Here is a 57671-nt window from a genome sequence, read left to right as displayed (position 1 = left end):
AGATTATAAAACTGCATTGCGATTAGTTGGTGAGGCATTTTACAAAGTCAATTAAGGGAGTTGTTAAACGTGAATTTTTCTCCTAAAGCATTTCGATTTATTGTTGAAGCACTAGAATACAGAATTGAAGCTTATCAAAAGCAATTAGAGAGAGAAATTTTGAATGATGATGAGGTTTCAGACATCAGCAATGATATGATGTTTTTGGAATCTTTGTTAGAAGATTTAAAGAAGCAACTCTCAACAATTGCACCATCCATTTTTTAAGTTAACCTAATAGATAAAAGAGCAATCAATCACTTGGCATTGAAATTGTCATGAAAGAAGTATTTTAATATGCTAGTCCAGTCAACACCCGCAGAACAAAGAACAGTACTACATAACATTAGCTGGGAAACCTTTGAAGCCTTGCTAAAAGACACAGGTGAGGATAGAGACTCTCGGTTTGCTTATGATGGCGGTACTTTAGAAATCATGACACCACTTTTTGAACACGAAAATCCCAAAATTCAATTTGACCGCTTGATATTTGCTTTGACTGAAGAAATAGGAAGAGAAATTAAAAGTGCTGGTTCTACAACATTGAAACGCAAATTAGCAAGAAAAGGGATAGAGCCAGATAACTGCTACTATATACAAAATGAACCAAGAGTTAGAGGGAAGAAAAGTCTTAATTTAGAAACAGATCCATCACCTGATTTAGCAATTGAGATTGATATTACTAATAGTTCAATTAATAAATTTAATATTTACGCAGCGTTAGCTATAAATGAACTTTGGCGATATGATGGGCAAAATTTGAAATTTTATCAGTTGCAAGCAGGGCAATATGTTGAGTGTAAATCTAGCATCGCTTTTCCTCTGATTTCAGTGAATGAGATGAGTAAATTTCTTCAGCAAAGTCAAAGCATGGGTGAGGTTGCTTTGTTGAAATCTTTTCGTATTTGGGTTAGAGAAAAATTAGCATAGTTAACTACGATATGTCATGGCGATCGCACCATTAGTAAAACTCAAGCAGAAGCGTTGGCGGACTATTTTAATGTAGATATCAGTTTATTTACCTAGCTTATGTTTCATAACAACGCTCTTAAAACCAGCATTTGGTATTGAGCCAGAAATTTAATATTTTGGTGTGAAGTTAAAGGTGCGTAGACGCGTAGCGGCTTGTCCTTAGATATCGCTTATCTACTCGATACAACAGCTACAAAATCTTTTGCCAGTTAGCTTCTAGAGCTTGAGTAAGCTATGAACCTGGATTAAAAATCCTATGTCCTAACCATCCCAAACCCAAGCCTAGACTAGAAGTGCTAGCTAAAATTAGAAAAGTATGAAATTTGCTAAAAGATTCTAGTAATTTATCTCCAGCCCAAGCCCCAGCCACAGCCCCAGCCACAGCCCCAGCCACAGCCACAGCCCCAGCCATAGCCCCAGCCCCAGCCCCAGCCACAGCCACAGCCACAGCCACAGCCCAAGCCCCAGCCACAGCCCCAGCCACAGCCCCAGCCACAGCCCCAGCCACAGCCACAGCCACAGCCCCAGCCATAGCCCCAGCCAAAATTATGTACGGAGCGTTAGACGCTGCTAACAGGTAGCCTATTAATAGGTAGCTTAATAATACACCAACTAACCAGCCCCAGGGAATAACTCTAGGTGATTTAGTAGGTGGTTTATCATCTAAAATTGGCTCTAAGTTTGGCTTGGCTTTGGAACGAACAACTTCTTTTCTATGAACTGACTCAACGGGTGGTGGAGGCGTTGCTTTTGGTGCTTCTAGCATTGCCAACCATGCCTGCATCAATTGAGGGCGGTCTTTTGCTTCCAGCGCCATACCTTTGAGAATTGCCTGATTTAATCTGTTGCTAATGCTTGGATTAATTTGTTTAGGTGATTTCAGGGAAACATTATCGAGCTTGCGAGCTAGAGAAGTTGTAGGGCGTTGACCTGTCACTGCATAATAAAGTGTAGCAGCCAAACAATAAACATCCACTGTTGGCTCTCGACTGCCTCTGCTCATCTGTTCATAAGGCGCAAACCCTTCATTACCCGCAATACCCTTTGAACTCAAAGTTTTAGGTAAAAGTTCTTTGGCGATTCCAAAGTCAATTAAAACGGCTTTGCCATTTCTTCGCACCATGATGTTTCCAGGATGGGCATCTCTGTGTACTAGTCCTGCCTGATGCACTACGCTCAAAGCTTCGCCAATTTGGCGGATGCAAGGTAAAATCTCCGCTTCTGGTAAAGCCCCCCTACGGCTCACCGCCTTAAACAAATTTTCTCCCTCAACAAAGTCCATCACTAAACAGGGGGTAGCACCTTCCCGAAAAAAATAAATCACTCTCACAATATGAGGATGAGGGTCTTCTGATAAGCGTGCGAGTGTCCGCCCTTCTTGGATAAATCTCTCTATGTACTTTTGATATTCTGGATCGTAACTAAAATCTTTATTAGGTGTCTTAATTACAACTGTCTGGTTTAGTTCCAAATGCAATGCCTTATAAGTAATCCCAAATCCCCCGTGTCCCAGGACTTCCTCAATTACATATTTGCCATCTTGTAATTGTTGTCCTGGTGTCCAGTGCATAAATACCTCTAATAATTCGTAATTCGTAATTCGTAATTCGTAATTAAGGCACGCTCAACAATATATAAGACATCTCTTTAAATAATTGGGCATGAATCAAAATCATTACTTTAATATCAACACCCTGATAAAAGTTTACCTAAATCTACGGTATTTTGCTAGATGACGGACTGGGCGACAGTGATGGTGGACTGGGAGACGGAGAGGGTTTGAAAATAGAAATCCAACCAACTATGCCTGAAAGTAAGGTTCCAATTGCTGCAATTAAAGTTGCAATGGCAGTTACAGCAACCCAATTAATTTTTGGTACAGATGGGGGTACAGGTGTTTCCTTCTTACCAATGTTCCCAGTTAAGCCCAAAGAATCAAGCCATTCTCGCATTGATTGAGGACGCTGTTTAGGATCTAGCTGCATACCTTTTAAAATTGCGCGGTTTGTGTCTTCGCTAATCTGAGGATTCCATTCTTTTGGAGACACTAAATGCTCGCCGTCCACTTTCCGCTTTACTGCATCGACAGGTGTTTTCCCCGTCAGAAGTTTATAGAGTGTAGCTGCCAGTGAATAAATATCGCTATACGCACGAGTTATAGTACCTTTAGCATAAAGTTCAGGGGGCGTAAATCCATCAGACGTTTCCTTGGTTCGGCTTGTGGTTAAGATATGGTCAAAGTCCAGAGCTAAACCAAAATCGATTAGCACAGCTTCTAGCTGTCCCTCTGGCTTCCGCAACAAAATATTTCCTGGATGCACATCCCGATGAATCAGTTCATTTTCATGTACAACTATCAGTGCTTCTCCAATTTGCTGAATGTAACGTAGTGCATCTGGTTCTGAAAGAGTTGGTGGGCGGAGGTCAGCCAAACTCACTTCATTTACATACTCCATTACCAAACATAAACAGTCTGCTTCCTCAAAGGAGTCTACGACCTCCACAATATACTTATGCTTACACTTTTGAAGCTTTAAAGCTTCCCGCAAAAACATTGTCTTTAGCCGTTCGCGTTCCAATTTATTAAGGGAATTTAGCAAGTCATCATTTAAGGTTTTAATGACAAAGCGATCGCCATTCTGATTTTTGACCAAATAGGTGATGCCAAAGCGTCCTCTTCCTAACTCTCTTTCAATAATATATTTTCCACCTTGCAATTGATCACCTGCTGCCCAAGCCATCTTTGCAACTCCTAAAATACTTATATTAATTTTCACATAAGAAAGCCTGAAGAACCGGAGCCTAACTTTACAGAAACAGCCTTATGTCTTAGGATAAGACTCTTTGCGTCTATACTTGCTAAACTAATTTCAAATCTCGAATAGAAGTAGCGAAAAACTACCACGAAATTATGGCTCAAATCTTAGTTGAAGATTTAGACCCCATTATTCTAGAAAAGTTAGAAACTCTTGCCAAACAACACGGTAGGTCTTTGCAAGAGGAACTAAAGCAGATCCTACAACAAGCGGCTGAAAAAGTGACACACTATCACACTGGCGCCAACATAGAAAAAGCCAGAGAAGCTGTAGCACGCGCTCAAGTTAGATATACAGGAAAAATTTTCAGTGATAGTACTGAACTTATCCGCGAGGACAGAGAACGGTGAGTCAGTATGTTTTAGATGCTAGCATTGCTATCAAGTGGTTCATCCCTGAAGTTTACTCTGATGCAGCTAGGCGTTTAGTAACAAATAATCATACTTTCTTAGTTCCAGATTTTTTCTTCCCAGAAGTGGGAAATGTCTTGTGGAAACGAGTACGTAGCGGTGAAGACACTGCTGAAAATGCAAGACAAACATTAACAGATTTAAATGCAGTTCCTGTAGAGGTGTACTTATCTCAGCCATTGATGCCACTTGCTTTAGATATTGCCATTCAGAGCGATCGCGCAGTGTATGACAGTTTATACTTAGCCTTTGCTATTACTCAACAATGTCAGATGGTAACAGCAGACGAAAAATTTTACAACGCACTGAAAACCAGTAGCTACGCAAGTAATCTTTTATGGGTAGAGAATATTTAGAGAACATTGATGTAGCCTACCGCAGGCATCTCCCCTTACACTGTTAAACTAAAAAACAACCCTTACATTCTGCAAAGGTAGCCTTATGACCTCTGCAACCGATCCATCCATCGCCCTCACCCCGTTCCCAGACCATACGCAGCTTCCTGAGTCTGACGGTACTTTCGTGAAAAACTTTCAGGAACATCCTCAAAGCATTCTCCTAACCGACTCGATTAAACCGATATTGCAAAAACGTCATCCTGATGGGCAATACTGTATTGGTCAAGATAGCGGTATCTACTGGCGGATAACTGACCCCCCAGAAAAAGGCGCAGAAGCACCAGACTGGTTCTATGTAGGGAATGTACCACCTACTCTGGATGGACAAACGCGCAGGTCTTATGTACTATGGCGAGAGTTTATTGCCCCATTGATTGCATTGGAATTTGTTTCTGGAGATGGTAGTCAGGAGCGAGACAAAACTCCTTGGAAGGGAAAATTTTGGATTTATGAGCAGGTGATTCGTCCTCCCTTCTACGGCATTTATGAAGTGAATAAAGCCAGCGTGGAAGTTTATGAATTAATTGGTGGACAATATCAGTTATTAACAGCAAATGAACGGGGACATTATCCCATACATCCTTTAGGAGTTGAGTTAGGGATTTGGCAAGGAGAATATCACAACATGGAATTACCTTGGCTACGCTGGTGGGATTTGCAAGGTAATTTGTTGTTGACTGGTGAAGAAAGAGCCGATCGCTTGACTGCTCAATTGCGATCGCTCGGCATTGAGCCAGAAGCATAATATTGATCAAAAATCAACTACTTATTTACATCCATTCCGTTATGGATGGAAGAAACAAGTCAAATCCTCTTCCCTTCTGCCTCCTGCCTTGTTTCTTAGAAGAGGGATTATTTGTGATTAATTACTTTCTTTATGAAATTAAGAATATACGAAATAGCTGATACCGAAGAAATTATGAAATTGTTCTACGACACTATTCATGAAGTGAATATTCATGATTACACACAAGAACAAGTAGATGCTTGGGCACCAGCAAATATGGATATTGAAGTTTGGATTAAAAGTTTAAGAAGTAAGTTTACTTATGTAGCAGAAGAAGACAAAATTATTGGTTTTGGAGAATTAGAGGCTAATGGTCATATCGATCGTTTCTATTGTCATAAAGATTTTCAAAGGAAAGGTGTTGGTAAGAAAATCTTAGAACAGATTGAATTAAAAGCAAACTCTTTAGGGTTGGAAAAGTTATTTACCGAAGCCAGTATCACAGCTAAACCTTTTTTTGAAAGTCAGGGATTTATTGTTATCAAAAAGCAACAAGTAGAGCGTAGAGGGCAAAAGCTGATAAATTTTGTCATGGAAAAACACTTCAAAAATTACTAAATTCAAAGGTTGTTCTAGCTTATGGTTTGTAAGCGAGAGTCAACATCACAGATGCGGGAATTTCTACACCATTTTCTGTGACATACTTTGAGGCTCCCTCGATAATTGCGTTTTCAATATTACGCCGTTGCTCATCGCTTTGCATTGCCAATATCGACCCCAAACGCACCGAACTTACAATAATCTTTGGCATCACATCTTCAGGTGTAGAGAAAGTCCACTTGATGGGCAGTTCGGTGACAGATACCTGAGTGAATCCCTCGGCGCTCAAAACCATTTCGCATTCAGTGGGGTCGCTAAAGCGAAACAGGGGTGGCCCAGAAGGTAAGTTCACATCCATGCTGCCATAAGTCTGCACCGAACCCAGTATCAGAGCCATAAATGGATTGCGTGCTGGCGGTGTCCAGCAGGTGAAAGCGTAGCGCCCTCCCGGTTTGAGTACGCGAAAGGATTCAGCGATCGCTTTTTCTGGATTTGGGAAATGGAGGATACCCAAGCTACAAACCACCGCCTCAAACTCGCCCGACTCGAAAGTTAAGTTTTCAGCGTCCCCTTGATAGAATGACCCTTGAGGACATCGCACTCTGGCAATGGCCACCATATTCTCTGCAAAGTCTAATCCTGTGACTATAGCCTGCCGCTTTTGTGCTGCGGCACTAAGCCACCCAGTGCCGCAAGCCACGTCTAGCAATCGAGTACCAGACTTAGCTGCCACAGCATCCAATATGGCTTCATCTACCTGAGAAGTCACAACAGCGATCGCGCGATCGTATTCTTGAGCTACAAGAGAAAATTTGTCCCGCTCAAATTGCTTGAATGCTTCGTAAGTAATGGTGGAATCATCTGTCATTTATTCACATCCAGCAACCGCGAAGTTTCTAACCGACTCATCCACTTTGCGAAATAAACTCGATTCGCTTTTTCCTGGGATGGATCTTTAGTATCTATTGGATGAGGCGCTAGTCCTAAAATCGCTGCTGTGGTCACGCAAAACATCGATTTTTGGAAAGTCATACAAATTTGCACTCGCAAATCATCTTCACCCCGAAGACTGCGACGATAAATTTCATGCAAGTACTCTGGAAGATAATGACGCATATCTTGCATCAACAAGGTAGGAGGAATACCTGCACCGCCTATGGGTAAAGGATCGGCGTATAATGCGCCATACTGAAATCGACTTTGATCTGGGGAGATTTGATAAGCTTGGGCGTTGTATGAAACTGTACCGTGGAAAGGTGTTCCTCTAAAGAAAACTGCTTCTACATAAGGTATTGCTGTGTCTGCTAAGAAAGTCAAACCAACGTCTTCAGGAATGATTTCATAGAGTTTTTCCCGAACTTTGACAGTGTAGGTAATTGGCTTGGATGCATTTTCCACTAACCCTGCTTTAATATGGTCTACAATTTGGGCAATTGATTTGATTTCGCCTTTGTCGTAGCGGTCTGATAAGCTGAGGAAAATATCAGCCATGACTCGCCAAAATTGACCTAAACCAGTGTAGTAAGCAGAAACGCGTAACTGTTCGGTCAAAAAGTCTGGAAACAGTTGGTTAATGCCTAAAATTAAAGGATTATTTTTAAATTTAGCTGTGATGACAGCTTTCGCTCTTTCTTGAAATTCTTTTGTATCTAAATATGTATCTAAACCGCCGCCACCGTGCCACATCATGCCTTTCATGCAATACTCAGCATATTCAAAATTAATGCGATCGTGCCACCAGTGACGAAGTAATTTCTGAAAAGATACTTCTCCATTAAAGTATTTAAAAAATGGGAAAAATACTAAAAACTGATGTTCGGCAATATAATTCAGATTTATTGAATAGGCATCTATAACTACACCATAGCTTTTGAGAATACCAACTACTTCCACCACATTTTCTGGACTATCGGAAAGTAATGCCTGTCCTGTTTGCAGGCGTTCAATAAACTCAGGCAAAGGTTCGTTTGTGAATTTCTTTCTAATAGTTACCATTGCGATTTCTCCATAAAGTATAGGGCATTGGGCATGGGGCATTAGGAGTGCTGAGTGCTGAGTGCTGAGTGCTGAGTGCTGAGTTAGGAGTTAGGAGTTAGGAGTTTTGTTTACCCCCTTGTCCCCTTGTCCCCTTGTCCCCCTATCTCCCTCATCTCCCCATTCCCTACTCCCCATTCCCCATTGCTTTATCTAAGGACACTGCTAATACTACATTTTGAGTATTTACCATTGCTGTAATTGTTGGTTCAGTCCAACGCACTAACCAACCAGGTTGAATGCCGAAAATCACAATCAACACAGCTAAAATTGCAGCTGGGATGCGATCGCTCCAGTACACACGTGGTAAGTTGGTAACTGGTGCAGATAGGCGTCCAAAAAAGGCGCGGTTGACGAGTATTAGGAAATAAACTGCTGTTAAACCAGTACCAAGCATACATAACAAAGTTTGCACTGGAAAAACTGGAAAACTTCCCCGATAAACTACGAATTCGGAAATAAACCCTAGCATTCCTGGTATACCAGCGCTGGCCATGACTCCGACAATCATCAAGCTACCGATTACTGGCATACCCCGTTCTGGGTTCAGTAATCCTTGAATAATTGCTAAATCACGGCTTCCGGCTTTTTTATATACAACCCCTACCAACAAAAACAGCATTGCAGAAATCAAGCCGTGGCTAATCATTTGCATCACAGCACCCAATACACTTAAAGGTGTGGCCGCTGCCGCCGCTAAAAGCACGTAACCCATGTGTCCAATGGAGCTGTATGCTACCATTTTTTTCATATCGCTTTGGGCGATCGCACAGGATGAACCATACAGTACACTCACTACTGCCCAAGTCGCCAACCAAGGAGCTAGATAACTCCAAGCTTCTGGTAACAAGTTCATGCCAAAGCGCAGTAAGCCGTAAGTTCCCAACTTCAACAGCACCCCAGCCAATAGCACGGAAATCGGTGTGGAAGCTTCAACGTGAGCATCTGGCAACCAAGTATGGAAGGGAACCAAGGGAATTTTAATTCCAAAACCGATCAAAATTCCCGCTAGCAATAAAAGCTGTGTTCCTAGAGGTAAAGTTGTCGCATTCAAGGTTGCTAGTGCAAAGTTAGAGGAACCACTCAGCCAAACCATGCCAAGGAAACTTGCTAAAATCAGGATTCCCGAAACCGCTGTATAAATGAGAAATTTAGTCGCAGCATAACCCCGTTTGGCGCCACCCCAAATGGCTATTAGCAAATACAGCGGAATCAGTTCCAATTCGTAAAACAGGAAAAATAACAGTAAATCCTGTGCTAGAAAGGCTCCTGTCACCCCAGCGCTTAATAATAGTATCAAAGAGTAATAAAATTTAGGGCGCTGTAGCGATTCATCGCTGCTGTAGATGGCAATGGCAGTTAACAATCCATTTAAAACCAGCAATGGCAAAGATAAACCATCTATGCCAAGGTTATAGTTCAAGCCTAAAACATCTATCCAAGGAAGAGACTCAGCAAACTGTTGAGTGATTTCTCCTGGATGAAACTGAGTTACTAATAGGATTGTCCATAAGAAAGCAATACTGGCAAAGACCAAAGCCACCCCACGGGCGAATTTCCCACTGATGCCAGAGGGCGAGAAACCAATTAAAGCTGCGCCGATTAACGGCACTAGAATTAAAACACTAAGCATAGACTTTAGGTAAGGGGAGCAGGGGAAGCAGGGGAGCAGGGAGAAAATAATAAATTTTTAACTCCTTAACTCAGCACTCAGCACTCAGCACTCTTAAAAAGGCAATTTATCTAGTAAACCCAATGACCAACTGATGAAAAAACCCAGGACGCTGACAACTGCTAGGATGGTCAACATATAGCCCTGAGATTGCCCAGAAATGCTGTACTTTAAAGTTTGTCCGCCGAAAATGGTCGCAAACCCAACCAAGTTTACTAAACCGTCAACCAAGTAGCGATCGCTCCAAGCAGAAATTTTAGATAGCAGTCCGACTACACTTACCACGGTTACATAATAAACTCGGTCAATATAAAAATCATAACCTAACAGGTCTTGCAGAAATCTCCATGCCAAGATTCTGGATCTTGACCAAGCTTTGTGCAGATAAACTGTACACCCTACACCCACGCCTACAACGGTAGACCCAAACAACGCTAAGACCACATACCAATTAATACTTTCCCAAGCTGGTAGTAAGTACCATTGCTGTAGCATTAGAGGTAGAAGCAGAGTCAGCACTGTCAGAAACACCATTGGTAAGGCCATCTGCCAACCAACTTCTGGGGTGCGACGGGTCTTTTGTTGCGGTTTTCCCCAGAAAACTAATCTGAATACTCTCGTCAAATTCAATGCTGTCAAACCATTGACTAATATTAAAACCCCAATTACCCAAGGGCTAATACTCACGAAACCGTCAGCCCACGATAACATTGCCCAGAAACTTCCTAGTGGTAGCAGCGTTACCATCCCGGCTGAACCGACTACAAAGGCTGTGGTGGTGGCTGGCATTCGTGACCACAAACCGCCCATTTCTGTTAAGTCTTGGCTTTGGGTAGTTAAGATGACTGAACCAGAACTCATAAATAATAATGCTTTAGCGATCGCATGAGCTAACAGCAATATCAAGGCTACACCCCCTTGCTGTAACCCCACCGCCAAAAACACTAACCCCATGTATGCACTGGTAGAATGAGATAGCGATCGCTTAATGTCAATTTGAGCTATGGAGACTAATGTGGCCCCAATCGCCGTCACTGTACCCATGACTACCAAGGCATTCAAGGCAACTGGTGATAGGGCTAATAATGGTTGAAATCTATACAGTAAATAAGCACCACCAGCTACTACCAGAGAGTTCCGCATTACCGAGGCAGGGTTGGGCCCTTCCATTGCCTCATCTAACCACAGGTGTAGTGGAAATTGGGCACATTTACCAGCAGGCCCAGCAATTAACGCCAACCCTAGCAGCGTCGATGTCATTGGACTTAAATTAGCTGTTTGCGCCCACTCATATAAATCCGAAAAGTTCAAACTCCCGGCTAAGGTGGAAAGTGTCACTACAGCCATCAGCAATAACAAGTCTCCTACCCGTTTAGTCCAAAACGCATCTCGCGCCGCTGTCACTACTAGTGGTTGAGCGTACCAGAAACCCACCAGCAAGTAAGTCGAAAGCGTCAAGACTTCCAAAAGGGCATAGCTGAGAAACAAAGAATCGCTGATTGCTAGACCACAAAGCGCCGCTTCAAAAAATCCCAGCAGCCCAAAAAAACGCGCCAACGACCAGTCCTTTTCCATGTAACCCAAAGCGTAAACTTGTGCCAGTAAGCTTAACCCTGTAATTAAAACTGTTGCCCCAATGCTGACTGGCGATAGTTCCAAGGCAAAAGATAAATCTAAATCTGCTGCTTTGAACCAATTTATTAGTAAGTTTACTGGTTCTCTATCCCAGATACTTTTAAATACAAACAGGCTATGGATAAAAGCTAAAACGGTCGTCAACAAGTTGAAATATGCCGCAGGTCTTGGCCCTGTTCGCTGAATTATTCCTATTCCCCACGGCAAGGTCAAAATTGCGCCCAATAAGCTATAAAAAGGCACAAACCAACTTGTTGAAAATAGAAATTGATCCATTTAAATTTACCTTGATGACTCAGCCTTGATTTTTAAAAAAATTTCAAACAATTACTTATTTAATAAAATTAATTTACCAAAATATCGATGTTTTTTTACTATTTTTTTAACTAAACTTCCAGAAGTACTTTTACTTAACGCTACCCTATGAAATATAAGTAAAATATAACTTTACATAAGCAAAAGCATTTACTTGCCTTAACATCACTGACCTTTTTACATTTGTCTTTCTACTTTGACCAGAGTACTTTATACGATATATTTGAAAAACTTATGTATTTTTTACCTAGTCCTTGTACACCTAGCAAGATTTAACTAAAGATAGATACAGCAAAGCATACAGCCGCTGCTTACCTCTCATCAGATCGGATTAGCCTTGGTTATGAATGTCGTTTTGTAAATGTGATAAAGAAATTATAAAGCATAAGTGGCTGCTCAAGGAATTAGTAAACTTTAATTGCTCAGAAGCCTAGATAAATTTTTGTTAAGTTTTTTAAAACTTTCTTATCATAAACTATTATAGTAATTTATATTGCCAGGAACGCCAAGCTTTCCTATGCTTAATTTGGAAGTGTTTTCTTAGCTATAAGATCAAGCTCTCCCCGTCAAAAAATTCAAGCGACAGTACAGATTGCATTAATTTTGTAGGAGTTCTGCGATGCCAATTGCAGTTGGAATGATTGAAACGAAGGGCTTTCCAGCAGTGGTGGAAGCTGCTGATGCGATGGTGAAAGCCGCCCGTGTCACCTTAGTAGGGTATGAAAAAATTGGTAGCGCTCGCGTCACCGTGATAGTTCGGGGAGATGTATCGGAAGTGCAAGCTTCCGTAGCAGCTGGGGTTGAAGCGGCAAAAAGAGTCTTTGGTGGTGAAGTGTTATCCACTCACATCATTGCTCGTCCTCACGAAAACCTGGAATACGTCTTACCGATACGTTACACAGAAGCGGTGGAACAATTCCGTACTTAAAAGCTGTTTAAACAAAGTAATTAACGCTCTTTGCCTAATTGAGCATCATTCTTGTCCAAGACTAAAAACTTTGAAATAGGGATTAAAACTAATGTCAATTGCAGTGGGAATGGTTGAAACGCTAGGCTTTCCAGCAGTGGTAGAAGCTGCTGATGCAATGGTGAAAGCTGCCCGCGTCACTTTAGTAGGTTATGAAAAAATCGGTAGTGGTCGGGTGACAGTAATTGTCCGGGGTGACGTTTCGGAAGTGCAAGCTTCTGTAGCCGCAGGAGTTGAATCTGTAAAGCGAGTCAATGGTGGACAAGTGTTGTCTACTCATATCATTGCTCGTCCTCACGAAAATTTGGAATACGTCCTGCCAATTCGTTATACCGAAGATGTAGAGCAATTCCGGGAAAATGTGAATGCAATTCGTCCTTTTGGTAGAAGACCGTAATTTGTAATGCAAGTTGCCAAAGTTCGCGGCACAGTAGTTAGCACCCAAAAAGATCCAAGTCTTAGAGGTGTAAAACTACTGTTGTTACAATTAGTGGATGAAGACGGAAACATCCTGCCACAATATGAAGTAGCAGCAGATAGTGTAGGAGCAGGAGTAGATGAGTGGGTACTTGTCAGTCGTGGCAGTGCTGCTCGTCAAGTCCTTGGAAATGAACAACGTCCATTAGATGCAGTAGTGGTGGCGATCATAGATACCATTCACGTTGAAGATCGCCTCATTTACAGCAAAAAAGATCAATATCGGTAGTCATTAGTCATTAGTCATTGGTCATTAGTCATAAGTCATTAGCTCTCGACAAATGACAAATGACAACTGACAAATGACAATACAGGAGGAATCTCGCGATGGCAGTCCGCAGCACGGCGGCACCCCCAACCCCGTGGTCAAGGAATTTAGCTGAACCCAAAATCCATGAAACTGCCTTTGTACATTCATTCTCCAATTTAATTGGGGATGTACGAATAGGTGCAAATGTAATCGTTGCTCCGGGGACTACGATTAGAGCGGATGAAGGCACACCTTTTTATCTGGGTGAAAACACTAATATTCAAGATGGTGTTGTCATTCATGGGTTGGAGCAAGGCCGAGTAATTGGCGATGACCAAAATAAATACTCAGTATGGATTGGTAAAAACGCTTGCATTACCCACATGGCTCTAATTCACGGGCCAGCTTATGTAGGTGATAATTCCTTCATTGGCTTTCGCTCTACGGTGTTTAATGCCAGGGTGGGTGCAGGTTGCATCGTGATGATGCACGCTTTGATTCAAGACGTAGAGATTCCCTCTGGTAAGTATGTACCTTCGGGAGCGATAATTACCAGCCAGCAGCAAGCTGACCGCTTGCCAGATGTGCAAGATCAGGATAAAGAATTTGCTCATCATGTGGTTGGAATTAATCAGGCATTACGAGCTGGTTATCTCTGTGCTGCGGATACTAAATGTATAGCACCCATTCGGGATGAGAACGCTAAATCTTATACAGGTAATGGTATTACTGTTTTAGAGTTGGAAAGGAGTAGTGAAGTGTCGAGCAATAGCTTGGGTGGAGAAACAATAGATCAGTTGCGGTATCTGTTGGGGCAAGGGTATAAAATTGGTACGGAACATGTAGACCAAAGACGTTTCCGTACGGGTTCTTGGACTAGTTGTCAACCAATCGAAACCAGATCGCTTGATGAAGCGATCGCAGCATTAGAAAGCTGTTTAACAAACCATAGCGGTGAGTATGTCCGATTGTTTGGCATTGACAAAGGTAGACGGCGTGTGCTAGAAGCCATCATCCAACGTCCTGATGATGATGCAAAACCAGCTACCAGCTTTAAAGCTCCGGCTAGTCGTGGTAATAACAGTTACAACAGCTACAGCAGCAGTAATGATAATGGTAATGGTAACGGTTCTAGCAGTGGCAAAGTCAATGGCGAAACTCTAGAGCAAATTCGCCAACTCTTGGCAGGTGGTTACAAAATTGGCATGGAACACGTAGATGAGCGGCGTTTCCGCACTGGTTCCTGGACTAGTTGCAAGCCAATAGAAGCAACTTCTACAAATCAAGTCATCTCCGCTTTGGAAGAATGTATCGCAAGTCATCAAGGCGAGTATGTACGTTTAATCGGCATTGATACCAAAGCCAAACGGCGGGTATTAGAGACCATTATCCAACGTCCAAATGGTCAAGTAGCTTCCTCTGGTAGTCACAAATCATTTACTACTAGTGCAGCACCCTCTGGTACGGGAACAGCTAGCAGTAAGCGCTTGAGTTCTGAAGTAGTAGACCAACTCCGGCAATTATTGGCTGGCGGGTCTAAAATTAGCCTTGAACACGTGGATGAGCGCCGCTTCCGTATAAATTCCTGGGCTAGTATCGGTCAAATCCAAGCCTCCTCAGAAAGAGAAGCGATCGCAGCTATAGAAGGACACCTCGGCGAATACCAAGGGGAATATGTACGCTTAATTGGTATTGACCCCAAAGCCAAACGGCGAGTATTAGAGACTATTATCCAACGTCCAAACGATCAAGTAGCCTCCTCTGGCAGTCAGAAATCATTTACTAGCAGTGCATACTCTACTACTGCTACAGCAACAGCTACCAGTACCCACTTGAGTAGTGAAGTCGTAGACCAACTCCGGCAATTATTGGCTAGCGGCTCAAAAATTAGTATTGAACACGTAGATCAACGGCGATTCCGTACAGGTTCTTGGACTAGTACCGATCAAATTCAAGCCTCCTCAGAAAGAGAAGCGATCGCAGCCGTAGAAAGACAACTTGGCGAATACCAAGGGGAATATGTGCGCTTAATTGGTGTTGACCCCAAAGCCAAGCGTCGCGTATTAGAAACGATTATTCAAAGACCATAGCAGTGCTGAGTTAAAAGTGCTGAGTGCTGAGTTAACACTTTAAAGACACCAGTCACACCAACTGTAAACTCAGATTTTGAAACATACTAATTACTCAGCACTCAGCACTCAGCACTCAGCACTCAGCACTCAGCACTCAGAACTACATCGGGCTTGCGAGGTTAAAATTTCCATGTCTGTGCCGCTACTGCGCCTCAGCAATAACTTTGATTCTTACATTAGTGGTGAGGTGACTATTCATCCAAGCGCGGTACTTGCACCTGGGGTGATCCTTCAAGCGGCAGTAAACAGCAAGATCGTCATTGGACCAGGAGTCTGTATTGGCATGGGAGCAATTCTCCAAGTCCATGAAGGCACTCTAGAGGTAGAAGCAGGTGCAAACCTGGGAGCAGGTTTTTTGATGATTGGCAAAGGCAAAATTGGCGCAAATGCTTGTATTGGTTCAGCGACTACAGTTTTTAACTATTCGGTTGAACCTGGACAAGTAGTACCGCCTGGTTCAATTTTAGGAGACACCAGTCGGCAGATTGCTCAAACAAAGGAACCCGAACCATCTACAACAAATAACCCAGCTTCTACAAGTACGCCACCGCCGAAAGAAGAAGTAAATGGCTCAGGTGGAGTTAAGGAAAAGGAAACTTCCTCAACTAACTTCTCAACTTCGGCTTTTGTAGATTTCAAACAAAACAAGTCGATTTCTTACTTTAAATCTCCCGCCACTCCCGAAAGTCAGTCTCCTCGCGTGGAGGAACCGACCAATGATGTTGACTCCAGCTTGGAGTCAGCCGCCCAACCGTCTACAGAACATAACTTAGACCCCAGTCAGCCCGCCGCAGAATCGCCTAACGGTTTTGGGACTCAAATTTATGGACAAGGGAGCATAAACAGACTGTTGACTACATTGTTTCCTCATAGACAATCCTTGAGCGACCCAAACTCTGACGATTAGTCTGAGTAAGTGTTAATTGTAAGGTGTCGGCTTTTTCCGTATTTTGGAGAATTCATCATGGAAACATATAATCAACGTTCTATTCGCACTATCCAGGGAGCGAGTAATCAAGAAACCTATCAGGATACTGCTTTGGGTTTAGTTTCTACCCGCAGCTTTCCGGCGATCGTTGGGACGGCGGATATGATGCTGAAATCAGCGGGAGTTCACCTGGTTGGCTATGAAAAAATTGGTGGCGGTCATTGTACTGCGATCATCCGGGGTGGAATTGCTGACGTACGTCTGGCGGTAGAATCAGGTGTGCAAACGGCTGAACAGTTTGGTCAGCTGGTTTCTAGTTTGGTGATTCCCCGACCTTATCCCAACCTAGATATAGTGCTTCCCATCACAACTCGTTTCACTAAATTAATGCAAGAGGGCAATTCCAGCCGTCTGAGTAACCAAGCAATTGGTTTGGTAGAAACGCGAGGATTTCCCGCGATGGTAGGAGCATGTGATGCGATGCTCAAAGCTGCTGATGTTCATTTAGCAGCTTATGAAAAAATTGGTGGGGGTTTGTGTACAGCAATTATTCGTGGTTCCGTAGCAAATGTGGCGGTAGCAGTGGAAGCAGGAATGTTTGAAGCAGAACGCATTGGGGAATTGAATGCAGTGATGGTAATTCCCCGACCGCTGGATGAAATGGAGTTAACCTTGCCATTAGCAAGCTGCTGGATAGAAGAACGCGAACCATTAAACTTGCCAGTGAATATCAAAGAACAAGTTGCGGAAATCGAAGTACTAAGATTACCAGACTTAACCAAGCTACCTACAAAAGTTCAAGAAGAATTATGGAATGATGAATGATGATAGATGAATTTTGAAAAATCATCATTCAACATTCATCGTTTAGATGGAAGGCATCTTACGCTTTAGCTATTCTGAATAATAGCTTCTTAAATCCATAAATAAAATACCTTTATTTTAATATAAATAATAGAGTTTTATCTATGAATGAAACTCGTAACTTTCTGTGAGCATCACTATATCATTTGCCAGTGTTCAGCAATACTAGTTTTATATCTATATAATCGCTATATACAGGAGAATCACCTTTGAACCAAGCGACGCTGCACCAGTTAAAGGTATTCGAGGCGGCGGCACGGCACAGTAGCTTTACTCGTGCTGCTGAAGAATTGTTTCTTACCCAACCTACCGTTTCTATGCAGATCAAGCAACTAACAAAATCGGTAGGTTTGCCATTATTTGAGCAAGTGGGGAAGCGATTGTATCTGACGGAGGCAGGACGGGAATTATTTGCTACTTGTCGGCAGATTTTTCACAATATAGCCCAGTATGAAATGAAGGTAGCAGATTTAAAAGGGCTAAAACAGGGACAATTACGTTTGGCAGTAATTACAACAGCAAAATATTTTATCCCACGTTTGTTAGGGCCATTTTGCGAACTTTATCCAGGAATTGATATCTCGCTGCAAGTAACAAATCACGAACAAATTTTGGAACGGATGAGTCAGAATCTGGATGACTTATACATTATGAGTCAAATTCCAGACAATATAGATGTGACTTGTGAACCATTTCTAGAAAATCCTTTGATAGTCTTTGCACCAGCTAATCATCCTTTATCCAAAGAAAAAAATATTCCTATACAACGCCTGTCTAACCAACCTTTTATTATGCGGGAACCAGGTTCAGGAACTCGGCGCGCCGTCCAAACGCTATTTGAAGAAGAAGAGGTGACGGTAAAAGTCAAGCTAGAATTGGGAAGTAATGAAGCAATTAAACAAGCGATCGCAGGTGGTTTAGGTATTTCTGTTTTATCCCGTCATACCTTACTATCAGACACTTCAGAGTTCAGTATTTTAGATGTACAACACTTCCCCATTCAGCGGCATTGGTACATGGTTTACCCATCTGGCAAGCAGCTGTCTATCGTCGCTCGTGCCTATTATGAGTATCTACTAGCTGCGGCAAAGAATTTCGTCGAGCAAAAAGCTGATACTGCTTATAGTACCTTTGAACCAATTCACGGATAAGATAATTCGTAATTCGTAATGAGGCTCTCTACGAGACGCTGCGCGTAGCTTGCTTCTCTGTAAGAGTACGCATACTCGCTACCGCTACGCTAACGTAATTATGAATTACAAATTCTCTAAAGGGGTTGACTGTTAGACCGATAAACATTGACAATTAACCAGCAGAATCATTAAAAATGGGGGAAAACTAGCAGTGGTTAACCCGGAAATACCGTCTTGGCACAAAACAGTACAAAGCGAGATTGTAGCTGTTACCGTGTATTCTGACAGAGCATTGGTTACACGGCGGGGTGTAGTTGATTTAACAGGAATTGAACAGGAATTAGTAATTACCCCAGTGCCAATGACTCTAGAAACTGAGTCTGTTCGGGTTAGCGGTACAGGTACGGTAGGGGTGCGCTTGGTGGGAGTTAGTAGCGATCGCATCTATACTACTGAACCTCTAGCGGAGCGAGTAGCACATTTGACAAGGCAAATTCAGCAATTAGAGGCAGAAAAACGCCACCTACAAGCCCAGGTGGATGCTTTAGCATTGCAATCTAGTTTTATCGCCGGCTTACGTGAAAAAACAGAAGAACCCTTTGCACAGAGTTTGTCTCGGAAAAATCTCAGCCTCAGCGAAACTTTGGATTTCCTCAACTTTCTCGGAAGCCAGTATAGTGAATATGCGATCGCATCTGGAGAGTGCAAAACTCAACAGCAGGAATTAGACAAACAACTGCAAGCACTCCACACCTCATTGCAAATAATCCAAACACCCCATCCTAAAGAAAGTTTTAGCTTAGTTGTAGCCGTTGAAGTAGCGGGTGAAGGAAAATTTGAATTAGAGGTATCCTACATTGTAAATCGCGCTAGTTGGAATCCGCTTTATGACTTGCGCTTTAGCACTACCAGCGATATTGTGCATCTGAGCTACCTTGCAGAAATAACCCAAAGCACCGGTGAAGATTGGATTGGTGCAAATCTCACCCTTTCTACCGCTAAACCGGGATTAGGTACACTTCCACCCAAACTTGAACCCTGGTATATTGATGCGCCACGTCCCCATAGAGTGCGAGAACGACGATCTCGACTAGCTGCCCAACCACCACTACTGCCTAGCATACCAGAACCACCTGCTTCTGCTGCCAGAGCAGATTGGCAAGAAGAAGACGAAGTTGCAGAGGATAGTCTCATCCCAGCAGAAACCGTTACAGCGGAAGTATCTAAAGAAGGGAGTGTAGTTACCTTTAAACTGAATGGTGGTGGTAACATTCCTAGTGATGGCGCACCCCATAAAACTACGATTTTCAACGATGATTATCCTTGTAGCTTCGATTATGTGGCAATGCCGCGCTTGGTAAGCTTTGCTTATCTACAAGCTAATGTGAAAAATAGTCCCAACGGTGCGACTTTGTTAGCTGGTAAAGCAAATATTTTCCGCGATAACGTTTTTGTCGGCACTACTCGGTTAGAAAATATTGCACTAGGGCAAGAGTTTAAACTGAACTTAGGAATTGACGAAGGTTTAAAAATTGAGCGCGACTTAGTTGAGCGCCTGGTAGATAAAAGATTAATTAGCAACCAGCGCCGAATTACTTATAGTTATCGGTTGATTGTTACTAACTTACTTGATAAAGAAGTAAATCTAAAACTAACTGAACAACTGCCAGTTAGCCGCAACGAGCAAATTAAAGTACGTCTCAGTCGCAGCAACCCACAAATTCAACTCTCTGAAATGGGAATTTTAGAATGGCTGTTAACTCTTCCAGCCCAAGAGCGACGAGAGATATATTATCAGTTTAATGTTGAATATCCGCCTGACTTAATGGTAGTTGGGTTAGATATTTAGGGAATCTTGAAAAATACGCTATTTTTCCTCTGTCTAGAGTGGTAAAAGAGGGTTATATACAAGCTGCTTTCATTGCATAGAACCGCTTCGCCAGAATCTGCGATCGCAGATAAGTCAGCTTTACATCTACCATCAGTCTTTTTTTGTCAAGTCATATTGACGATTTGTAACGGAATTGTTATATTTAGTTACATAAATAAACAAAGAAGAGAAAAAACTATGTACACTACCACTAACGAAGACGGCATTCTCAACAACTACGCAGCAGAACCTAAGATGTACTACGCTGAATACCCAGCAATTTGGGAACAACGTAAATACGTTTTACAGGGTCTTTTTGCAACTTTAATCGTCACCGCTTTAGTTTTGGTTGGTTTTAGCGTTAGCTAAGATTTTTTGATTTCAGTATCGCTGTATCTCATCGTTAATCTCACTTCTCGACTTTACCTCGGCTAATTTAGTCGGGGCTTTTTGTGTTTTAGAGGCTATTTATTGTGAAAATGGTCAAATCAGAAGATTACAGAGCAAAGCCAAAGACGCTCTGCCTCCGGGTTACATAGCTTCAAAAAAACGCTATTTCTACGGGGTTCGAGTTCAGTTATTAACAACTAAAAGGTTAATAGCCTATCCCTTTATTCACAAATTACTTTTTGATCTTCGCTAAAATCATACTTTGCTTTAAATAAAGGTTAATAGATAATCTTATCAGAAGCAGAAACATAAATTGGTTTGCCTTTAAGATCGGCAAGAATTTTAATTGCTGAGTTGGGATGTGCAATCAGACACAGGGGTCTTTCTTGAAAATTGCTGTAACTGTAGCTATGGCATTCACGGCATCGATGCCATAAATCAGAAAAAAATCTAGCGTACCCCCATCAACAATTGAGTACCACTGAGAAGCTAGAGACCACTCCGCCTTGATAGTTAAATCTAAACTGTAGTCTTTGTAAATACCAGTGGCGTAGGCGCAGCCCGTCGTAGACATCGCTTAGTAAAATCCACCGCATTCCGCTTGTGCTATCTAGTTTGTACTAAAGTTAGCTTTATTCAACCGAGAATTGCTAGTTGACAGTTGGTTGCTATTAGTACAAGCAGCAATAACGCTGCTATTAATTCAGATAGAAGCTTATTGAATAAAACTATGGTGACTAAGGCGATGAATTGTTGTTGATGAGGATGATAACGGATTCATAAAATAGTATGATGCTCTCTCCTATCTGCCGTTGTAGCTGAATCTAAATGTACATTCTAGAATCAACTTTTGATTCACTAGCGAATAGGGCTGAATTTCTAAAGCACGTTGAAAAGCTCGGATAGCTTGACCATACTCTCCTATTGCTGCATAACATAAGCCCATACCATGAAGCGCCCCAAAATGTATTGGATTTATCTGCACAACCATCTGACAATCTGCCAGAGATTTTTGATAATCGCCAATACTGTAATAGAGGAAAGCTCGACGATTCCAAGCTTCGGCAAAATCTGGCTGGTCTTTAATTAATGCTGTCAGCGCTGTTTCAGCTTCAGCAATTTCACCTGCATCCAGTAACTTTTGACTGCGGTCAATTATTTCCAGCCCATAGATTCCCTTTTGCTGAAACCAGATCCGCCAGATTTTTCTGGTTGCGTTGTCGCGCACTGTGGGATCGGGGTTTTTCAACTCTTCAAGTAAGGAATTGATAAATAAAGAATCCATGAATTTGAGATCAGTGAATATACCTTTGTATTAACTTTCTCACAAAATATATCGATTAAATCATTTTTAAAGTCATCTTTAAATTAGCCGTGATTAATCGCTAATTATGAAATTTTTGTGTAATTTATTGTGTTCAACAATACGACTAATACCACACTAGATATTTAAAGTCATAAAAATAAAAACTGATTAGAGGTAGCTAACAGATCCCTTTGGCGACATCAATGATGCCACAACTGCAAGATGCAACAGACAAAGGTTGTTTGCAGGTAGATGGCAAGATTATGAAACCAGGCGGTAATTTGGTTATTACCAAAGCCGCAGTTGCGCCAGTTCGGTATTTACCAGGAATTACTAAGCGCTTTGACATTGCAGAATCACAGTTGCTTTGCTCGCAAAGAATGTGTCACCAGAGTGGAATATATGGACTTCTAAGAATTAATGCCGAATATGTTGTATTGGTTTTTCACAAATTGTCTTAGCGGCTAACATAGTCTTTATTAGAACCTAAATTTATCTGCTTACTAGCTGCACCGATAGGTATAGAAAGTTTTGTAATTTACATTACATTTTGATCTGGTACTATATGCATCTGTCATTGATGACTATTTGGATAAACATGACTATATTAAGTATTGGGTTGTGAGATATAGGTACGGTGGGCTAGCCTAAGCTTATCTAGCACAAAATAAGCTGATTAGCCATGAGCAAATGACGATCAAATCCAGTTATTAACCTAACACTGCACAAATTGTGAGTTAACAAATTTTAGTTCATCAAATTTGGAAATATTCTTAAATAAATACATACTAAATACATCACATTGACATAGTTACTTTATATAAAATAGTAATTAATTTTATCAGCTATTTCATAATCATCTACTATAATGTTGGGATATTACAATTTCCCGATTATAACGATAAATATTACATAGTAGCACTAATAATACAACAGACTATAGGACAATTAGAAACAGAAATATCACAGCGGATTACAAATTTATATAATGATAAACTAGGAAAGTCTCCTAGCCAAATCATTTGTCATTTTTTTGATACTGAAATCGTAATTTCTATAGAAAACTCTGTTACCCCAGCTGAACAAACTTTACTGAAAGGAGGTTATGATACTTTAGCTGAACAAGTACGATTATATTTAGAGAAAATAATTAAACCAGATTTAAAAAATTTGATTGAGGAAATTATTGGTCAACCTGTCCTCTACCTGATGACAAACACAAATCTAATAACAGGTCGTTCTGGGATTGTTGTAATTCTCAAGGAATTATCTGAAGTTCGTAATCCCGAATCTATTCCCAAGATAAATGTTAGGAATTTAGCTGACTGATGTAACGACTGATTACTACTTCTAATTGATTAAAATCATAGGGTTTAGTAATGCAATCATCTGCTGTGAGCATCGTGGAGCGATCATCTTGTACCGTTGTTAGAGATGTGACTGCAATGATTGGAATGGTAGCAGTTTTTGAGTCATGTTTGAGATCGTCAATGACTTGGTTCGCACTCAAATTAGATAGCTTCATATCTAGCAGGATTAAATCTGGTTGATGAGTTTGTGCCAACATCACAGCCCTCACCCCTTGTTTGGTACAAATACATGAAAAATTTAATATTCCTAGATGAGAATTAAGTAGCTCTAAATCATGTAAACTCTGTTCTACAACCAAAATTAAAGGCTGTCCATTCATAAGCAGTTAGTCCTGTCCAAGAAAAGCTGGGCATAAAAACTCTATCCATCAGGAAAACCTGAAAGTCTTTGTTTATAGTATGTGTTTAATTCAATGTACGAACGACCAACTCAGGCATAAAAATGAATAGGTTAGTGTATAGTTCATTCGGTTATCCATCGGCGCTAAATTTTAGGAAATAACATAGCAAAGCAGTCATAACATCAAGCAAATATTAGCATAAGTGATGTATGTAATTGCCAGGATTGACTATAAAGATCGGTATTTTATGGTAAGTAGAGGATACTTACAGTACTTGAAGTTGCAGATTTACCAGCCTTAGCCAGGAGTGCCCAAATTGCGTAGGCATCGCCCTTGTTACATTACCATAAATTAATTAAGTATATTTAACTATCAAGTAATTGACGTGCATAAGCGATCGCCTCTGTTAATGTTGAAACTTTCCCCTCAGCTTGTGCTACGGCAATTTCTGTCAACAGTTGACCGATGATTGGCGAAGCTGGAATATCTAATGCTATAATCAACCCCTTCCCGCTTACTAGTGGAGTAGGATGAGCGATCGCATCATCAGGGTTGAGGTAGCGGTTGATCAAAGGTGCTAAGACTTGGTAGCTTATTGCTTTAGTTTCCACTGCTGTGTGTAGTGGCTTGTCACCAGATATTGCCTCTACCAAATTATTAATTGCTACAGCTAGCACTGCCGTAGCAGGGAATACAATATCTGCGTCATGAAACAAAAAGTATTGTTCTCGCAACGACATATCAACTACTTGAAATTGCGGTAACAATTTTAAAGCAGTAGTTACACTTCGGATTTCTGCACGACTATAAGTTAGTTCCTGTAGCTCTATTTCTGCTAATTCTGGATTTGGGTTGACAAGACAAGCAAGTTTGGCAATACCTAGCCAAGTAGTTTTAATACTATCGCGGATATATTCTTGCAGTTGTATCCCTAGTTGTTGCCACTTTTCTGTGAGTAAGGCGGCGGCTGTGTCAACTGCTGCTAGTTTGAGCAAGCTTTCACGGGTGGCATTTTTGAAAAAAGGGGCAAGTAAACCATCTTCCCAAGCTGTTGTGATCCAAGGAGTACCCTGAGAATTGCTGAGTAGATAGCCAATTTCTACCCTAACTCTTTCGGCTGCAACTTTGCTGATATGCGATGCCAAAGAACGAATTGCAGCTTGGGTAGCTGGTTCAATAGTAAAACCTAGTTGGGCGGCTTGGCGATAACCTCGCATTAACCGCAAAGGGTCATCTTCTAGGTTTGCAGGTGATACCATTCGCAAAATGCCCTGTTGTAAGTCTACATAACCTTGCAGAGGATCGATAATTTCTTGCGTATGGGGATTATAGGCGATCGCATTTACTGTAAAGTCTCGTCTGTGCAAATCAACTTCTAAACTATCTCCTTCCTGTTGGGCAAAGTCAGCTGTAGCGTGGGGAAAAACCACACGCGCAATTTGTCGTTTGGCATCGAGTAACACAAAACCAGCTTTGTAATGATGAGCGATCGCTCTCGCTACCTTTACCGCCTTGGATGGTATAACAAAATCTAGATCCAAATATTCGCGAGTTCTGCCAAGAATCGCATCTCGGACAGCGCCACCTACCATGTAAGCGGGTTTTGGCAAGAATTCCAAGCTGAAAGGCCAATTTTCGGGAGCTAGGGTAGAAGGAATTGATTCGTGCATTGTAATAAAAATCAACCCAGCAACTCATGAATAACAGTTGGGCTTAAGTTAGATTAACAATAAAGGCCCCTGGAGTTGGTTCTATTATGTGTATTTGCGTGAATTGCCACTATGTAGACAGCTGTGTTACCTATCATGCCGTAGAAGGGCAGCACCAACAGCCTCACTTGACTGAAACACCAAATTTTGATCCGAATGAACCTTCTATCAATGTCAACATTCGGACTAAAGAGGATGTGATTGAAATGGAATGGGATGTTGTTGGTTGTCTGAGCTTTAAGCGGGAAACAGGCAAGTGGTCGAAATTGCGTCCTGGTGAATTAGTGCCGACTTGAGAGAAAATGATTGGTGTATCTTACAGCTATTTTCAGGTAAATAGACCACGCGGTAGGGGCGCAAGGCCTTGCGCCCCTATGACAGATGTGCTTCAAATACATGATTTCTGCTGTAATGATTTGTCCTTCAACGATCGCAAATTCATGGTGGAGGAGACTGTCAGGAAAGCGCTCGCAGAAGATAAAGAAGCCAGCCAAGAGAAACCAGCATGACCAACGCACAGCGACTAGACCATGTAGAAGATGAACTCGAAACTGTTAAACGATTGCTAGTGTCTACTGCTAGCTATGCCGAATCAGCAAACAGGCGGCTTGATGAGTTGACCATAAAACAAGACCGTACCCAATCTCACCTTGATGAGTTGACCATAAAACAAGACCGTACTCAATCTCACCTTGATGAGTTGACCATAAAACAAGACCGTACTCAATTTCACCTTGATGAGTTGACCATAAAACAAGACCGTACTCAATCTCACCTTTATGAGTTGACCATAAAACAAGACCGTACTCAATCTCACCTCGATCAACTAGGGGCACGTATTGACCAGGTAGGGGCAAAAGTTGACCAAGTTTCTGATCGGGTTGATAGTTTTATCACTCACACGCAACGCCTATTTACAAAGACAGGCAGTGAGATCGAGGAAACAAAGGCACGAACTGAGCGATTAGAAGCACTCATGCTAAAGCTTGACCGAAGCTTTGAGGAACAAAAACCTTAGTTTCAGGAGTTTCAACTTACTATGGGTGCTGCCTTGGAGCGAATTGACCGAGTTTTAGACTATCTACTGAGACAGCAAGGCGGTAATCAAAATCCCCTATCCTAGCCGCGATCGCTATTAGAGAGTCAACAGCAAGCGAAAATTTGCGATCGCCTACGGCGGGCGTTTGCGCCATCGCGTTCTGATTTTGTTGAAACAGCAGAACCTTTGGCCTGAGAATTCTGTCCAAAGCAGAAGAAAAGATATGTAGTTTCTTTTAATTAAGAACTGCTATGTTATATGCTTGAATAAATCGCGTTAACTTTATAAAAATAGATATTTTAAATAACTTTGCTAACGGAACAAGACGAGCTTGCCATAAATAAATACGCTTTAACACTACATACCACCACACCAGAATTAGGTCTAGCAATTAGTAATTTTGCAGGCGATACTCGCTCTAAAGTTTGGAATTTGGGGCGCGATCTATCTAGCTTAGTGCATCAATATTTAATTGAATTTATCAAACCGCAAACTTGGGCAGATTTGTCCTTTATCGCAGTTGCAAAAGGCCCCGGCGGCTTTACGGGAACTCGGATTGGTGTCGTGACTGCTCGCACTTTGGGACAACAGTTAGATATTCCTGTATTTGCGATTTCAACTTTGGCTGCGGTAGCTTGGTCAGAAGTAGGCAAAAGTCAAAATCTAAAAACTATTGCTGTGGAAATGCCAGCACAACGAGGTCAAATTTTCGCTGCTATTTATCAGTTTGAGCCAGATGCTTCTAAACTAAGAGTGTGTTTGTCAGATAGAGTATTGACACCAGAAGCATGGCAGAAAACTTTAGCGAATTGGAACACTAATTATCAATTGATTCAAGCTCAATCTGGGTTAGCAGCGACGGTGATAAGTATTTTGGAATTAGCTAATCTCGATTGGCAAGAGGGCAAGTGTCCTAATTGGTCAGAGGCTTTGCCATATTATGGGCAGCATCCTGTAGAGGGTGCATAATGGTTGTAAACTAGTTATATAATGACTAATTTACTCATTTTGAGCATGGTTTAAGCATTATAATTAACAGCGCTAAAGCACCCAAAAATAAGGCTCAGAAGGGTCAAATAACAGTAAGACTTGACTCAGGTACTATTAAACCCTGCTTTCTTAGAATATATTTTGTAAATGAGAAGTAGGTAAAGTTAACAACTGGGATTACAGTAACTATCTGAAGCAGAGGCACACCAAATATTAGTATTAAAGCATCTTTCCCATCCAGCGTAAGGCCCTCGCCACCACACTACAGCAATCTTACCATCATGATTTTTGGGGCTGTAAGGACGACCATTAATAATATCAGGTAAGGAATTTGTAGTGATATCTCTGACTTTTGACCAAGTTAAGCCATTATCAGTTGTACGCCACTCTTGTAACTCTCTTGTTCCAGTAGGATATGTAGATAATAAATCAGAATTATTAGTTGGATTCTGAACTACAGTATTAACCAAATATACAATATTGGGATCATTAGCATCAAAGCAGCAACCACCTGTATAACAAGGTTCATCATAAGGAAATCCGTTTACTCCCTTAGTACCCATACCTGGAGATGACACAGCTACTCCTCTAACTATGGTCTGAATAGAGGGAACAACATTAGCTCCTGTAATATCAACTGGAGTTATCCATGCTGTTCCATCACATCTAGAGAACATATAGCGTTGATTAGTATAACCAAAGCTACCAGAACCATTATCATAAGTGGTGAATAATACACATGGGTTTCCATCACAACCTATTATAATATCCCAGATCCATGACCTAACATTCACACCATTCCAAACCATAGTAGGGTCACTACCCCCACGGTGTTTAGGTCGTATAGGCAAGCTAGGGAATTGCTGACCTCTAGCTGATGGGTTAACTATTTGTACGCCAGCAGAGGTATAATAACGGGCTTTTTTAGCTGTTTTATCCCACTGTAGATAGAAATGATATAAACTCGTACCATTTCCATTCCCTCTTGTACCTGAGTCACCTTGATGACCATCAGTGCATAAAAAGTCTACACGGCCTTTACTATTTACTACAGATTTTACATAAGGGCGTTGATTTTTCCAAGGGTCAATAGTACTTTCAATCAAAGGTAATGCATCATTATAAGACGCTGTAGGATTTGCAGTATTCTGAGTATTTGCAAACACAATAGCATGTGGGGCCTTAGGTGGTGTACCAGTGCGGAAATGATAAAGCAACATTCCAGCATCTTCTAATAACCTGGGATTACTATAGCAAGTTGGTAAATTAACATTAGGGCTTGAAACTGTGTTAGCAGGGCTATGTACAATTGCCGTAGACCACTCTGTAATATCTTCTGGGTAAATAGTAGTTCTTGACCTAATACCACCTGGGTCATTATGAAGGCCATAATAACAAGTAATCCTGCCATCAGACCTTATGAATACTGCTGCATTATCATGGTCGTCAATTTCAGCTCTATCAGGGTTAGCAATATTTGATATATCAGCTAAGTCAAAATGAGTATATTCTTTGGTTGTATTATTTACTTTTGTAATTCCAACAACACCTCTATTATCAACCCAACCTATATAAGTATTATCCCCATAACAAACTGCTCTAGGAGCTGTAAAGAATGTCCATACCCCATTTTGATGCACCATAGTACCTTCACAAGTTGAAGTAGAACCTGCCACTTTTAAAACATTAGAAGGTGTTCCAACTCCTGAGGCATTTATAGCACTAACTCGAAAATATACTGCCCCCGCAGATTTTGTAATATTATATGCTGCTAAGTTAGTGTTTTCTGTGTTTCTAACTATTGTCCACCCACTAGTACCATTAACACTACTTTCAATTACATAACTTGTGATTGCCCCACCTAAGCCGCTAGAAGCAGGGGCTTTCCATTCTAGATGACATTTATTACTTACTGTGTCAGTAAAAGTATAGTAGGGTAAATTGAGTGGTGAATCATTTCTAGCTGGGGTAAATGACCTAATATCTAAAGATGTAGGTGCTGTTGGTGTACCTGAAGTTGGCGTGACTGACATAGTACTTGAGTTATAACTACTACCAATAATATTAGTTGTCCTTACTCTGAAATCATTTCCAGAGCCACCTAAACATACCCCTGTAACTGAATTAATATTGACTGAATTTACAAATGCGATCGCATCACAGTGCATAAATTCAAAATCAAAATAGCCACAGCCAAACTGGGAGAGTAACCAACAATACTATAGCCCCAGCAGCTAAGGCAGTAACTGCCAGATCGCGATCAAGATTGAATGTCTCAGCAATTACCAGTGTGGCGAAAGCTGGAGGCATAGCCATTTGTAGCACGATTATCTTTGCGATCGCCCCAGTTAATCCAAACAGTGGTAAGATGCTGCCCAATATCAAGGGAACTAGCAGCATTTTGATTCCCAAGCTCATCCCTGCTTGTGGTAGGCTACCCCAAGATTTGAGCAGCGCCAGTCGCATTCCAATTAATACCAGGGATAAAGTTACACTACTCCAAGCAAATTTCTCCAGGCAAAATTCCACGACTGTGGGAATTGTCACCTGCCGAAACAGCAAGCCAAATCCGAAACCCCACAGGGCAGGATTAATTAAGATGGGCCTAGCAATCTGCCAATGATTATGGATACCACCGCCAAAACGCGCTGCTAGTAACACACCCAAGCCATAAGCTCCTGGGAATGAACCTAGCAAATCGTAAAATAACGCCCAAGCAAAGTATTCCTTGCCTACCATTGCTAAGGTAATCGGAAAGCCAAGATAACCTGTATTACCCAACATTGCTGCTAATATCAAGCTAGCCTGAGTTGGTGATTGGGGGACGGTATTTCTAAAATAGGCTTGTGCTTTAATTCCTAAGTAAGCTAAAAATGCTCCTAGAAAAATGGCTAAGTAAGCGATCGCGGGTGCAATCCAAATTTGCCCCGACAAGCTAGATTGACGCAAAAACGATACTATGCTTATGGGTACTCCCACCCAAAAAAGAAACTGTCCTAAACGTGTAGGAACTGTTACAGGTAGTTTGCGTCCCAGAATAAAACCTACCAGGACTAATCCTCCCAGCTTGACGTATAGTTCTAAAAGGTTTGTCAAGATTGCGCCTAAGAACCACAGATGTAAAATGCTACCTGTTACGTTTACTTTTGTCCAGTGCAAAATCTGTTATGGCTATTCCACAAAAACAGGAGTTTACCTTTGAATAAGGCAGGGTTTTCTGGAAAACCGCAAAACTCATCGAATGACCTTGGCGATGATATTCCAGTGGCTGTACGCGATACGCCTGTTGCAGCACCTAAAATTTGGTTGCAACCCCGAATTATCCTTATTGGGGGAATTGCAGGATTTGTCTTGCTGGCTTTAATTGGCAGTTTTTTGTTTTTCGTCACAGCACCCAAAAAAACTGCCGATTCTCAACTTTTACCAGCTACTTCTACTCCTACAACTCCAACAGCATCTAATAATTCCAGCGATACTGTGTTAGGGCATTTTCCATACCCAGAAGCCCCTGAGTCAGAACTAGTAACCATCTCCGCAAATAGGGGCATTAGAATGCGAAAAGCTGCTGCCCAAAAGTTTGAGGAGATGGTAGCAGCAGCCCGGAGTTCAGGTGTAATTTTAGTACCAATTTCTGGTTTTCGTTCAGTCAAAGATCAGGAGCAGTTGTTTTTTGCTGTCAGTGCCCAGCGAAATCAAACGCCAGCACAACGAGCCGCCCTCAGCGCTCCTCCTGGTCATAGCGAACATCACACAGGTTATGCTGTGGATGTTGGAGACGGAGCAGTACCAGCAACTAATCTTCAAACTAACTTTGACAATACCAAGGCTTATCGGTGGCTGCAAGCAAATGCAGCGCGTTTCAGCTTTGAAATGTCTTTTCCCAAAGATAATGCTCAAGGTGTGAGTTATGAACCTTGGCACTGGCGTTTTGTAGGCGATCGCAATAGTTTAGAAATGTTCTACAAAGCCAGAAACTTGAAACCCGCTAAGATATCGCCATAGGAGACAGCAGTCAAAATAATTCGGTCAGGAGTAATTAGTTCTCTCTTTTTGCTAATGGAGGCTGAAGAAGTAGTTCTGTAAGAACTGGACAATAGTATTCAGCAATTTTCTTAGCGATCGCATCTGGTCGGGAAATTTTATCTAGATTGCAAAGTAAAATCACGGTAATTTTGTCATCAATAAAGCGGGTAATGTTACTTGCGAATCCTAGTATCGAACCATTATGACCAACTACTCGGCGATCGTCATAATTGAATACCCACCACCCTAAACCTGCAACATATCTCAAATTTTCCCAATCATCGCCCTGATTGGGAAAATGAGGAGTCCACATCAAATCGAGAGTTGATTGCTTTAGCAAAGTTTCAGCACAAAGCGCCTGTTCCCACTTCACCATATCTTCTACGCTGGAAAGTTGACCTCCAGCCGAATAGGTAACAGAAGGACTGTAGTAAGGTTTGTTAACGAGTTTGCTGTTTGTCAACTGATAGCCAGCAGCCCGGTTTGGCACTATATCACTGGGATTATTCATCACAGTTGCATTCATTTCTAAAGGAGCAAAAATGCGCTCTTGCAACAAATCTCCATAAGATTGTTCAGTTACCTTTTCTAGGAGCAAACCCAGTAAATAGTAGCCTGTGTTGTCATAGGCGCTAAACTCACCCGGTTGCAACTTGAGGGGTAGGTGAGTAACTAAAGCCAAAATTTCAGATTTCGATAAATTAAGATGGGTAATTTCCCAGTAGTTTGAGGCATCGGTATAACTAGGAATTCCAGACTGATGAGACAGAATATGCCCGATTGTGACAACATTTTGCCATGTTATGGGTAGACAATCGAGATAGTCTGCGATCGCATCTTCTAGCGAAATTATCCCTTGTTCCACGAGTATCATTATGGCTGTAGCAGTGAAAGTTTTACCGACAGACGCAATCTCATAAACTGTATGTTCAGTGGCTGGAACAGAGTGTTCAACATTCGCCAGTCCATAGCCTTTAACTAAAACAGGTTCACCTTCCTGTACTACTGCAACAGAAAGCCCCGGAATCTGATTTTGAGTCATTACAGCTCGAATATAGTCGTCAATCATAATTGACCTGATTTTTGTTTAGCGATGTGGAGATGAGCGAGCAGAGGAGCAGAGGGGAAGTTGCACTAAGTACAGTTTTGCGTAAAAGCGTAGCGTTTTTAATGCAGGGAAACGCATTAACAATGCAGCAGCCGCATTAACAGTGTAAGCCGACACATTAACAAGGCAAGCCGACGTATTAACAATGCAAGCCGCTGCATTAACAATGTAAACCGATACATTAACAATGCAAGCCGCTGCATTAACAATGTAAGCCGACACATTAACAATGCAAGCCGCCGCATTAACAATGCAAGCCGACGCATTGGCATTGTAGGATATTGCCTTTCTTTAATTCGCTATGAATTAATGAAATGCTGTACTAAGTCTCTGCCCAATGCCCAATACCCAATGCCTAATGCCTTCTGAGAATTAAAAGAACGAACCGCAAAGGACGCATTCGCGTAGCGTCTCGTCAGAGAAGAGCGCAAAGTAAAAGAGTTCATTAGGGGTGTAAGGGTTTAAGGGTTTAAGGGTGTAAGGTGTTGGACGGGGATTGAAACCCCGGACAACACGGTTGCCCCAAGGGGCAGGGCTAAAGACTCATGCGGGTGGTTGGGGCTAGTTCTTCCCCCCCCTACCACCATGCAACCCCTACACCCCCACACCCGCCCCAACGGGGCTTGGTAAAGAAGAGAAATTTAAAACTGATTCATCTATCAAAATTAATCGGATAAACTAGAAACTTTTACACTGTATATCTGTTTGACTTTTGAATGCGTGACTTTTGACTTCCGCCCTGCGGTACTAATCTCCAGTGCCATGTCCTGAACTTTGAGTTTTAGCATCTGATGGGTCAGGCTGAGGTTTTTGATACTTACCTGGATATTTGTGCTGAAAATAAGCTTCTAGTACTTGTAAAACCATCGGCCCGCAAATAGTACCGCCATGTTCGCCAGTATTTTCCCCAAAGGCCACAACTACAATTTCTGGCTTATTACTGGGCGCATAAGCACCAAACCATGTATGATTTGGGCGACCAACACCAGCTTCAGCTGTGCCACTCTTCCCGGAAGCTGGGGCAATTGTCGGCACGTCCAAGCGCTTACCAGTGCCTTCACTCACCACCTTCCGCAGTCCGTCGCGGAGAACTTTGATAGTTGTCGGCTTCATATTTAAGGATTCTCGCCAACTTTTTGCTTCTTCGTTATCTTTAAGCAAATGTGGCTGAACTCGATACCCACCATTAGCAGGGACAGAAAACATAATCGCCGATTGCAGAGGTGTCACTTGCAAAGCGCCTTGACCAATTGACATATTAATGGTGTCGCCTACAGTCCAAGGTATTTTCCAAGCTTTCTGCTTCCATGTTTCATCTGGAACCAAGCCTACTGATTCTTCATCACGAAATTCAATACCAGTTCTTTGACCAAACCCGTATTTGCGACTCCATTTGATTAAAGTTGGGCCACCGACTTTTCTGCCAACTTGATAGAAGAAAGTATCACTACTCATAGCGATCGCTCTCGGAAATCCTAATGGCCCAAATCCAGCGTGGTTCCACTCACCAAATGTCACCCCACCCACAGTAAGAGAACCAAAGGTTTGTAGTATTGAGTCAGGAGAAAATTCACCTGATTCCAGTCCAGCTGTTGTAGTGACAATTTTGAAAGTACTGGCGGGCGGAAAGGCACTCAGGGCACGATTAACCAAGGGGTGATCTTTACCTTGCACGCTTTCCCAATCTTTCTGGGAGAGTTTTTGTTTAGAGAAGATATTCGGGTCAAAGGTGGGATAAGATATCAGCGCTAAAACAGCACCATTATTCGGATCGAGTGCTGCGATCGCACCTCGGTGATTTCCCAAAGCTTTTTGGGCTGCCTTTTGCACATCCAAATCTATGGTCAGGTGCAAATCATTACCAGCTTTTGCCTGTTTCTCCCCTATAACCCGGATTGGTCTACCTGCACCATCTACTTCCACTTGCTGACCGCCCCATTCGCCCCGTAGAGCCTTCTCATAAGCCTTTTCCACACCCATCTGACCGATTACATCTCCCAGTCGGTAGCCTTGCTCCTTCTTGCCCTTCAACTGGTCGGCGGTCAATTCTCTTGTATAACCTAATACGTGCGCTAATTGCTTGCCGTGGGGATAATAACGTACAGAATCTGTATTGATTTCCACTTCGGGAAGTTCATTTTTATACTCCTTTAATGCCGTAATTTCTGCTTCATTGAGATCGCGAGCAACCCGGATGAGTGAAGAGGAATTAGCACCTGCTTGTTCTAATTTCTTTTCCATCTCATCTTGGGGAATGTTGAGAATTTGCGCTAGACGCGGGCCGACTACAGACCAGGAAGGCTTAGTATGTGCCATCGGCCACAAATATACAGAGCTAGGATAGCGAGTACTGGCTAAAAGTTTGCCATTCCGGTCAAAAATATTGCCCCGTTCTGGTTGTTTGGGAATCATCCGAATTCGGTTTGCTTCGGCTCGTTCCCGGAGTTTTGGCCCTTCAACTATTTGCAAGTAGGCCAAACGAACCTCAATCCCAGTGGTCATCAATAGGGTAAATACGATTAAAAATATTGATTGGAAACCACGTCCAACTGTACGTGTATCTTTTTTGCTGCCAAGTGATGGGAATAAAGACATAAGTATCAATTCAAAATTCAAAATGAATAAACGCAATTCCAGCCGGCCTTTTAGCAATTGCTAATATGCAATTTTAAGGCATGTTAACTTAATCACAGAGTTTCTAATAATAACTTTAGTATATAAATTTACCATAATTTTATTTTATTACTGAGAGTAAAAGAATCGGGCGTGTATATTCTTGAACAATTGTTTTTGACGGATACAATAAACCAAAGTGTCAAATATAGTCTGCCCAAAAGACTAGAGCAATTGACAAAATAATGTAATATCGCGGCATTCTACTGAGGATTATGGCTCAAATTGTCATGCAAAATCAGAGGGGGATAACAAGTTTTCAGCCACTTGATGTTGAACTGCGTAACGTCTTCAAGTTTTTTAACCAAGAACCAGCAGTAAATGGCATTGATTTGGATGTCAGACAAGGAGAATTTTTTAGTATTTTAGGCCCCTCCGGTTGTGGTAAAACAACAACACTACGCTTAATTGCTGGGTTTGAAATTGCTGACGCTGGTAAGGTGTTTATTCAGGGTCAGTCCATGACTAATGTGCCCCCTTACCGCCGACCCGTCAATACTGTATTTCAAAGTTACGCTCTATTTAACCACCTGAATGTCTGGAATAACATCGCCTTCGGACTGCGGTTAAAAAAAATACCCAAATCGAAAATTGAAGCTAGAGTCCAAGAAGCTTTAAAACTCGTGAAAATGGAAAGTTTGCGATCGCGCTTTCCCAATCAACTTTCTGGTGGTCAACAGCAGCGAGTAGCTTTAGCAAGGGCTTTAGTCAACCATCCCACTGTCGTCCTACTGGATGAACCTTTAGGGGCGTTAGATTTAAAACTACGTAAGGAAATGCAGGTTGAGTTATCAAATTTACACAAAGACTTGGGGTTAACTTTTGTGATGGTGACACACGACCAAGAAGAAGCATTGTCTTTGAGCGATCGCATTGCCGTGATGAATCAAGGCAAAATTGAACAAGTTGGCACTCCCAGCCAAATTTACGAACGTCCCTGTACATCCTTTGTTGCTGATTTTATTGGTGATACTAATTTATTCAGTGGTGAAATTGTCGCGGTAGACTCCTCTAATATTAAAATTTCAACAAAAATGGGACTATCAATTGTTATTAGCCGCGCTGAAGATACACCAACTGAATTATCACAAGCTGTAGTAGTGAGTGTGCGTCCAGAAAAAATACAGCTTTCGCTGTATCCACCTAATTTGCCAGCTAACTGCTTTGAAGGACGGCTTGTCAACGTTATGTATTTGGGCACACACGTTAATTATGTTATGGAATTAACAAATGGCATTAGTATTAATGTGTTGCAACCTAATACTTTTGGCACTTTACCAGACCGCGACACACCTATTTACGCTTGGTGGGCAGAAACTGATTGTTTAGCTATTAGTCAATAGTCAACCCCTTCGGGAAGTCAAAAGTCAAAAGTCACGCATAATTATTGTATTCCGAGCTCTTGCACCATTTGAAATGGGATGTTTATTTTTGTCGTGCTGTAGTAGTACAACTTTGTGGTTAAAAAGTAAAAAGATAATTCTGATAAATAAATTTAGAGGCTGACAACCATTCTTGATTTTCTTTCTTTTGCCTTTTAACTTTTTACTTTTGCCTTGTTCAGTCAATGCTGAATTGGAATTGTAATTACAAACTCTGTTCCTACTGCTGGTGTTGAATGACACTCCAGTTTGCCACCATGTGTTTCTGTAATGATTTGATAACTGATAAACATTCCCATACCTGTTCCCTTACCCACAGGCTTTTTGGTGAAAAACGGATTAAAAACTTGTTTTTGAATCTGTTCTGACATACCTATTCCATTATCAGCGATCGCAATTTTTACCCAACCGGAATCTATCACTGAGGTACGAATGGCGATCGTGGGAGTTAACAACCCAGAGGTTAAATTGTCTATTCTCAATTGTGCATTCTCAATTGTCGATTCTTCTAAAGCATCAATGGCATTCGCCAATATATTCATAAACACCTGATTGAGTTGTCCGCCATAGCATTCCACTAAAGGTAATGTGCCGAAGTCTTTGATGACTTGAATGGCTGGAAGCTTTGTTGTTTCTTGGAAGCGATGTTGCAATACCATTAGAGTACTGTCGATGCTTTCGTGAATGTCTACTGCTTTAAACTCGGCTTCATCTATCCGTGAGAAGGTTCGTAACGACAGCACAATCTGACGGATGCGCTGAGTGCCAACTTTCATCGAACTCAATATTTTTGGTACATCTTTTTGAATGTACTCTAGGTCAATTTCCTCACACAAAGCCTGAAATTCCAACTTATTACCAGATTGCTGCTGATATAGGTAAATTATTCGCAACAGGTCTTGAGTATATTCCTCAAGATGGCTGAGATTACCGTGAATAAAATTAACGGGGTTATTGATTTCGTGGGCAACTCCAGCCACAAGTTGACCCAAGCTGGACATTTTTTCTGCTTGAATCATTTGTGCTTGAGTTTGTCTGAGTTCTTGAAGAGTTTGTGCTAAATTTTCTGTTTGTTGTCGCAGTTGGTCTTCCATCTGTTTGCGCTCATTAATATCCCTGGCGACACAAACAACGGTGTTTTCGCTCATGCTGGCAATATTCGCCTCAAACCAAACCTCTCGGTCGCCTATAGGCAAGCTATATTCTACCTTCACAGTTTTTTTAGTTAAGAGTGCTTCTTGAATAGAGTTGAGAAAATAGTCGGCAAAAGCAGAGGGTAAAACCTCATGTATTTTTCTGCCCACCAGTTCCGCAGGAGGTTGGTAGAGTAAAGGCGCACCACTAGGAGCAATTTTTAGGTATCGTCCTTCGGCATCCAAGACAAGAATCACATCCTGCATAGCGTTGAACAAGGCAAGTAATTCTGATTGCGAGGCTTTGATTAATTCTTCAGCTTGTTTGCGACTGCTGATATCGCTAATAGCGCCATGAAGACCAATAATTTCACCTTCTGAGTCGAAAATTGGCGAAGCCACTGACCTCATCCAGCACCAATTTCCATCCTTTTGTCGGTGGCGAAATTCTATTGTAATCCGTTGGCCCTTGGTTTCCACCATTTCTTGGATTTTTCTCTGGGCTAGAGGGAAATCATCAGGATGAAGCAGGGGAGCAAAGGGTTGACCAAGTAAGTCTGAAGGTTCCCATCCTAAAACATTTTTATACTGTGGTGAGACATAAGTAAAAAGACCTTGCACTGACATAGAAAAAATCAAGTCGCTGATATTTTCCACGAGTTGGCGATACTTAGCCTCACTCTCAGCCAAAGCAGTTGCCGTCGCTTGGTGATACTGTCCGCGAATTTTCTTTGCTGATTCCACAAAGGCAGAATTATCTTGTAATTTCGACTGTAATTCTATCAGTTGTAAATCCTGCGGGACTTCATCAGTAACTAATTCCTGTTCGGCTAACAGCGTAGTTGAATAAAGGTCTTGCAACGCTTCTAGCTGTTGCAGCAATTGGGCATTTTGCTGACGTAAAAGCAATACTTCGTCATTGATTTTGTTAGTACACATGTTCAACTCCCATTTACTTTACTTAGTGTGTTTGCGGATAGCTAGGGTTGAGCCAATCCTGAGTCAGGCAGGACTTACGCAAAAATTGCTCAAAAGCTTAATTTATCGAACCGCCAACTCTTGGAGAGGCTTTTGCCAACGTGTAGCGTCTCCAAGAGTTGACGCCTTTGCTGCGCGAACACTACGCGCCCATGAGCAAGTGGGGTGACAGAATCTTCTTAGCTAAAGTTGGTCTACTCAGCACTGTTTATTGCCGCACTGGAATTGCGATCGCAAACTCTGTACCTTTTCCTGGGTATGAGTTGCAGTGTATTGAACCCCCATGTTTTTCCACAACAATTTGACGGGCGATCGCTAATCCTAAACCCGTTCCTTTTCCCACAGATTTTGTCGTAAACAAATGGTCAAATATCTTTTGCTTTACTTCTTCATTCATCCCCTTAGCATTATCACTAATTTTTATTTGAACCTGATTATCTTTCAATGAGGTTTGAATTGTAATCTTGTTAGGATTTTCTTGAATTTCTGCAAAATTTCGCCCACTATTTGACTCATCCAAGGCATCAATTGCATTAGCTAGGATATTCATAATTACCTGGTTTAATTGTCCAGGAAAACATTCAACTTGAGGCAAACTGCCATAATTGGTTATTACTTCAATTGCTGGACGTTGCTCATTGGCTTTGAGGCGATGTTTGAGAATTAAAATTGTACTTTCAATTCCTTCATGAATTTTAAATGGCACTTTGTAATCTTTATCAGCACGGGAGAAAGTTCTTAAACTAGTGCTGATATTTTTGAGGCGATCGCACGCCATTACCATTGAATCTATTGCCTTGGGTAAATCTTCTAAACTATAATCTAAGTCAATTTCTTCTGCATGATCAAGAATTTCAGCACCCGGATTAGGTAAACTCTCTTGATAAAGTTTCAAGTGTTGCACAACATCAGCAATAGTGGGTTTAGTTTGTTTGAGACTTGCAGCAATAAAGCCCAAAGGATTATTCATTTCATGAGCTACGCCAGCAACTAAATTACCTAGTGCAGACATTTTCTCACTTTGAACAATTTGTAATTGAGCTTGTTGTAAATCTTCTAAGGCTGTTCCAAGTGCTTGAGATTTTTCTGTAACTGCTGATTCAGCTTGTTTGCGATCGCTAATATTAATAGTTGTCCCAACTATGCGATAAACTTTGCCTGTCTCATCTTTTAATGGACTAAGTATGGTTAACCACCAAGTTTTCTGGTCATTAAATGTTAGACATTCTTCATAGGTGATGGGTATTCCGGTTTGGAAACAACGCAGATATTTTTGCTCTACTGCTGCACCTTCATCAGCACCTATTACTTCTTGCGGAGTTTTACCCAGCACTTGGGAAGCAGGTATACCAACCGCTAATTCGCAAGATTTACTCCATCCTGTGTACTCAAACCTACCATTATCTCGAATATCAGTCACAAAGATTAGACAGCCAACACCTTCGTAAATACTACTGAGGAACTTTCCTCGCTCCTAGAGATGATTATATAATTGGGCATTTTCCAAAGAAATCGCAGCTTGAGTGCAGAGGAAATTTATAATAGAAAGGCGATCGCTAGTAAATACCCCTTGCGTCAGTTTATTTTCTAGGTAAAGAATCCCCACTAAATGCCCTTGATTAATAATCGGGGTACATAATACACTTTGGGGTTGTATTCGGCGCATATATTCCCCAATCAACCCAATAGTATCTGTTTTGCAATTGTCTATAACAACTGTTTGTTGAGTATTTTTAACGTAATGAATAATTTTTACAGGAATATCTTGACAATTGTCGATTGATTGTGATTCAAGAATAGTTTGGATATTAATCTCGGAATTTGCTCCATGATTGATAAAGGTAATTGCCCTAACTTGCCAAGTATCATCTTGGGGAAGAATTAGTACAACTTTCTTCGCACCAGAGTTTTCTAGAATAATGTGGCTTAAGCTGACAATGAGTTGATCTAATTCTAGAGTACTGGAGATAGCTTGAGCGGCTTTGAGGACAGAGGTAAAATCTAGTGCATCGGAAATACTAGTGCTGCCAGTGGTAGAAGTGCGAGTAGATGAGGAAGTGCTACGAAAGCTAATAGTTTCTAAGGGGTTGAGGTTAATTCGTTGCTGTTGCAGAATGGATTGGAGTAGTTGGGGATAGCGTTTTTCTAGGTTTTCTATTTTGGCTTTTGCGCCCCAACGAGCGTAGCAGTAGTATGCTTCTTGCATATATACTTGGGCAACTCTTTCTTTATCCCAATTGAGATAAAATTTGGCTACTAGTTCATTGCTAAGTGCTTCTTCTTGGATGTAGCCATTGGCTTTAGCTAGAGTTATGGCGCGATCGTAATTTTCAAGTGCTTCTGCTTTATTGCCCAAAACTCGTTGTTTCTCAGCCTCAACTAAATGCCATTTATGCAGATGATTTGTGGGAGCATTTTGTGCCCATTGGTGCAGAGTGGTTTGATGAATTTCTACCTGGGCGAGAATTACAGAAAGTTCAATTTCTGACTGGGTGGAAAATAGGGCTAGGTACGTCAGGGCTGCATAGAAATGGGAAATCGGAATAAAAATCAATCCTGATACTGCAAGTAAATACTCCTTACCTTCGTCAATGTAAGCGATCGCAGCTTTGTAATCACCGAAAGAATAGGCAAGCAACAGTTTGTAGATATACAACTCTGCCATTACCGTGAGTTCATTCGCCTGACGATGCTTGGGAATCATCACCGTTTCATCGTAGATACTGCCGCTCAAACAATCTGGCTGAATTCGGGTTTCCCTGAAATTCTGTGCCGCCTGCCGCATAATACTTACATAAGTCTGGGCAGAATGTTGCTTCGCCTGAGTTAAGGCAGTGTTATAACTTGCTATATCTAATTCCAAATTGCTAAGTTCACAGCCACTCCAAAAGACCGCATAGCTGTAACAACATACGTTATAGCCAGCGTGTAAAAAATCGCCAGTTTCCATACCAGAGGTAAAACCAGCTTTCAGCAACGGTATTGTTGCTAAGAGTGCTTCTTGCTGATGCTGAATAAAGCCACCAAACAACATGGAAATTGTGGATTTGAATTCCCGCACATTGAATCGATCTAGCAAATTCAATGCCAATTGCCCAAAACTGTAGCCTGCTTCAACCTCTCCCAAAAAGGCACACAGCACCATTCCGTGAAGCCCATACCCTACACTGGAGGCGGGCGTATTCCCAAACTGAAGCGATAGGCTGACCATTGTGGAGCTAATAAGCGGTAATAAACCCGGCATTCCCTGGAAAACGGGTGCAAACAACATTCCTAATAGTTGCATGGCTGCCTGTGCTTGGGGATCGGTCATCACTGGCAGGTCAGCTAGTTCCTCAATTCGTTTGCCTGCGAGTTGACTAGCAAGGACTTGTAAAGCTTTACCAGTCTCAGCATTGTTTGGCTCAATAGGTAGCTCAACCCCCAATTGTTTTAAAGCATCTCTGCCGACTGCGATCGCTTCTAATAGTCTGCTTTGGGCAGTCTGAGCAGCAATTTGAATTTCGTAAATTTTAACTTTGTCTAAAATCGTCTGGGCTGATTGCAACACCTGTAACGCTATCTGTTCCATGCCTTCAAAGTCAGCATTTAAGTAGGCGGCTTCGGTGGCAGCAACATAGAAACTCAAGGTCAATTCATATTGATCTTGCCAGCAGTTGACTGTGAGTAACTTAATCCCAGTTTGTAAATAGGCTCTAGCCGCAGCATAAGCAGTAGAATTTTTAGCTTTATTTCCTGCTGCTAAGTTAAGTCTAGCTAAGGCTTCTCGCTCGTGTGATTGGGCAATTAACTCAATTCCTAAATTCAAATGCAGGGCAATATCAAACAGTTTTTCTTCTTGTTCTATTTGAGAGGAATTTTGCAGAAGTAATTGACCAATTTTGAGATGAGTTGCTTGTTTTTGGTTATCAGGAATTAGAGAATAGGCAGCTTGTTGCACTCTGTCATGTAAAAATTTATAATAAGCTGTCCTTTGTCCTACCTTGCGGTCAGCCGCTAGTGCGTCTATGTCCTTTGTGATTCGTTCGTTCTTTTCTAATGACATAGGCGCTTCGCCTTCTTGCAGGATATGACTATTGACTAATGACGAATCTTGATAAAATTTATAAACATCACTAATTGGTAAAATTAACCCTTCTTGTAAAGCTTTCCATAAACTAGTAGCCGTTTCAATTTCTGATGATTCCGAAACGATCGCCAAAGTTGCTAAATCAAATTGATTACCAATGCAAGCGGCTAACTGCAACACATTTTGAGTTGATTGAGGTAGTCTTCGTAATTGCAGTACCATGAACTTAACAACATCATCTGTAACCGCTTGCTGATTTTTTTTGGTGATGAGATCAGATTGCCAATACCCTGACTCTAAGTTAAATTCAATTAATCCATCTTGGTGTAATGCCTTAAGAAACTGTATAGTAAAAAACGGATTACCTTGAGTTTTTTGAAATACCAATTGAGAAACAGGTAATGCCGAATCTTTTGTACATTTAAGTGTGTCAGCAACTAATTGATTCACTTGCCATTGACTCAGAGGCGCTAAAGTAATCGTATTAATTGTGGCTGCTGTTTTTTGAATATCGTTCAGAGTCAACATTAATGGATGTGCTGGGTTGACTTCGTTATCACGATAAGCACCAATTAAGAAAAGATGTTTCGTATCAGCCATTAATAACTGTATTAACATCAATGATGCTGAATCTGCCCACTGCAAATCATCTAAAAACATCACTAATGGATGTTTTTCACTGGTAAAGACTTGGGTAAATTTCTGAAATAATAAATTAAACCGATTTTGGGCGGCAGTTCCTGATAATTCTGTAGCAGGTGGTTGTTGGCCAATAATTCTTTCTAATTCGGGGATGACTTCAATAATTACCTGTCCATTATCACCTACAGCCGCTAAAATATTGGTTTTAAATTGCTGAATTTGAGCATCGCCTTCTGTTAATAATTGCCCCATTAAATCCCGAAAGGCTTGCACAAATGCCGAAAAGGGAATATTTCGTTGAAATTGGTCATATTTCCCTTTGATAAAATAACCGCGTTTTTTGACGATTGGTTTATGAACTTCGTTAACTACAACGGTTTTACCAATACCCGAAAAACCAGCTACCAGCATCATTTCTGTCGCACCTGTACTAACGCGCTCAAATGCTTGTAGTAGAGTTTCTACTTCTGTTTCTCGTCCATAGAGTTTATCAGGGATAATAAAGCGATCGCACATATCCCGTTGGGCAATTGGGAAACGCTTAATTTCACCAGTTTCTTGGAGTTGAGATAAACAATTTTCTAAATCAAATTTCAGCCCTAATGCACTTTGATAGCGGTCTTCAGCATTTTTTGCCATCAATTTCATGACAATATCTGACAACACTTGCGGAATTTCTTCACTTTTAAACGCCAGTTGCTTCAAGTCGGCACCGGACGCCAGTCGCTCATGGGGGAAACCCCCAAGATCGCGCTGGCTCCCCAACGCACTGGCTCCTTTTAACTTTTGACTTTTAACTTCCCGAAGGGATAGTGGAAGTTTTGCTAGATGACAATGTACCAACTCCATTGGATCGTTTGATTGAAACGGTAACTCTCCCGTAAGTAACTCGTAGAAAGTAACACCTAAAGAATAAAAGTCAGTACGGTAGTCAATCCCGCGATTCATTCTTCCTGTTTGTTCTGGAGAAATATAACCAAGTGTCCCTTCCAAGACATTGGGATTCATCAGTGTTTGAGTTTCCCGTGGTAATAGGGATGCAATACTAAAGTCAATTAATTTAACTTGTTTGGTTTCGGGATTAATGAGAATATTGGCGGGTTTGATATCTTTATGAATAATCCGATCGCGATACAATATGTCTAAGGTATTGCACAGTGCGATCGCTATCTGTAAAAACTCCATCAAAGATTCCAGGTTTCCCCTCACTCCCCATTCCTTCAAAGAAATCCCGCCAAAGTCTTCCATCACCAACGCATAGCCATTTTGGTAGGCTTGGAGGCTGTAGGTTTGGATAATTAGAGGTGAGTTAAGATTTTTGGCAATGGTGTACTGATTACGAAACTGCACCAATTCGCTGAAACTCGGATAAGAGTTTTTCAGCAGTTTAATTACTACAGGTAATGAGTCAGTCTCTCGATACCCTCGATAAACTACAGTTCTAGAACCGTTGTAGAGTTCTTCGCTTACTTTATATCCGGGAATATTGACTCTCGAACTAACCATACTGCTAAATCTTTAAGACTTCCAGATATAGTGTTCCCAGATATATAGTGAAGTTGTTTATAAACAAAAGCAAAAAATTTGGTCATTGGTTATTGGTACTAAGCCCAGATTTCTCATAAGTGAGAAATCCGAGTTATCCTTGATATTCATTAATTATTTCCTTGCTCTAAACCTTTGTACAAGTGAATAAATGCTGCTGACAATCACAACGACACACTTCCCAGCAACGGAGTTAGGCTACCTGCTGCATAAACACCCAGACCGTTGTCAGTCTTTTGCCCTTAGTTTTGGAAAGGCGCACATCTTCTACCCAGAAGCTAGTATAGAGCGATGTACGGCGGCGTTGTTGTTGGATGTCGATCCTGTAAAGTTGGTGCGGGGACGCGGTGCAAGGCTAGAACAATATGTCAGCGATCGCCCTTATGTTGCTTCTTCGTTTTTGAGTGTAGCGATCGCTCAGGTGTTTAGCACGGCTTTAGGAGGTCGCTGCAAAGACTTACCAGAATTAGCGCAAACTCCTATTCCTTTGGTAGCAAAACTGTCGGTTTTACCTTGTCGCGGTGGTGAAGAGTTTCTGCGGCAATTGTTTGAGCCGTTGGGCTATAATGTCAGTGCCGCAGGTCATACTTTAGATGAGAAATTCCCCGATTGGGGACAGAGCAAATACTTTACCGTCGAACTTCAGCACACTTTACCTTTGAGTGATTTGTTAAGTCATCTCTACGTCCTAATTCCGGTGTTGGATGACGATAAGCATTACTGGGTAGGCGATGAAGAAATCGAAAAGTTACTACGGCATGGTGAAGGTTGGTTAACTACCCATCCAGCGCGAGAACAAATTACCAGACGTTACCTGAAACGACAGCAACGTTTAACTCGTCTAGCCTTAACTCAACTAGTAGAAGAAGACAATACCGATCTCGATAGCGTTGAAGAAAGTCATGCCAAAGAAGAAGCGGCGGTAGAAAAGCCGATTAGTCTGAATCAGCAGCGCTTGGATGCGGTGATTGCAGCTCTAAAACAAAGCAATGCAAGGCGAGTGATTGATTTAGGTTGCGGTCAAGGCAATTTGCTGAAAACACTTCTCAAAGACGGCTTTTTTGAACAGATTACAGGTGTTGATGTTTCCTACAGGGCGCTAGAAGTTGCCCAAGAAAGATTAGACCGTCTGCGCCTGCCGCGCAACCAGTGGGAACGCGTACAACTGATTCAAGGCGCACTCACTTACCAAGATAAACGCTTTAGTGGCTATGATGCGGCGACGGTGATTGAGGTGATTGAGCATCTTGATTTGCCGCGACTGGGAGCATTTGAGCGGGTTTTGTTCGAGTTTGCCCAACCCAAAACGGTGGTGGTAACAACGCCCAATATTGAATACAATATCAAATTTGAAAACCTCCCGGTGGGAAAACTGCGACATCAAGACCATCGCTTTGAATGGACGCGATCGCAGTTTCAAAATTGGGCAAATCAAGTAGCAGAAAGCTTTGGCTACACTGTGGAATTTCAATCTATAGGGACGGAAGATTCAGAAGTCGGTTCACCCACACAGATGGGGGTGTTTAGAAGATGAACTGGCATGACCCTCGGTCTACCCAAGAACTGATAGAACTGGCTCTCAAGTCAGAAAATGACGATGTAGTTGGAATTTTGCACTTTCGCGGCAATCAGGAAGTTTTTGCAGCTGCGTCAAAATTATGCAACAGTCAAAACCCACGCGAAAGACAATTAGGCGCTGATATATTAGGTCAGCTTGGAATACCCCATCGGACTTTTCCTGATCAGTCTTTAACGATTTTAATCAGATTGCTGGAATGTGAGCAAAATACTGATGTCCTCAACTCAATTGGAATTGCACTAGGACATCTGCACGATCCGAGAGCGATCGCCCCATTAATTCGACTGAAAAGCCACCCCAGCCCATCTGTGCGTTATGGAGTTGTCTTTGGTCTTCTGGAATATGAAGATGAATTAGCAATCAGCACTCTCATTAAATTATCTTCAGATCAAGATTATGAGGTGCGAAATTGGGCAACTTTTGGATTAGGTTCGCAAATTGAAACTGATACAACAGCTATTCGAGAAGCACTTTATCAGCGTTTTATTAATGAAAATACAGATGAAAACTATGAAATTTATGGAGAAGCATTAGTTGGTTTAGCCAAAAGAAAAGACTCACGAATATTAACTAGATTGATAGAAGAATTATTGTCTGACTATGTTGGTGTACTTGCCGTTGAAGCAGCAGAAGAATTCGCCGATTCAAGACTTTATCCAGCTTTGATGCAATTAAAACAGTGGTGGACTAAAAATAATCACTTGCTAGAAAGGGCTATAAATAATTGCCAGGAGCAAACTTAATGAAGCTGACTATTCCTGAACTATCCTTAATTGTCCTCATCGGTGCTTCTGGTTCCGGTAAATCGACTTTTGCTCATAAGCACTTTCAACCTTTTGAGGTGCTGTCTTCCGACTTTTGTCGGGGGTTGGTGTCAAATGAGGAAAATAGCCAATCTGCGACTAAAGATGCCTTTGAAGTGCTACGCTTCATTGCTGACAAGCGGCTAGCAGCAGGTAAACTAACAGTAATTGATGCTACCAACGTGCAGATGGAAGACCGCAAACCCCTACTGCAAATGGCACGGCAGTATCACTGCTTTGCGATCGCCATCGTCCTTGACCTCCCAGAAGAATTATGCCACGAACGTAATCAACTCCGTAGCGATCGCCAATTTGGCCCCCATGTAGTGCGTCGTCATAGTCAAATGTTACGGCGTTCTCTGCGGGGTTTAGAAAAGGAAGGCTTTCGCTATGTCTACACTCTCAACTCTTTAGAAGCAATTGAATCCATTGAAATCGAACGCCAACCTTTGTGGAACAACCTGAAACACGAACACGGCCCCTTTGATATCATTGGTGATATTCACGGCTGTTGTGATGAACTCGAAATATTACTTCAACAGTTAGGCTATCAAATCTCCTCATCTTCCCCTGCTCCTTCTTGGGACTACCCAACCTACCACCATCCTGAAGGACGCAGGGCTGTGTTTCTTGGTGATTTAGTGGACAGAGGGCCGCGTATCCTGGATACAGTCAAGCTAGTACGAAACATGGTTGCCGCAGGTACGGCTTTTTGTGTTCCTGGTAATCATGAAAACAAACTATTGCGGAAACTACGCGGTAAAAATGTCCGGGTTAATCATGGGTTAGAGCAAACTTTGACTGAGATTGAGGCTTTACCCGATGAGGTGCGCGAACCTTTCACTAAAGAACTGCAAAAGTTTCTCGATTCCTTAATCAGTCATTACCTCTTAGACGATGGGCGGTTAGTGGTGGCTCACGCTGGGATGAAACAGGAAATGCAAGGACGAGGGTCTGGTGCTGTGCGCGAGTTTGCTCTTTATGGCGAAAGCACTGGCGAGATTGATGAATTTGGCTTACCCGTGCGCTACAACTGGGCAGGAGAGTATCGCGGTGAAGCAATGGTGGTCTACGGACATACCCCTGTGCCAGAAGCCGAATGGCTGAATAACACTATTGATATAGATACAGGCTGCGTCTTTGGCGGCAAACTTACTGCCCTCCGCTATCCAGAAAAGGAACTGGTGAGCATTCCTGCTACCCGCGTCTACTGCGAACCTGTAAAACCTTTGGTACAAAACACCGCAACACGCACATCCCAACAAGAATTGGATGATGTCTTGTACATTGAGGACATTGTGGGTAAGCGGATCGTTAACACCCGACTTCAATCCAACATTACCATTCGGGAAGAAAATGCGATTGCTGCTTTAGAAGTGATGAGCCGTTTTGCCACCAATCCCAAATGGCTGATTTATTTACCCCCCACGATGTCCCCTGTAGGAACATCCCTATTGCCGGGATTTTTGGAACATCCAGCCGAAGCTTTTGCCTACTACCAAAATGTGGGAGTTACACAAGTAGTATGTGAAGAAAAACACATGGGTTCGCGGGCGGTTGTGATTATTTGCCGAGATTTAGCAGCTGCCGAGAAACGATTTGGTGTAATAAATGAGGGCATCGGCATCTGCTATACGCGCACGGGACGGAGGTTTTTCGATGATTCAGCATTAGAGACAGAATTTTTGGCGCGGGTGAATCTTGCCCTCTCCCAGAGCGGGTTTTGGTCAGAATTTCAAACCGACTGGGTATGTTTAGACTGTGAATTGATGCCGTGGTCAGCCAAAGCACAGGGGCTGCTACGAGAACAGTATGCACCTGTTGGCGTGGCATCACGCCTTGCCCTTAATGATGCTGTTACCTGTTTACAACAAGCAAGCGATCGCGGTGTAGATATCAGCACTCAACTCAGTCATTACCAACAACGTGCAGATATGGCAGATCAATACGTCAGTGCCTACCGCCAATACTGCTGGTCTGTCACCGATATTTCTGGATTAAGGTTAGCCCCTTTTCACATCCTGGCAACAGAAGGAGCGGTTCATATCGATAAAGACCATCGCTGGCATATAGAGCAAATTGCCAAAATCTGCCAAAAAGACCCTGCCCTGCTCCTAGCTACTGCCTATAAAGTGATAGATTTGACTTACCCCAGCAGTCAAGCAGAGGGGGTTTATTGGTGGGAAAAACTTACCAAAATCGGGGGTGAAGGTATGGTTGTCAAGCCAATGGACTTTATCGTTCGAGGTAGTCGCAGCATTGTCCAACCTGCGGTGAAATGTCGCGGACAAGAATATCTGCGGATTATCTATGGCCCTGAATATTCAACCCCAGAGAATCTGCAACGTCTGCGCCAACGTGGCTTATCTCATAAGCGTTCTCTGGCTATGCGTGAGTTTGCCTTGGGTGTTGAAGCATTAGAGCGATTTGTCGCCCATACCCCTCTGCGCCGCGTGCATGAATGTGTTTTCGGTATTCTGGCATTGGAAAGCGAACCTGTCGATCCAAGACTTTAAATTTTGAAGGTTTAGAGTCAAATGGTACTAAGAAAAGCCCAAAGGCTTGTGTCGCCTCCCAACCAAAAAAAGCCAAAAACTATACTGGAATTGCAATGATAAATTCTGTACCTTTACCTATAACTGAGTTACAACTCAATTTTCCGCCGTGAGTTTCTTCGACAATTTGACGAGCGATCGCTAACCCTAATCCTGTGCCTTTACCAACAGCTTTCGTAGTAAATAAATGGTCAAAAATCTTTTGTTTGACTGATTCATTCATCCCCTGACCATTATCAGCAATGGCAATTTTGATCTGATTATTTTCTTTTGAAGTTGTAATTGTAATTCGGTTGGTATTGGCTTTAATTTCGTCAAAACTTCGTCCCGTATTTGATTCATCTAAAGCATCAATAGCATTTGCCAGAATATTCATAAATACCTGATTTAATTGACCAGGGAAACATTCAAGCTGAGGCAAATTGCCATACTCAGTTATCACTTCAATGGCTGGACGTTGTTCGTTAGCTTTAAGACGATGTTTGAGAATTAAAATCGTGCTATCAATGCCTTCATGGATGTTAAATGGTACTTTGTAATCTTTGTCAGCGCGGGAGAAAGTGCGGAGACTGGTGCTGATATTTTTGAGCCTGTCGCACGCCATTGTCATGGAATCAATCATTTTGGGCAAGTCTGATAAGCTATAGTCTAGGTCAATTTCTTCGGCGTGGTCAATGATTTCCTCGCCTGGATTTGGTAGAGTTTCTTGATAGAGCTTCAGGTGTTCGCTAATATCTGCGACGGTAGGTTGAGCAAGTTTTAGAGTAGCAGCAATAAAACCGAGAGGATTATTCATTTCATGAGCTACACCAGCAACTAAATTACCCAAAGCTGACATTTTTTCACTTTGGACAATTTGTAATTGTGCCTGTTGTAAATCAAGTAATGCTTGCCCGGCTTTTTGATAAAGTCTGGCATTTTCTAGAGAGATTGCTGCTTGGGAAGAAAGTAAGTTAATTACTTGTAATCGTTCCTGGGTAAATACTCCAGAAGTGATTTGATTTTCCAGATATAAAATCCCCACTAAATGCCCTTGATTCATAATTGGTGTACACAATACACTCTGGGGTTGTGAGGAGTGCATATATTCCCCAATCACCCCCCTGATTTCGGTTTGGCAATTATCTATGACAATGGTTTCTTGGGTATTCTTGACATAGTTAATAATTTTTCTGGGGATATCTTGACAAGTGTCTAGTAATTGTGGCTCAAGGATGGTTTGTATTTGAGCGTTCGGATTATTAATAAAGGTAATTGCTTTAACTTCCCAAATGTCATTTTCGGGAAGAATTAATGCAGATTTTTTGGCACCGGAATTTTCGAGGATAATTTGGGTGAGACTGGCGATTAGTTCATCTAATTCGATGCTGCTAGAAATAGTTTGAGCAGCTTTGAGTACGCTTGTAAAATCTAGGGCATCGGAAATACTGGTGCTACCTGTGGTCGAAGTGCGAGTGGATGAGGAAGTTGCACGAAAGGCGAGGGTTTCTCTTGGGTTGAGGTTGATGAGTTGCTGTTGCAGGATTAGTTGCAGTAGTTGAGGATAGGTTTTTTCTAGGTGATTCACCTTGGCTTTGGCTCCCCAACGGGCGTAGCAATAGTAAGCTTCTTGCATATAGCTGGAGGCAACTTTTTCTTTACCCCAATCGAGGTAGAATTTAGCAGCCAGTTCGTTAGCTAAGGCTTCTTCTTGGATATATTCGTTGGCTTTGGCTCCAGATATTGCCTTATCATAAAACTCAATGGCTTCGGCTTTTTGTCCTAACACTCGACATTTTTCCGCTTCTACTAAATCAACCTTATGTTGGTAATTCATCGGGGCATGGTGCGCCCAGTGCTGTAACTGGGTTTGGTTTTGTGCCACCCGATCTAATACTGTTGATACCTTACCTGACGGTTGATTCAACAGTGCCAGAGCAATCAGAGAATCATAGAAATAAAATGCAGAGTTGCTGACTTGTCCCGTAGCCGCCATTAAATAGTTTCTGCCCTCAACTGCATAATTGTTCGCTGGCTCCACTTCCCCAAACAAGAAGCAAAGGGTCAGCTTATACACATAGAAGTGATACAACCCAAATAGGTCATTAGCAGACCGCAACCGGGGTAGAAATTCTGTCTCCTGGAGAGCTAAACCAGACAAAGTGGTGGGATGCTCTGCCAAACCCAGTAAATTTAAAACAGGTTGCCAATAAAGTTGGCAGTAATTGGCGCTTGATAATTGCTTCAGTTGCACCAAGCCATTGTAGTAGGTGCGCGTCTCCTGCTCTAAGGTGGCAAGGGGCTGACCGCACCAAAAAGCATTTAGACAGAAAGTATGTCCACTATATCCGCCGAATGTCAAGTTTCCAACTTCTAAAGCGGTCGTGTAGCTCTCCCTCAAGAGTGGTAATGTTTCTTTGAGGTGAGCTTTGCGGTGGATGATGATCGCTCCCAGCGCTACTGATACTTCAGGTTTAATCGATTTAGCATTCAGCTTGGAGACGACATTCAACGCCAACTGACTAAACTGGACGGCTAAATCCACATCTTGCAAGAGATTACAGACAAAGCAGCTATAGCAAGCATAATTAAAAGCAGAAAACGCGATGTTTCCGTGCTGCAAAGACAGTTTGACTGACAAGGCAGTCAGTAATGGAAACAAGGGAGAGCCAGAGCTGGAAACTGCTGGCAGGAGGCTGGTGGCAATCTGGACAATAGCAATTGTGTTGGCATCGGTCATCATCGGCAGGTGAACAAAGTCTTCAATTTCCCTGTCGCCAATCAGTTCGCTAATCTCTTGGATTGACTGTTGAATATCGGCTGGTGTGGGTGATTCGGTCAAGGTGACACCCAACTGTTGTAGAATCTGGATGCCGATCGCAATCGCTTCAATCAGTTTATTCTCAGAGGCCTTGACTTGAATTTTTATCCGGTAAACATTGACCTGTTCCAGTAAAGAGTGGGACTGAGCGATGACAGTTTCGATCGCCTGCTCGATCGCCTCAAAGTCACCGCACAGCATTGCCAATTCTGCCCCCTCGTCATGGAAGGATAGCGTCATTTCATATTGTTGCTGCCAAGCGTTTTCCCCCAACAAGGATAATCCAGTGCTGGCATATTCACGACCCGCTTGATAGGCGGTGGCATTTTTGGCTTTGCGACAAGCAATCAGATTGAGTCTTGCTAATTCTTCTCGTTCTTTGGGTTGGGTAATTAAAGCAGTTCCGTAATTTAATTGATTGACTATTTCAAAAATCCGGTCAACTCTTGCTTCTGGGGAAATTTGTTGCAGCAGCAGTTGCCCGATTTGATAATGAGTCGCTTGTTTTTGGTCGTCAAGAATCAAAGAATAAGCAGCCTGTTGAACGCGATCATGCAGAAATTTATACTTAGCTATGAAGCGATCGCTAATTATAATTTGAGTTTCTTCGTCACTATCTTGATAAAACTTATAAACATCACTTTGAGGCAAAATCAAATCTGACTGTAAAGCCTTCCACAAACAAGCAGCCGCTTCTACCTCAGATAATTGGCAAACAATCGCTAATGTTTGCAAATCAAACTGATTCCCAATACAAGCCGCCAGCTTTAATACCTGTTGAGTAGATTCTGGTAATCTTCGTAATTGAAAGACCATAAACTCAATCACATCTGAGGTGAGTGTTTGCTGATTGATTTGGGAAATATCACATTGCCAGCATCCCTCGGAAAAGTCGAATTCAATCAGTTTATCTTGATGCAATGACTTGAGAAGCTGCGTTGCAAAAAAAGGATTACCTTGAGTTTTGCGATGAATCAGTTCTGATAGGAAAAATGCCGAATTTTCGTTACATTTTAACGTATCAGCTACCATTTGATTCAATTTTAATTGACTAAGAGGTTGTAAGGTAATCGTATTTATAATTGCTGCTGCTTTACTAATTGCATCCAATGTCAATATCAAAGGATGTGCAGGTGATACTTCATTATCACGATATGCCCCGATTAATAATAAATATCCTTGCTCCGCATCACTCATTAATAATTGAATAAGTTTCAATGAAGCGGAATCAGCCCATTGTAAATCATCCAAAAATATCACTAATGGATGTGACTTTTGAGTAAATAATTGCAGGAATTTTTGGAATAATAAGTTAAATCTATTTTGTGCAGCAGTACCAGATAATTCTGTTGCAGGTGGTTGAGTACCAATAATCCGTTCTAATTCGGGAATTACATCAATAATTACCTGTCCGTTTTCACCTAACGCTTGAATAATTTGACTTTTCCATTGCTGGATTTGGACATCACTTTCTGCAATCAATTGTCCCATTAAATCTCGGAATGCTTGGACAAATGCTGAAAAAGGAATGTTGCGATTAAACTGGTCAAATTTCCCTTTGATAAAATATCCCCGTTGTTTGACTATAGGTTTATGAACTTCATTAACTACCACAGTTTTACCGATGCCAGAAAACCCAGCGACCAATACCATTTCGCTGTTTCCTGTGGATACTCTATCAAATGCTTCTAGTAGTTCCTTGACTTCTTTTTCTCGACCATATAATTTTTCTGGGATGGTAAAGCGATCGCTAATATCTCGCTCTCCTATTGTAAAATATTCAATGTTTCCAGTGGCTTTTAATTGATGAAGACAAATCTCTAAATCATGCCTAATTCCTAATGCACTCTGGTAACGATCCTCGGCATTTTTCGCCATTAATTTGCTGATGATTTCCGATAAAATTAACGGTATTTTAGGAATTATCTGATGTACTAAAATAGGAGTTTTGGCAAGATGACAATGCACCAATTCCATTGGATCGTCGGAGATAAATGGTAATTGTCCTGTAAGTAGTTCGTAAAATGTGACACCTAATGAGTAGAAGTCACTCCGGTAGTCAATACCCCGGTTCATCCTTCCAGTTTGCTCTGGTGAAAGATAGAACAGAGTTCCTTCTAAGGTGTTGGCATTTTGGATTTCTTGAGTTTCTCGTGGCAGTAGAGATGCAATACTAAAATCAATTAATTTAACTTGTTTTGTCTCGATATTAATTAAAATATTCGCGGGTTTGATGTCTTTATGAATAGTGCAATTCTGGTACAATATATCTAAGGCATTGCACAGTGCGATCGCTATTTCTAAAAATTCCATCAGAGATTCTACACTTTCCCCCACTTCCCACTCTTTTAGAGAAATCCCCCCAAAATCTTCCATTACCAATGCATAGCCATTTTGATACGCCTCCAGGCTGTAGGTTTGGATGATTAGCGGTGAGTTGAGATTTTTAGCAATGGTGTACTGATTGCGAAACGACAAGAGTTCGCTGAAACCCGGATATGAATTTTTCAGCAGTTTAATCACTACTGGTAATGAGTCGGTTTCTCGCTCCCCTCGATAAACTATAGTTCTGGAACCATTGTAGAGTTCCTCGCTGATGCGATATCCGGGAATACTGACAAAAGTGCTAATCATGCTGCTAAATCCTTGAGACTTCGAGATTTAGTATTCCCAGATATCTGAAGTTGTTTAACAAAAAGAGCTAAAACTTATACTGGAATTTCAATGATAAATTCTGTACCTTCACCTAAAACAGAGTTAAAACTCAATTTTCCGCCGTGGGTTTCTTCAACAATTTGACGAGCGATCGCTAACCCTAATCCTGTGCCTTTACCGACAGCTTTCGTAGTAAATAAATGGTCAAAAATCTTTGATTTGACTTGTTCCCTCATTCCCTGTCCATTATCAGCAATGGCAATTTTAACTAGATTATTTTCTAGCGAAGTTGTAATTGTAATAGAGTTATAATTGGCTTTAATTTCCTCAAAACTGCACCCCTGATTAGATTTTTCTAATGCATCAATAGCATTAGCTAGAAGATTCATAAATACCTGATTTAATTGACCGGGGAAACATTCTACTTGAGTAAATTACCGTAGTTGGTGGCAACTTCAATTAATGGACGTTGTTCATTCGCTTTGAGGCGATGCTTCAAAATTAAAATTGTGCTATCAATGCCATCGTGAATGTTAAATGGCACTTTGTAATCTTTATCGGCACGGGAGAAAGTTCTTAAACTGGTGCTGATGTTTTTCAGGCGATCGCACGCCATAGACATGGAATCAATCATCTTGGGCAAGTCTGATAAACTATAATCCAGGTCGATTTCTTGGGCATGGTCTGTAATTTCATCTCTGGGAGTAGGAAACTTTTGTTCATATAGTTTCAAGTGTTCAATAAGATCGGTAAACGTAGGTTTAGCAAGTTTTAGACTAGCAGCAATAAAACCCAAAGGATTATTCATTTCGTGAACCACCCCTGCGACTAAGTTACCCAATGCAGACATCTTTTCACTTTGCACAATTTGTAATTGAGCACCCTGAAGTTCTTGTAAAGCTGCTTCTAGCTGTTGAGCATCTTCTAGCGATCGCTCATAAAGTCGGGCATTTTCTAGAGAAATCGCCGCTTGAGCGCAGAGTAAATTCAGCAGTTCCACGCGATCATGGGTAAATGCTCCAGTAACAAGATTGTTTTCTAAGTACAACACACCCAGCAATTTACCTTGATGTAAAATCGGGCTGCACAAGATACTCTTCGGCTGCTGATGAATAATATACGGGTCATTGGCTAAGGTCGGATCAGCCATTGCATCAAGCAGCACAGCAGTCTGCCTGTTGTGCAAGACTTTGTAAATCAGTTTGAGAGGAATGTCCTGGCTGTCTTCAATCGGAAGGCGCTGCAACACAACTGGCTGCGAATCCTCAGTAATTGACCCTTTGATCAGCAAGCGTTCGTCTCGCACGAGCCGAGCATTAACACGCATTTATTAGCCCCCGCATTTTTGATGACGATCGAAAGCAACGATGAAACCAGTTTTTCAAGTTCGATTTCGCCTGAGATAGTTTGAGAGGCTTTGAGAATAGCGGCTAAATCGAGGGAATCACAGACGCTGCTCTTGGAAGAACTGGTAGAAGTCACTGTTCCCGTAGCAAAAACGGTTTCGTTAACTGAGAGGACAGTGCGAGTTTGTTGGAGGATAGAAGCCAGCAGTTGGGGATAGCGTCTTTCTAATTCAGCAACTTTGGCTTTCGCACCCCAGCGAGCATAGCCATAGTAGGCTTCAATCAGGTAGTCCCCAGCAATGCGCTGCTTTACCCCAGTCGAGGTAGAATTTGGCGGCGAGTTCGTTGGCAAGGGCTTCTTCTTGAATATATTCGTTGGCTTTTGCGAAGGAGATGGCGCGATTGTACAAGTCGATCGCCTCAGCCTTGTTGCCCAAAATGTGTTGCCGTTGTGTTTCGATCAAATGAAATTTATGCAAATAATTGGCTGGAGCTTGACTTGCCCACTGTTCCAGCCGATCTTGATTGACAGCTACTTTTTGCAGAATGACTGATTGTTCAGCTTGCGAGGTATCAGCGTAGTTTGCAAGCTGCGCCAAGGACTGGTAGAAGTTCACTAAAGGCACAAGTGGCATCCCCACAGCACTATCCAAAAGTTCTTCTGCTTTTTGTGCCTCCTCCGTTGCCTTTTGGTAGTCCTGAAATAGGACACTCAGCATCAGTTTGTTGGTGTATAGATGGCAAAGTGTGTATAGATCCTGATTTCTCACATGAATCGGTAGCATGACAGTCTCATCATACTGTTGCCCCATTAGACGATCGGGACTTGTGGCATCTGAGATCAGATTAAGCACCGCTTGATAACAAATGGCATGAGAATAAGCGGGTATTTCTTGATGAGTTTGATGCACCAGTTGATGACGCACAGCCATTTCTTTCTCGTAAGGATTCAGGTCTAATATTTAGGAAGCAGAGATGGGCGAGACAGATAATTAT

General features: G+C 41.8%; 43 protein-coding genes and 3 pseudogenes. 26 read left to right on the top strand and 20 right to left on the bottom strand.

Translation table 11 applies throughout. The features are described 5' to 3' along the window. The first annotated feature begins 69 nt into the window (after positions 1–69). Entirely contained in the window at positions 70–267 is a 198-nt protein-coding gene (locus HWQ58_RS24090; RefSeq protein ID WP_292868155.1) for a hypothetical protein, read from the top strand. Positions 268–336: 69 nt separating this feature from the next. Next, complete coding sequence (locus HWQ58_RS24085) at positions 337–969, top strand: Uma2 family endonuclease (RefSeq protein ID WP_292868152.1); 633 nt, start codon at positions 337–339, stop codon at positions 967–969. 274 nt (positions 970–1243) lie between these two features. Here the strand turns inward: HWQ58_RS24085 and HWQ58_RS24080 are convergent, their stop codons facing one another. Together HWQ58_RS24080 and HWQ58_RS24075 are read right to left on the bottom strand one after the other, a co-directional pair. After that, positions 1244–2581: a serine/threonine-protein kinase gene (locus tag HWQ58_RS24080; RefSeq protein ID WP_292868149.1), complete on the bottom strand. Its 1338-nt coding sequence runs from the start codon at positions 2579–2581 to the stop codon at positions 1244–1246. 145 nt (positions 2582–2726) lie between these two features. Continuing rightward, positions 2727–3752 carry a serine/threonine-protein kinase gene (locus HWQ58_RS24075; protein ID WP_292868146.1) on the bottom strand — a complete coding sequence of 342 codons (1026 nt, stop codon included), beginning with the start codon at positions 3750–3752 and terminating at the stop codon, positions 2727–2729. 170 nt (positions 3753–3922) lie between these two features. Between HWQ58_RS24075 and HWQ58_RS24070 the strand changes: the two genes are divergently transcribed. From HWQ58_RS24070 to HWQ58_RS24055, 4 genes are all read left to right on the top strand, one after another. Then, entirely contained in the window at positions 3923–4177 is a 255-nt protein-coding gene (locus tag HWQ58_RS24070; RefSeq protein WP_292868143.1) for an Arc family DNA-binding protein, read from the top strand. Then, on the top strand, positions 4174–4593 hold the full coding sequence (locus HWQ58_RS24065; protein WP_292868140.1) for a type II toxin-antitoxin system VapC family toxin: 420 nt from the start codon (positions 4174–4176) through the stop codon (positions 4591–4593). Before HWQ58_RS24070 ends, HWQ58_RS24065 begins: the two co-directional genes overlap by 4 nt. A gap of 85 nt (positions 4594–4678) precedes the next feature. Beyond that, positions 4679–5380, top strand: coding sequence for a Uma2 family endonuclease (locus HWQ58_RS24060; RefSeq protein ID WP_292868137.1), 702 nt, complete (start codon positions 4679–4681; stop codon positions 5378–5380). A 132-nt stretch (positions 5381–5512) separates the two neighbouring features. Beyond that, positions 5513–5980, top strand: coding sequence for a GNAT family N-acetyltransferase (locus HWQ58_RS24055; protein WP_292868134.1), 468 nt, complete (start codon positions 5513–5515; stop codon positions 5978–5980). Between the two features lie 19 nt (positions 5981–5999). Here HWQ58_RS24055 and HWQ58_RS24050 read toward each other — a convergent pair whose 3' ends face one another. From HWQ58_RS24050 to HWQ58_RS24035, 4 genes are all read right to left on the bottom strand, one after another. Continuing rightward, positions 6000–6830, bottom strand: a complete 831-nt coding sequence (locus HWQ58_RS24050; RefSeq protein ID WP_292868131.1) for a methyltransferase domain-containing protein — start codon at positions 6828–6830, stop codon at positions 6000–6002. After that, positions 6827–7957, bottom strand: a complete 1131-nt coding sequence (locus HWQ58_RS24045; RefSeq protein WP_292868128.1) for a CO2 hydration protein — start codon at positions 7955–7957, stop codon at positions 6827–6829. The genes HWQ58_RS24050 and HWQ58_RS24045 overlap by 4 nt, the downstream gene beginning before the upstream one ends. 166 nt (positions 7958–8123) lie before the next feature. Further along, positions 8124–9629 carry an NADH-quinone oxidoreductase subunit M gene (locus HWQ58_RS24040; protein ID WP_292868125.1) on the bottom strand — a complete coding sequence of 502 codons (1506 nt, stop codon included), beginning with the start codon at positions 9627–9629 and terminating at the stop codon, positions 8124–8126. Between the two features lie 93 nt (positions 9630–9722). Next, complete coding sequence (locus tag HWQ58_RS24035; protein ID WP_292868122.1) at positions 9723–11579, bottom strand: NAD(P)H-quinone oxidoreductase subunit F; 1857 nt, start codon at positions 11577–11579, stop codon at positions 9723–9725. Between the two features lie 658 nt (positions 11580–12237). Between HWQ58_RS24035 and HWQ58_RS24030 the strand changes: the two genes are divergently transcribed. From HWQ58_RS24030 to HWQ58_RS23990, 9 genes are all read left to right on the top strand, one after another. Continuing rightward, positions 12238–12546 (top strand): carbon dioxide-concentrating mechanism protein CcmK, encoded by a 309-nt coding sequence (locus tag HWQ58_RS24030; protein ID WP_012410633.1) that lies wholly within the window; start codon positions 12238–12240, stop codon positions 12544–12546. Positions 12547–12637: 91 nt separating this feature from the next. Beyond that, complete coding sequence (locus tag HWQ58_RS24025; protein ID WP_010995041.1) at positions 12638–12982, top strand: carbon dioxide-concentrating mechanism protein CcmK; 345 nt, start codon at positions 12638–12640, stop codon at positions 12980–12982. Positions 12983–12988: 6 nt separating this feature from the next. Further along, on the top strand, positions 12989–13291 hold the full coding sequence (locus HWQ58_RS24020) for a EutN/CcmL family microcompartment protein (RefSeq protein WP_229460483.1): 303 nt from the start codon (positions 12989–12991) through the stop codon (positions 13289–13291). A 98-nt stretch (positions 13292–13389) separates the two neighbouring features. Beyond that, positions 13390–15402 (top strand): ribulose bisphosphate carboxylase small subunit, encoded by a 2013-nt coding sequence (locus tag HWQ58_RS24015; RefSeq protein ID WP_292868119.1) that lies wholly within the window; start codon positions 13390–13392, stop codon positions 15400–15402. Positions 15403–15574: 172 nt separating this feature from the next. Beyond that, the gene (locus HWQ58_RS24010; RefSeq protein WP_292868476.1) at positions 15575–16351 is read left to right on the top strand and encodes a transferase; all 777 of its coding nucleotides are present in this window, start codon (positions 15575–15577) and stop codon (positions 16349–16351) included. A gap of 57 nt (positions 16352–16408) precedes the next feature. Further along, positions 16409–17197, top strand: coding sequence for a BMC domain-containing protein (locus HWQ58_RS24005; protein WP_292774366.1), 789 nt, complete (start codon positions 16409–16411; stop codon positions 17195–17197). Positions 17198–17445: 248 nt separating this feature from the next. Beyond that, positions 17446–18387 (top strand): LysR family transcriptional regulator, encoded by a 942-nt coding sequence (locus tag HWQ58_RS24000; protein WP_292868117.1) that lies wholly within the window; start codon positions 17446–17448, stop codon positions 18385–18387. 193 nt (positions 18388–18580) lie between these two features. Beyond that, complete coding sequence (locus HWQ58_RS23995) at positions 18581–20218, top strand: mucoidy inhibitor MuiA family protein (RefSeq protein ID WP_292868114.1); 1638 nt, start codon at positions 18581–18583, stop codon at positions 20216–20218. Between the two features lie 219 nt (positions 20219–20437). Then, a complete protein-coding gene (locus HWQ58_RS23990; RefSeq protein ID WP_194040917.1) occupies positions 20438–20608 on the top strand; it encodes a ssl1498 family light-harvesting-like protein in 171 nt (56 codons plus the stop codon). A 388-nt stretch (positions 20609–20996) separates the two neighbouring features. On the opposite strand, the gene HWQ58_RS23985 is transcribed toward HWQ58_RS23990, so the two are convergent. Together HWQ58_RS23985 and HWQ58_RS23980 are read right to left on the bottom strand one after the other, a co-directional pair. Next, positions 20997–21203 carry a hypothetical protein gene (locus HWQ58_RS23985; RefSeq protein ID WP_292868109.1) on the bottom strand — a complete coding sequence of 69 codons (207 nt, stop codon included), beginning with the start codon at positions 21201–21203 and terminating at the stop codon, positions 20997–20999. 228 nt (positions 21204–21431) lie between these two features. Continuing rightward, positions 21432–21914, bottom strand: a complete 483-nt coding sequence (locus tag HWQ58_RS23980) for a tetratricopeptide repeat protein (RefSeq protein ID WP_104904698.1) — start codon at positions 21912–21914, stop codon at positions 21432–21434. Between the two features lie 227 nt (positions 21915–22141). Here HWQ58_RS23980 and HWQ58_RS23975 point away from each other — a divergent pair. After that, positions 22142–22300: pseudogene (locus HWQ58_RS23975) on the top strand (hypothetical protein); the annotation flags it as partial. A gap of 427 nt (positions 22301–22727) precedes the next feature. Continuing rightward, positions 22728–23264: a DUF2294 domain-containing protein gene (locus HWQ58_RS23970; RefSeq protein ID WP_366838560.1), complete on the top strand. Its 537-nt coding sequence runs from the start codon at positions 22728–22730 to the stop codon at positions 23262–23264. Here the strand turns inward: HWQ58_RS23970 and HWQ58_RS23965 are convergent. Together HWQ58_RS23965 and HWQ58_RS23960 are read right to left on the bottom strand one after the other, a co-directional pair. Then, a complete protein-coding gene (locus HWQ58_RS23965; protein ID WP_292868105.1) occupies positions 23245–23625 on the bottom strand; it encodes a response regulator in 381 nt (126 codons plus the stop codon). The genes HWQ58_RS23970 and HWQ58_RS23965 overlap by 20 nt on opposite strands. 386 nt (positions 23626–24011) lie before the next feature. Beyond that, the gene (locus tag HWQ58_RS23960; RefSeq protein WP_292868103.1) at positions 24012–25316 is read right to left on the bottom strand and encodes a CCA tRNA nucleotidyltransferase; all 1305 of its coding nucleotides are present in this window, start codon (positions 25314–25316) and stop codon (positions 24012–24014) included. Positions 25317–25402: 86 nt separating this feature from the next. On the opposite strand from HWQ58_RS23960, the gene HWQ58_RS23955 reads away from it, so the two are divergent. The 3 genes from HWQ58_RS23955 to HWQ58_RS23945 all read left to right on the top strand — a co-directional run bounded on the left by HWQ58_RS23955 (position 25403) and on the right by HWQ58_RS23945 (position 26373). Then, positions 25403–25651 carry a Ycf34 family protein gene (locus tag HWQ58_RS23955; protein WP_292868100.1) on the top strand — a complete coding sequence of 83 codons (249 nt, stop codon included), beginning with the start codon at positions 25403–25405 and terminating at the stop codon, positions 25649–25651. A 78-nt stretch (positions 25652–25729) separates the two neighbouring features. Beyond that, a complete protein-coding gene (locus tag HWQ58_RS23950) occupies positions 25730–25864 on the top strand; it encodes a hypothetical protein (protein WP_292868097.1) in 135 nt (44 codons plus the stop codon). Next, positions 25861–26373 (top strand): 6-aminohexanoate hydrolase, encoded by a 513-nt coding sequence (locus HWQ58_RS23945; RefSeq protein ID WP_292868094.1) that lies wholly within the window; start codon positions 25861–25863, stop codon positions 26371–26373. Before HWQ58_RS23950 ends, HWQ58_RS23945 begins: the two co-directional genes overlap by 4 nt. A 19-nt stretch (positions 26374–26392) precedes the next feature. Here the strand turns inward: HWQ58_RS23945 and HWQ58_RS23940 are convergent, their stop codons facing one another. After that, the gene (locus HWQ58_RS23940; RefSeq protein ID WP_292868091.1) at positions 26393–26548 is read right to left on the bottom strand and encodes a hypothetical protein; all 156 of its coding nucleotides are present in this window, start codon (positions 26546–26548) and stop codon (positions 26393–26395) included. Between the two features lie 155 nt (positions 26549–26703). On the opposite strand from HWQ58_RS23940, the gene tsaB reads away from it, so the two are divergent. Beyond that, positions 26704–27363: a tRNA (adenosine(37)-N6)-threonylcarbamoyltransferase complex dimerization subunit type 1 TsaB gene (gene tsaB / locus HWQ58_RS23935; RefSeq protein ID WP_292868088.1), complete on the top strand. Its 660-nt coding sequence runs from the start codon at positions 26704–26706 to the stop codon at positions 27361–27363. Between the two features lie 185 nt (positions 27364–27548). Here the strand turns inward: tsaB and HWQ58_RS23930 are convergent, their stop codons facing one another. After that, a complete protein-coding gene (locus HWQ58_RS23930; RefSeq protein WP_292868085.1) occupies positions 27549–29417 on the bottom strand; it encodes a BNR-4 repeat-containing protein in 1869 nt (622 codons plus the stop codon). Between the two features lie 145 nt (positions 29418–29562). Beyond that, positions 29563–30480, bottom strand: coding sequence for an AEC family transporter (locus HWQ58_RS23925; protein WP_292868470.1), 918 nt, complete (start codon positions 30478–30480; stop codon positions 29563–29565). A gap of 102 nt (positions 30481–30582) precedes the next feature. Between HWQ58_RS23925 and HWQ58_RS23920 the strand changes: the two genes are divergently transcribed. After that, the gene (locus HWQ58_RS23920) at positions 30583–31386 is read left to right on the top strand and encodes a M15 family metallopeptidase (protein ID WP_292868082.1); all 804 of its coding nucleotides are present in this window, start codon (positions 30583–30585) and stop codon (positions 31384–31386) included. 34 nt (positions 31387–31420) lie between these two features. On the opposite strand, the gene HWQ58_RS23915 is transcribed toward HWQ58_RS23920, so the two are convergent. Next, entirely contained in the window at positions 31421–32476 is a 1056-nt protein-coding gene (locus HWQ58_RS23915) for a serine hydrolase domain-containing protein (protein WP_292868079.1), read from the bottom strand. A gap of 786 nt (positions 32477–33262) precedes the next feature. Then, complete coding sequence (gene mrdA / locus HWQ58_RS23910; RefSeq protein WP_292868076.1) at positions 33263–35110, bottom strand: penicillin-binding protein 2; 1848 nt, start codon at positions 35108–35110, stop codon at positions 33263–33265. A gap of 293 nt (positions 35111–35403) precedes the next feature. Between mrdA and HWQ58_RS23905 the strand changes: the two genes are divergently transcribed. Further along, positions 35404–36531 (top strand): ABC transporter ATP-binding protein, encoded by a 1128-nt coding sequence (locus tag HWQ58_RS23905; protein ID WP_292868073.1) that lies wholly within the window; start codon positions 35404–35406, stop codon positions 36529–36531. Positions 36532–36752: 221 nt separating this feature from the next. On the opposite strand, the gene HWQ58_RS23900 is transcribed toward HWQ58_RS23905, so the two are convergent. The 3 genes and pseudogenes from HWQ58_RS23900 to HWQ58_RS23890 form a co-directional block, all read right to left on the bottom strand. After that, entirely contained in the window at positions 36753–38642 is a 1890-nt protein-coding gene (locus HWQ58_RS23900; RefSeq protein ID WP_292868070.1) for a PAS domain S-box protein, read from the bottom strand. Positions 38643–38889: 247 nt separating this feature from the next. Further along, positions 38890–40140 (bottom strand): annotated as a pseudogene (locus HWQ58_RS23895) (PAS domain-containing sensor histidine kinase); the annotation flags it as partial. Between the two features lie 15 nt (positions 40141–40155). Further along, positions 40156–44898, bottom strand: a complete 4743-nt coding sequence (locus tag HWQ58_RS23890) for an AAA family ATPase (protein WP_292868067.1) — start codon at positions 44896–44898, stop codon at positions 40156–40158. 190 nt (positions 44899–45088) lie between these two features. On the opposite strand from HWQ58_RS23890, the gene HWQ58_RS23885 reads away from it, so the two are divergent. From HWQ58_RS23885 to HWQ58_RS23875, 3 genes are read left to right on the top strand one after another with little or no spacing between them, the layout of a single operon-like run. After that, positions 45089–46471: a 3' terminal RNA ribose 2'-O-methyltransferase Hen1 gene (locus HWQ58_RS23885; RefSeq protein ID WP_292868064.1), complete on the top strand. Its 1383-nt coding sequence runs from the start codon at positions 45089–45091 to the stop codon at positions 46469–46471. Then, a complete protein-coding gene (locus tag HWQ58_RS23880) occupies positions 46468–47259 on the top strand; it encodes a HEAT repeat domain-containing protein (RefSeq protein ID WP_292868061.1) in 792 nt (263 codons plus the stop codon). The genes HWQ58_RS23885 and HWQ58_RS23880 overlap by 4 nt, the downstream gene beginning before the upstream one ends. Continuing rightward, entirely contained in the window at positions 47259–49835 is a 2577-nt protein-coding gene (locus HWQ58_RS23875) for a polynucleotide kinase-phosphatase (protein ID WP_292868058.1), read from the top strand. Before HWQ58_RS23880 ends, HWQ58_RS23875 begins: the two co-directional genes overlap by 1 nt. 79 nt (positions 49836–49914) lie before the next feature. Here HWQ58_RS23875 and HWQ58_RS23870 read toward each other — a convergent pair whose 3' ends face one another. Next, on the bottom strand, positions 49915–55308 hold the full coding sequence (locus tag HWQ58_RS23870; protein WP_292868055.1) for an ATP-binding sensor histidine kinase: 5394 nt from the start codon (positions 55306–55308) through the stop codon (positions 49915–49917). A 74-nt stretch (positions 55309–55382) separates the two neighbouring features. Next, positions 55383–57490: pseudogene (locus HWQ58_RS23865) on the bottom strand (ATP-binding protein); the annotation flags it as partial. Positions 57491–57671 lie beyond the last annotated feature (181 nt).

This window comes from Nostoc sp. LPT (genome assembly GCF_017115165.1).
Lineage (GTDB): Bacteria > Cyanobacteriota > Cyanobacteriia > Cyanobacteriales > Nostocaceae > Nostoc.
The sequence above is the reverse complement of the archived record's forward strand: the minus strand, read 5'-3'. Positions and strand labels throughout refer to the sequence as shown.

Bases quoted from the DNA above. Each gene is read 5' to 3' on its own strand.
- mrdA (WP_292868076.1), bottom strand. From the start codon at position 35,110: ATGTCTTTATTCCCATCACTTGGCAGCAAAAAAGATACACGTACAGTT.
- HWQ58_RS24005 (WP_292774366.1), top strand. From the start codon at position 16,409: ATGGAAACATATAATCAACGTTCTATTCGCACTATCCAGGGAGCGAGT.
- HWQ58_RS23900 (WP_292868070.1), bottom strand. From the start codon at position 38,642: ATGTGTACTAACAAAATCAATGACGAAGTATTGCTTTTACGTCAGCAA.
- HWQ58_RS24030 (WP_012410633.1), top strand. From the start codon at position 12,238: ATGCCAATTGCAGTTGGAATGATTGAAACGAAGGGCTTTCCAGCAGTG.
- HWQ58_RS24045 (WP_292868128.1), bottom strand. From the start codon at position 7,957: ATGGTAACTATTAGAAAGAAATTCACAAACGAACCTTTGCCTGAGTTT.
- HWQ58_RS24085 (WP_292868152.1), top strand. From the start codon at position 337: ATGCTAGTCCAGTCAACACCCGCAGAACAAAGAACAGTACTACATAAC.
- HWQ58_RS24015 (WP_292868119.1), top strand. From the start codon at position 13,390: ATGGCAGTCCGCAGCACGGCGGCACCCCCAACCCCGTGGTCAAGGAAT.
- HWQ58_RS23960 (WP_292868103.1), bottom strand. From the start codon at position 25,316: ATGCACGAATCAATTCCTTCTACCCTAGCTCCCGAAAATTGGCCTTTC.
- HWQ58_RS23915 (WP_292868079.1), bottom strand. From the start codon at position 32,476: ATGATTGACGACTATATTCGAGCTGTAATGACTCAAAATCAGATTCCG.
- HWQ58_RS23980 (WP_104904698.1), bottom strand. From the start codon at position 21,914: ATGGATTCTTTATTTATCAATTCCTTACTTGAAGAGTTGAAAAACCCC.
- HWQ58_RS24020 (WP_229460483.1), top strand. From the start codon at position 12,989: ATGCAAGTTGCCAAAGTTCGCGGCACAGTAGTTAGCACCCAAAAAGAT.
- HWQ58_RS24070 (WP_292868143.1), top strand. From the start codon at position 3,923: ATGGCTCAAATCTTAGTTGAAGATTTAGACCCCATTATTCTAGAAAAG.
- HWQ58_RS24035 (WP_292868122.1), bottom strand. From the start codon at position 11,579: ATGGATCAATTTCTATTTTCAACAAGTTGGTTTGTGCCTTTTTATAGC.
- HWQ58_RS23890 (WP_292868067.1), bottom strand. From the start codon at position 44,898: ATGGTTAGTTCGAGAGTCAATATTCCCGGATATAAAGTAAGCGAAGAA.
- HWQ58_RS23885 (WP_292868064.1), top strand. From the start codon at position 45,089: ATGCTGCTGACAATCACAACGACACACTTCCCAGCAACGGAGTTAGGC.
- HWQ58_RS24055 (WP_292868134.1), top strand. From the start codon at position 5,513: ATGAAATTAAGAATATACGAAATAGCTGATACCGAAGAAATTATGAAA.
- HWQ58_RS23940 (WP_292868091.1), bottom strand. From the start codon at position 26,548: ATGGCGCAAACGCCCGCCGTAGGCGATCGCAAATTTTCGCTTGCTGTT.
- HWQ58_RS23965 (WP_292868105.1), bottom strand. From the start codon at position 23,625: ATGAATGGACAGCCTTTAATTTTGGTTGTAGAACAGAGTTTACATGAT.
- HWQ58_RS24010 (WP_292868476.1), top strand. From the start codon at position 15,575: ATGTCTGTGCCGCTACTGCGCCTCAGCAATAACTTTGATTCTTACATT.
- HWQ58_RS24060 (WP_292868137.1), top strand. From the start codon at position 4,679: ATGACCTCTGCAACCGATCCATCCATCGCCCTCACCCCGTTCCCAGAC.
- HWQ58_RS23870 (WP_292868055.1), bottom strand. From the start codon at position 55,308: ATGATTAGCACTTTTGTCAGTATTCCCGGATATCGCATCAGCGAGGAA.
- HWQ58_RS24075 (WP_292868146.1), bottom strand. From the start codon at position 3,752: ATGGCTTGGGCAGCAGGTGATCAATTGCAAGGTGGAAAATATATTATT.
- HWQ58_RS23955 (WP_292868100.1), top strand. From the start codon at position 25,403: ATGTGTATTTGCGTGAATTGCCACTATGTAGACAGCTGTGTTACCTAT.
- HWQ58_RS23990 (WP_194040917.1), top strand. From the start codon at position 20,438: ATGTACACTACCACTAACGAAGACGGCATTCTCAACAACTACGCAGCA.
- HWQ58_RS24050 (WP_292868131.1), bottom strand. From the start codon at position 6,830: ATGACAGATGATTCCACCATTACTTACGAAGCATTCAAGCAATTTGAG.
- HWQ58_RS24040 (WP_292868125.1), bottom strand. From the start codon at position 9,629: ATGCTTAGTGTTTTAATTCTAGTGCCGTTAATCGGCGCAGCTTTAATT.
- HWQ58_RS24025 (WP_010995041.1), top strand. From the start codon at position 12,638: ATGTCAATTGCAGTGGGAATGGTTGAAACGCTAGGCTTTCCAGCAGTG.
- HWQ58_RS23930 (WP_292868085.1), bottom strand. From the start codon at position 29,417: ATGTCAGTCACGCCAACTTCAGGTACACCAACAGCACCTACATCTTTA.
- HWQ58_RS23945 (WP_292868094.1), top strand. From the start codon at position 25,861: ATGACCAACGCACAGCGACTAGACCATGTAGAAGATGAACTCGAAACT.
- HWQ58_RS23950 (WP_292868097.1), top strand. From the start codon at position 25,730: ATGACAGATGTGCTTCAAATACATGATTTCTGCTGTAATGATTTGTCC.
- HWQ58_RS23875 (WP_292868058.1), top strand. From the start codon at position 47,259: ATGAAGCTGACTATTCCTGAACTATCCTTAATTGTCCTCATCGGTGCT.
- HWQ58_RS24080 (WP_292868149.1), bottom strand. From the start codon at position 2,581: ATGCACTGGACACCAGGACAACAATTACAAGATGGCAAATATGTAATT.
- HWQ58_RS23985 (WP_292868109.1), bottom strand. From the start codon at position 21,203: ATGTCTACGACGGGCTGCGCCTACGCCACTGGTATTTACAAAGACTAC.
- HWQ58_RS23905 (WP_292868073.1), top strand. From the start codon at position 35,404: ATGGCTCAAATTGTCATGCAAAATCAGAGGGGGATAACAAGTTTTCAG.
- HWQ58_RS23880 (WP_292868061.1), top strand. From the start codon at position 46,468: ATGAACTGGCATGACCCTCGGTCTACCCAAGAACTGATAGAACTGGCT.